Annotated in this window: 50 protein-coding genes, 1 tRNA gene, 1 riboswitch and 1 other annotated feature (2 of these 53 only partly in view); of the genes, 19 read left to right on the top strand and 32 right to left on the bottom strand. The window is 55.7% G+C overall.

The genetic code is table 11. The features are described from left to right. Together GY169_RS22680 and ppiC are read left to right on the top strand one after the other, a co-directional pair. Window positions 1-288, top strand: partial view of an alpha-N-arabinofuranosidase gene (locus GY169_RS22680; protein ID WP_167577175.1) — the 3' end only. It extends 1,206 nt beyond the left edge of the window; only the last 288 of its 1,494 coding nucleotides appear in the window; the start codon falls outside the window, past its left edge; it ends in the stop codon at window positions 286-288. A gap of 57 nt (window positions 289-345) precedes the next feature. After that, window positions 346-627 carry a peptidylprolyl isomerase PpiC gene (gene ppiC / locus GY169_RS22685; protein ID WP_004886861.1) on the top strand — a complete coding sequence of 94 codons (282 nt, stop codon included), beginning with the start codon at window positions 346-348 and terminating at the stop codon, window positions 625-627. A 76-nt stretch (window positions 628-703) separates the two neighbouring features. Here ppiC and ilvC read toward each other — a convergent pair whose 3' ends face one another. Then, complete coding sequence (gene ilvC / locus GY169_RS22690; RefSeq protein ID WP_167577176.1) at window positions 704-2,179, bottom strand: ketol-acid reductoisomerase; 1,476 nt, start codon at window positions 2,177-2,179, stop codon at window positions 704-706. Window positions 2,180-2,330: 151 nt separating this feature from the next. Here ilvC and ilvY point away from each other — a divergent pair, with 151 nt between their 5' ends. The 4 genes from ilvY (at window position 2,331) to fabV (ending at window position 6,400) form a co-directional block, all read left to right on the top strand. Then, window positions 2,331-3,233 carry an HTH-type transcriptional activator IlvY gene (gene ilvY / locus GY169_RS22695; RefSeq protein WP_009654922.1) on the top strand — a complete coding sequence of 301 codons (903 nt, stop codon included), beginning with the start codon at window positions 2,331-2,333 and terminating at the stop codon, window positions 3,231-3,233. A 120-nt stretch (window positions 3,234-3,353) separates the two neighbouring features. Continuing rightward, entirely contained in the window at window positions 3,354-4,358 is a 1,005-nt protein-coding gene (locus GY169_RS22700) for a dihydroxyacetone kinase subunit DhaK (RefSeq protein WP_009654925.1), read from the top strand. 1 nt (window position 4,359) lies between these two features. After that, window positions 4,360-4,989, top strand: coding sequence for a dihydroxyacetone kinase subunit DhaL (gene dhaL, locus GY169_RS22705; protein WP_009654921.1), 630 nt, complete (start codon window positions 4,360-4,362; stop codon window positions 4,987-4,989). A 217-nt stretch (window positions 4,990-5,206) separates the two neighbouring features. After that, window positions 5,207-6,400, top strand: a complete 1,194-nt coding sequence (gene fabV, locus GY169_RS22710; protein ID WP_073546745.1) for an enoyl-ACP reductase FabV — start codon at window positions 5,207-5,209, stop codon at window positions 6,398-6,400. Between the two features lie 133 nt (window positions 6,401-6,533). Here the strand turns inward: fabV and GY169_RS22715 are convergent, their stop codons facing one another. The 14 genes from GY169_RS22715 to ilvL all read right to left on the bottom strand — a co-directional run bounded on the left by GY169_RS22715 (window position 6,534) and on the right by ilvL (window position 20,471). Then, entirely contained in the window at window positions 6,534-6,800 is a 267-nt protein-coding gene (locus GY169_RS22715) for an HPr family phosphocarrier protein (RefSeq protein ID WP_009654924.1), read from the bottom strand. Between the two features lie 15 nt (window positions 6,801-6,815). Then, the gene (locus tag GY169_RS22720) at window positions 6,816-7,457 is read right to left on the bottom strand and encodes a DAK2 domain-containing protein (protein ID WP_009654926.1); all 642 of its coding nucleotides are present in this window, start codon (window positions 7,455-7,457) and stop codon (window positions 6,816-6,818) included. A 9-nt stretch (window positions 7,458-7,466) separates the two neighbouring features. Beyond that, window positions 7,467-8,480 (bottom strand): dihydroxyacetone kinase subunit DhaK, encoded by a 1,014-nt coding sequence (locus GY169_RS22725; protein ID WP_167577177.1) that lies wholly within the window; start codon window positions 8,478-8,480, stop codon window positions 7,467-7,469. Window positions 8,481-8,525: 45 nt separating this feature from the next. Further along, window positions 8,526-9,188, bottom strand: coding sequence for a class II aldolase/adducin family protein (locus GY169_RS22730; RefSeq protein ID WP_009654927.1), 663 nt, complete (start codon window positions 9,186-9,188; stop codon window positions 8,526-8,528). 102 nt (window positions 9,189-9,290) lie between these two features. Next, window positions 9,291-11,354 carry a BglG family transcription antiterminator gene (locus tag GY169_RS22735; protein ID WP_167577178.1) on the bottom strand — a complete coding sequence of 688 codons (2,064 nt, stop codon included), beginning with the start codon at window positions 11,352-11,354 and terminating at the stop codon, window positions 9,291-9,293. 68 nt (window positions 11,355-11,422) lie between these two features. Then, entirely contained in the window at window positions 11,423-12,826 is a 1,404-nt protein-coding gene (locus GY169_RS22740) for a PTS galactitol transporter subunit IIC (protein WP_020323222.1), read from the bottom strand. A gap of 45 nt (window positions 12,827-12,871) precedes the next feature. Continuing rightward, a complete protein-coding gene (locus tag GY169_RS22745) occupies window positions 12,872-13,150 on the bottom strand; it encodes a PTS sugar transporter subunit IIB (RefSeq protein ID WP_020323230.1) in 279 nt (92 codons plus the stop codon). A gap of 1 nt (window position 13,151) precedes the next feature. Continuing rightward, a complete protein-coding gene (locus tag GY169_RS22750) occupies window positions 13,152-13,661 on the bottom strand; it encodes a PTS sugar transporter subunit IIA (protein ID WP_223226985.1) in 510 nt (169 codons plus the stop codon). 251 nt (window positions 13,662-13,912) lie between these two features. Continuing rightward, a complete protein-coding gene (gene ilvA / locus GY169_RS22755) occupies window positions 13,913-15,457 on the bottom strand; it encodes a threonine ammonia-lyase, biosynthetic (protein ID WP_163448142.1) in 1,545 nt (514 codons plus the stop codon). 5 nt (window positions 15,458-15,462) lie between these two features. Continuing rightward, on the bottom strand, window positions 15,463-17,313 hold the full coding sequence (gene ilvD / locus GY169_RS22760; RefSeq protein WP_040118521.1) for a dihydroxy-acid dehydratase: 1,851 nt from the start codon (window positions 17,311-17,313) through the stop codon (window positions 15,463-15,465). Window positions 17,314-17,376: 63 nt separating this feature from the next. Beyond that, window positions 17,377-18,306, bottom strand: coding sequence for a branched-chain amino acid transaminase (locus GY169_RS22765; protein ID WP_163448141.1), 930 nt, complete (start codon window positions 18,304-18,306; stop codon window positions 17,377-17,379). 17 nt (window positions 18,307-18,323) lie between these two features. Beyond that, window positions 18,324-18,590: an acetolactate synthase 2 small subunit gene (ilvM, locus tag GY169_RS22770; RefSeq protein WP_040118523.1), complete on the bottom strand. Its 267-nt coding sequence runs from the start codon at window positions 18,588-18,590 to the stop codon at window positions 18,324-18,326. Continuing rightward, window positions 18,587-20,233, bottom strand: a complete 1,647-nt coding sequence (gene ilvG / locus GY169_RS22775; protein WP_167577179.1) for an acetolactate synthase 2 catalytic subunit — start codon at window positions 20,231-20,233, stop codon at window positions 18,587-18,589. The genes ilvM and ilvG overlap by 4 nt, the downstream gene beginning before the upstream one ends. A gap of 139 nt (window positions 20,234-20,372) precedes the next feature. Next, on the bottom strand, window positions 20,373-20,471 hold the full coding sequence (gene ilvL / locus GY169_RS22780; RefSeq protein WP_001311244.1) for an ilv operon leader peptide: 99 nt from the start codon (window positions 20,469-20,471) through the stop codon (window positions 20,373-20,375). 355 nt (window positions 20,472-20,826) lie between these two features. Here ilvL and GY169_RS22785 point away from each other — a divergent pair, with 355 nt between their 5' ends. Further along, window positions 20,827-22,347 carry a YifB family Mg chelatase-like AAA ATPase gene (locus tag GY169_RS22785; RefSeq protein ID WP_167577180.1) on the top strand — a complete coding sequence of 507 codons (1,521 nt, stop codon included), beginning with the start codon at window positions 20,827-20,829 and terminating at the stop codon, window positions 22,345-22,347. A 25-nt stretch (window positions 22,348-22,372) separates the two neighbouring features. On the opposite strand, the gene GY169_RS22790 is transcribed toward GY169_RS22785, so the two are convergent. Further along, window positions 22,373-22,711 carry a DUF413 domain-containing protein gene (locus tag GY169_RS22790; RefSeq protein WP_064549235.1) on the bottom strand — a complete coding sequence of 113 codons (339 nt, stop codon included), beginning with the start codon at window positions 22,709-22,711 and terminating at the stop codon, window positions 22,373-22,375. 88 nt (window positions 22,712-22,799) lie between these two features. On the opposite strand from GY169_RS22790, the gene hdfR reads away from it, so the two are divergent. After that, entirely contained in the window at window positions 22,800-23,648 is an 849-nt protein-coding gene (hdfR, locus tag GY169_RS22795) for an HTH-type transcriptional regulator HdfR (RefSeq protein WP_411908131.1), read from the top strand. 99 nt (window positions 23,649-23,747) lie between these two features. On the opposite strand, the gene GY169_RS22800 is transcribed toward hdfR, so the two are convergent. The 3 genes from GY169_RS22800 to btuB form a co-directional block, all read right to left on the bottom strand. Next, window positions 23,748-23,823, bottom strand: a tRNA-Trp gene (locus GY169_RS22800). A gap of 118 nt (window positions 23,824-23,941) precedes the next feature. After that, window positions 23,942-24,132 (bottom strand) — a sequence feature (23S ribosomal RNA rRNA prediction is too short). A gap of 267 nt (window positions 24,133-24,399) precedes the next feature. After that, on the bottom strand, window positions 24,400-25,257 hold the full coding sequence (gene murI / locus GY169_RS22805) for a glutamate racemase (protein ID WP_064540286.1): 858 nt from the start codon (window positions 25,255-25,257) through the stop codon (window positions 24,400-24,402). Beyond that, complete coding sequence (gene btuB / locus GY169_RS22810; RefSeq protein WP_167577181.1) at window positions 25,202-27,058, bottom strand: TonB-dependent vitamin B12 receptor BtuB; 1,857 nt, start codon at window positions 27,056-27,058, stop codon at window positions 25,202-25,204. The genes murI and btuB overlap by 56 nt, the downstream gene beginning before the upstream one ends. Window positions 27,059-27,123: 65 nt before the next feature. Then, a riboswitch (cobalamin riboswitch) is annotated at window positions 27,124-27,311 on the bottom strand. 114 nt (window positions 27,312-27,425) lie between these two features. Between btuB and trmA the strand changes: the two genes are divergently transcribed. Next, window positions 27,426-28,526 (top strand): tRNA (uridine(54)-C5)-methyltransferase TrmA, encoded by a 1,101-nt coding sequence (gene trmA / locus GY169_RS22815; protein WP_167577182.1) that lies wholly within the window; start codon window positions 27,426-27,428, stop codon window positions 28,524-28,526. A 49-nt stretch (window positions 28,527-28,575) separates the two neighbouring features. Here trmA and GY169_RS22820 read toward each other — a convergent pair whose 3' ends face one another. Both GY169_RS22820 and fabR read right to left on the bottom strand, forming a co-directional pair. After that, the gene (locus GY169_RS22820) at window positions 28,576-28,929 is read right to left on the bottom strand and encodes a YijD family membrane protein (RefSeq protein ID WP_167577183.1); all 354 of its coding nucleotides are present in this window, start codon (window positions 28,927-28,929) and stop codon (window positions 28,576-28,578) included. A 15-nt stretch (window positions 28,930-28,944) separates the two neighbouring features. Beyond that, window positions 28,945-29,580 carry an HTH-type transcriptional repressor FabR gene (gene fabR / locus GY169_RS22825; RefSeq protein WP_064540299.1) on the bottom strand — a complete coding sequence of 212 codons (636 nt, stop codon included), beginning with the start codon at window positions 29,578-29,580 and terminating at the stop codon, window positions 28,945-28,947. A 197-nt stretch (window positions 29,581-29,777) separates the two neighbouring features. Between fabR and sthA the strand changes: the two genes are divergently transcribed. After that, window positions 29,778-31,178 (top strand): Si-specific NAD(P)(+) transhydrogenase, encoded by a 1,401-nt coding sequence (sthA, locus tag GY169_RS22830; protein WP_064540302.1) that lies wholly within the window; start codon window positions 29,778-29,780, stop codon window positions 31,176-31,178. On the opposite strand, the gene oxyR is transcribed toward sthA, so the two are convergent. The 4 genes from oxyR to argC form a co-directional block, all read right to left on the bottom strand. After that, window positions 31,161-32,078 carry a DNA-binding transcriptional regulator OxyR gene (gene oxyR / locus GY169_RS22835; RefSeq protein ID WP_163448618.1) on the bottom strand — a complete coding sequence of 306 codons (918 nt, stop codon included), beginning with the start codon at window positions 32,076-32,078 and terminating at the stop codon, window positions 31,161-31,163. The two genes, sthA and oxyR, sit on opposite strands and share 18 nt — an antisense overlap. A gap of 276 nt (window positions 32,079-32,354) precedes the next feature. Then, on the bottom strand, window positions 32,355-33,728 hold the full coding sequence (gene argH / locus GY169_RS22840) for an argininosuccinate lyase (protein ID WP_163448619.1): 1,374 nt from the start codon (window positions 33,726-33,728) through the stop codon (window positions 32,355-32,357). Between the two features lie 196 nt (window positions 33,729-33,924). Next, complete coding sequence (gene argB / locus GY169_RS22845; protein ID WP_167577184.1) at window positions 33,925-34,698, bottom strand: acetylglutamate kinase; 774 nt, start codon at window positions 34,696-34,698, stop codon at window positions 33,925-33,927. Window positions 34,699-34,710: 12 nt separating this feature from the next. After that, window positions 34,711-35,715: an N-acetyl-gamma-glutamyl-phosphate reductase gene (gene argC / locus GY169_RS22850; protein ID WP_064540313.1), complete on the bottom strand. Its 1,005-nt coding sequence runs from the start codon at window positions 35,713-35,715 to the stop codon at window positions 34,711-34,713. A 153-nt stretch (window positions 35,716-35,868) separates the two neighbouring features. Between argC and argE the strand changes: the two genes are divergently transcribed. The 3 genes from argE to GY169_RS22865 all read left to right on the top strand — a co-directional run bounded on the left by argE (window position 35,869) and on the right by GY169_RS22865 (window position 40,930). Then, a complete protein-coding gene (gene argE / locus GY169_RS22855; protein WP_064540316.1) occupies window positions 35,869-37,020 on the top strand; it encodes an acetylornithine deacetylase in 1,152 nt (383 codons plus the stop codon). Between the two features lie 312 nt (window positions 37,021-37,332). Next, complete coding sequence (gene ppc, locus GY169_RS22860; RefSeq protein ID WP_167577185.1) at window positions 37,333-39,984, top strand: phosphoenolpyruvate carboxylase; 2,652 nt, start codon at window positions 37,333-37,335, stop codon at window positions 39,982-39,984. A 100-nt stretch (window positions 39,985-40,084) separates the two neighbouring features. Then, window positions 40,085-40,930 (top strand): helix-turn-helix transcriptional regulator, encoded by an 846-nt coding sequence (locus GY169_RS22865; protein ID WP_163448624.1) that lies wholly within the window; start codon window positions 40,085-40,087, stop codon window positions 40,928-40,930. Here GY169_RS22865 and GY169_RS22870 read toward each other — a convergent pair. The 3 genes from GY169_RS22870 to GY169_RS22880 all read right to left on the bottom strand — a co-directional run bounded on the left by GY169_RS22870 (window position 40,917) and on the right by GY169_RS22880 (window position 42,782). After that, window positions 40,917-41,273 carry a PTS fructose-like transporter subunit IIB gene (locus tag GY169_RS22870; RefSeq protein WP_167577186.1) on the bottom strand — a complete coding sequence of 119 codons (357 nt, stop codon included), beginning with the start codon at window positions 41,271-41,273 and terminating at the stop codon, window positions 40,917-40,919. The genes GY169_RS22865 and GY169_RS22870 overlap by 14 nt on opposite strands. Window positions 41,274-41,364: 91 nt before the next feature. After that, window positions 41,365-41,685: a PTS fructose-like transporter subunit IIB gene (locus GY169_RS22875; RefSeq protein WP_167577187.1), complete on the bottom strand. Its 321-nt coding sequence runs from the start codon at window positions 41,683-41,685 to the stop codon at window positions 41,365-41,367. Window positions 41,686-41,702: 17 nt separating this feature from the next. Beyond that, the gene (locus tag GY169_RS22880) at window positions 41,703-42,782 is read right to left on the bottom strand and encodes a PTS fructose transporter subunit EIIC (protein WP_163448626.1); all 1,080 of its coding nucleotides are present in this window, start codon (window positions 42,780-42,782) and stop codon (window positions 41,703-41,705) included. A gap of 312 nt (window positions 42,783-43,094) precedes the next feature. Here GY169_RS22880 and ptsP point away from each other — a divergent pair, with 312 nt between their 5' ends. The 3 genes from ptsP to GY169_RS22895 are packed head-to-tail and all read left to right on the top strand — an operon-like array spanning window position 43,095 to window position 47,385. Continuing rightward, a complete protein-coding gene (gene ptsP, locus GY169_RS22885) occupies window positions 43,095-45,596 on the top strand; it encodes a phosphoenolpyruvate--protein phosphotransferase (protein WP_167577188.1) in 2,502 nt (833 codons plus the stop codon). Between the two features lie 11 nt (window positions 45,597-45,607). Continuing rightward, window positions 45,608-46,270 carry a fructose-6-phosphate aldolase gene (fsa, locus tag GY169_RS22890; protein WP_167577189.1) on the top strand — a complete coding sequence of 221 codons (663 nt, stop codon included), beginning with the start codon at window positions 45,608-45,610 and terminating at the stop codon, window positions 46,268-46,270. A gap of 11 nt (window positions 46,271-46,281) precedes the next feature. Beyond that, entirely contained in the window at window positions 46,282-47,385 is a 1,104-nt protein-coding gene (locus tag GY169_RS22895; RefSeq protein WP_163448629.1) for a glycerol dehydrogenase, read from the top strand. A gap of 275 nt (window positions 47,386-47,660) precedes the next feature. On the opposite strand, the gene katG is transcribed toward GY169_RS22895, so the two are convergent. The 4 genes from katG to GY169_RS22915 all read right to left on the bottom strand — a co-directional run bounded on the left by katG (window position 47,661) and on the right by GY169_RS22915 (window position 53,718). Further along, a complete protein-coding gene (katG, locus tag GY169_RS22900; protein ID WP_167577190.1) occupies window positions 47,661-49,835 on the bottom strand; it encodes a catalase/peroxidase HPI in 2,175 nt (724 codons plus the stop codon). A gap of 226 nt (window positions 49,836-50,061) precedes the next feature. Continuing rightward, on the bottom strand, window positions 50,062-50,967 hold the full coding sequence (locus tag GY169_RS22905) for a DMT family transporter (RefSeq protein ID WP_167577191.1): 906 nt from the start codon (window positions 50,965-50,967) through the stop codon (window positions 50,062-50,064). Between the two features lie 112 nt (window positions 50,968-51,079). Then, window positions 51,080-51,967 (bottom strand): methylenetetrahydrofolate reductase, encoded by an 888-nt coding sequence (gene metF, locus GY169_RS22910; protein WP_163448632.1) that lies wholly within the window; start codon window positions 51,965-51,967, stop codon window positions 51,080-51,082. A gap of 194 nt (window positions 51,968-52,161) precedes the next feature. Beyond that, window positions 52,162-53,718: a bifunctional metallophosphatase/5'-nucleotidase gene (locus GY169_RS22915; protein WP_167577192.1), complete on the bottom strand. Its 1,557-nt coding sequence runs from the start codon at window positions 53,716-53,718 to the stop codon at window positions 52,162-52,164. 133 nt (window positions 53,719-53,851) lie between these two features. Between GY169_RS22915 and GY169_RS22920 the strand changes: the two genes are divergently transcribed. From GY169_RS22920 to malI, 3 genes are all read left to right on the top strand, one after another. After that, the gene (locus GY169_RS22920) at window positions 53,852-55,000 is read left to right on the top strand and encodes a cytoplasmic protein (RefSeq protein WP_167577193.1); all 1,149 of its coding nucleotides are present in this window, start codon (window positions 53,852-53,854) and stop codon (window positions 54,998-55,000) included. 182 nt (window positions 55,001-55,182) lie between these two features. Continuing rightward, entirely contained in the window at window positions 55,183-56,682 is a 1,500-nt protein-coding gene (locus GY169_RS22925; protein ID WP_163448633.1) for a PTS transporter subunit EIIC, read from the top strand. 88 nt (window positions 56,683-56,770) lie between these two features. Further along, window positions 56,771-57,671 carry the 5' portion of a Mal regulon transcriptional regulator MalI gene (gene malI, locus GY169_RS22930; protein ID WP_065357279.1) on the top strand. It continues 116 nt past the right edge of the window, so 901 of the gene's 1,017 nt are visible here — the first part of the coding sequence; it begins with the start codon at window positions 56,771-56,773; its stop codon lies beyond the right edge, outside the window.

A 57,671-nucleotide genomic window follows, 5' to 3' on the forward strand; every position in this document is an offset into this window, starting at 1 on the left:
TACGGTGACGCACGGCGCATCCAGTCTGCCGTGGTGCACAATGCCGCAGCGGGTAAACTCTATTTATTCGCGCTGAACAGCGATTTTCATGACAGCTTCACGCTGGATCCGGATCTGTCGGCGTTTGGCCAGACGCGTCTTGCAGAACATCAGCTCCTCCGCTGTGACGATCTCTACGCGAAAAATACCTTTGATCGTCCGGATCGCGTTGCGCCGGAGACGCTAACGGCCTCCGACCTCACCCTGCCGCCGCTGTCGTGGAACCGCATCACCTTCGACATCCTGTAACGGCTTTTACATGCTAATATTGCGCCCTGATTTATCACTTAACCCAGGGCGCAAACCATGGCAAAAACAGCAGCAGCACTGCATATCCTTGTAAAAGAAGAGAAACTGGCATTGGATCTTCTGGAGCAGATTAAAAACGGCGCCGACTTCGGCAAGCTGGCGAAGAAGCACTCCATCTGCCCGTCGGGCAAACGCGGCGGCGACTTAGGTGAATTCCGCCAGGGCCAGATGGTGCCGGCGTTCGACAAAGTGGTCTTCTCCTGCCCGGTGCTGGAGCCAACCGGCCCGCTGCACACTCAGTTCGGTTACCACATCATCAAAGTGCTGTACCGGAAATAAACAGCAAGGCCTTCTCAAAGAGAAGGCCTTTAATGTTTGCTCCCTCTCCCTGCGGGAGAGGGTTGGGGTGAGGGCATCAGCCCGCGACTGCAATACGTTTCATATCCGTCATATAGCCACGCAGTTTCTGGCCCACTTTCTCGATAGCATGGCCGCGAATGGCGTCGTTTACATCACGCAGCTGCGCGTTGTCTACCGCGCCTTCGGCAATCACTTTGCCCAGGTCGCCGGTCTGCAGGGTGGTCATGAACTCTTTCAGCAGCGGTACACAAGCGTAAGAGAACAGGTAGTTACCGTATTCTGCGGTATCGGAGATAACCACGTTCATTTCGTACAGACGCTTACGGGCGATGGTGTTCGCGATCAGCGGCAGTTCGTGCAGTGATTCGTAGTAAGCGGATTCTTCGATGATGCCGGAATCGACCATGGTTTCGAACGCCAGCTCAACGCCCGCTTTCACCATCGCAATCATCAGCACGCCTTTATCAAAGTACTCCTGCTCGCCGATTTTGCCTTCATACTGCGGAGCGGTTTCGAACGCGGTTTTGCCGGTCTCTTCACGCCAGGTCAGCAGTTTCTTATCGTCGTTAGCCCAGTCAGCCATCATGCCGGAGGAGAATTCGCCGGAGATGATGTCATCCATGTGTTTCTGGAACAGCGGCGCCATGATCTCTTTCAGCTGTTCAGACAGCGCGTAAGCACGCAGTTTCGCCGGGTTAGACAGACGGTCCATCATCAGGGTGATGCCGCCCTGCTTCAGCGCTTCGGTGATGGTTTCCCAGCCGAACTGAATCAGTTTTTCCGCATAAGCCGGGTCGGTGCCTTCTGCCACCAGCTTGTCGAAGCACAGCAGAGAACCGGCCTGCAGCATACCGCACAGGATAGTCTGCTCACCCATCAGGTCAGATTTCACTTCCGCAACGAAAGAAGATTCCAGTACGCCCGCACGGTGACCGCCGGTGGCCGCAGCCCAGGCTTTAGCAATCGCCATACCTTCGCCTTTCGGATCGTTTTCCGGGTGAACGGCGATCAGCGTCGGAACACCGAAACCACGTTTGTACTCTTCACGCACTTCGGTACCCGGGCATTTCGGCGCTACCATCACCACGGTGATGTCTTTACGGATCTGCTCGCCGACTTCGACGATGTTGAAACCGTGGGAGTAGCCCAGCGCCGCGCCATCTTTCATCAGCGGCTGTACGGAACGTACAACGTCAGAGTGCTGTTTGTCTGGCGTCAGGTTAACCACCAGGTCCGCCTGCGGGATCAGCTCTTCGTAGGTGCCTACTTTGAAGCCGTTTTCGGTCGCTTTACGCCAGGAAGCACGCTTTTCAGCGATTGCTTCTTTACGCAGGGCATAGGAGATATCCAGACCGGAGTCACGCATGTTCAGGCCCTGGTTCAGACCCTGAGCGCCACAGCCGACGATGACCACTTTTTTACCCTGCAGGTAGCTCGCGCCGTCGGCGAATTCGTCGCGGCCCATAAAACGGCATTTACCCAGCTGCGCCAGCTGCTGGCGCAGATTCAGTGTATTAAAGTAGTTAGCCATGATGGTGTACTCCGTGATGTTGTGTGTCTTATTGTTCGATTCGCTTTTGCGAGAATGAACCCACATTACAACAGGAAATTTATTGCGGAAATTGATATATTCACAACGTCATGTTGCAATTTCTGCAATGTAAAGCCGTGAGGTGAAATCGGTGGATTTACGCGATCTGAAAACCTTCCTGCATCTGGCGGAAAGCCGCCACTTTGGCCGCAGCGCGCGGGCGATGCACGTCAGCCCCTCCACGCTCTCCCGGCAGATTCAGCGGCTGGAAGAAGATCTCGGCCAGCCGCTGTTTGTACGCGATAACCGCACGGTCACGCTGACCGAAGCCGGTGAAGAGCTGCGAGTGTTTGCCCAACAGACGCTTTTGCAATATCAGCAGTTGCGCCATACCCTCGATCAGCAGGGGCCGTCCCTTTCCGGCGAACTCCATATATTCTGTTCAGTGACCGCGGCGTACAGTCATCTGCCGCCGATCCTCGACCGCTTCCGCGCCGAACATCCCTCGGTGGAAATTAAGCTCACCACCGGCGACGCCGCCGACGCCATGGACAAAGTGGTCACCGGCGAGGCCGATCTGGCGATTGCCGGTAAGCCGGAAACGCTGCCCGGCGCGGTCGCCTTTTCGATGCTGGAAAATCTGGCGGTGGTGCTGATCGCCCCGGCGCTGCCCTGCCCGGTGCGCAATCAGGTTTCGGTTGATAAGCCCGACTGGTCGACGGTGCCGTTTATCATGGCCGATCAGGGGCCGGTGCGCCGCCGCATTGAGCTGTGGTTCCGTCGTCACAAAATCAGTAATCCATCTATTTACGCGACGGTAGGCGGCCATGAGGCGATGGTCTCAATGGTGGCGCTGGGCTGCGGCGTGGCGCTCATTCCCGAAATCGTGCTGGAAAACAGCCCGGAACCGGTGCGCAACCGCGTGATGATTTTAGAACGCAGCGATGAGAAGACCCCGTTCGAACTGGGGGTCTGCGTGCAGAAAAAACGGCTGCATGAGCCGTTGGTGGATGCGTTCTGGAAGATTGTGCTCGAGCGTAAAATGACCGAATAGCATGGCCCCAGTCATGCCCCAGGTTTGGGAGATTAATTGGTATCAAAGGTGCCAGGTCTAAACGGGCTGCGCAGGTAAAATCGTCACTAAAGAAACAGGACCTTACGAGAGGGAGTGACGATGCAGAAACCCAAAAAGCTGTTCAACAACACCGATAATATCCGCAGCGAAATCATGGAAGGACTGGTGTACGCCGGGCGCGGAAGGATCCACGCCCTCCCGGAGTACTGCGCGGTTTATCGCACGATGACGCAAACCGGCCAGACCGTTATCGTCAGCGGCGGCGGCAGCGGCCATGAGCCGACGTTTGCCGGGTTCGTCGGTGAAGGTGGCATCGATGCCTGCGCGCTGGGTGAGGTTTTCACCTCGCCTTCTCCCGATCAGATTATCGAAGCCAGCCGGGCCGTTCATCAGGGCAACGGCATTCTGTTCCTCTATGGGAATTACTCCGGCGACGGCATGAACTTTGATATCGCCGCCGAAATACTGGCGGAAGAAGGCATTGAGTGCCGCACCGTGCGCGCCACGGATGATATTGCCTCTGCGCCGCCGGAGAAAATGTCCGATCGCCGCGGCGTCGGTGGGCTGGCGTTCTTGTATAAACTCGCCGGTGCGGCGGCACAGTTTGAGCGCTACACTCTGCCCGCGCTGGAGGCACTGGCGCAAAAGGCCAATCACAATACGCGTACCATCGGCGTGGCGCTCAGCGGCTGCGCACTACCGCAGTCCGACGCCTTTAACTTCACGCTGGCAGACAACGAAATTGAGCTGGGAATTGGTATTCATGGTGAGCCGGGGCTATGCCGCATGCCCATGCCGCATAGCGACGAGCTGGTCGAGATGATGATCGCCCGCCTGTGCGATGACCTGCCGTTTGGCCACGGCGATAACGTCTGCGTCAGCGTCAATAACCTGGGTGCGCTGAGCAACACTGAGCTCATGGTCATCACCCGTAAGGTCGGCATGGCGCTGGCAGAACGCGGCATTCACACTCACGACGTGCAGGTCGGCCACTTTTGCACCTCGCTGGAGATGTCCGGATTTTCGTTAAGCCTGCTGCGGCTGGACGATGAAATGCAACGTCTGTATGACCACCCCATCAATACCCTCGGCTGGAGAAAATAAGATGAACACCACGCAATTCACCGCCTGTCTACAGCACGTTGCCCAGGGCATGATCGCCAGCGAACCGCGCCTGACCGCACTCGACCAGGTCATTGGCGATGGCGATCACGGCATTGGCATTAAGCGCGGCTTTACCGCTTTGCAGACGCTACTTTCCGCGCCTGAATTTTCTCCCGCCGATATCGGTGACTGCCTGCTGCAAAGCGGCACGCGGCTGATGACCAGCATGGGCGGCGCTTCCGGCGCGATCTTCGGCACCCTGTTCCGCGCGGGCGGCAAAGGGCTGGCTGGACGCCGCGAGCTGGATGCCGCGACGCTGGCTGAATGGCTGGAGACAGGTATGCAGGCTATCCACCAGCGCGGCGGCGCAGAGCCGGGCGATAAAACAATGATGGATGCACTCGCCGCAGCGGCAGCGCGCGCACGCTCAGACGCGACCCTGCCATTATCCGAAGCGCTGGCAAACTGCGCGCAGGCGGCGATGGCCGGTGCGGAAGGGACATCCACGATGGTGGCCCGCTTCGGGCGCGCGAAAAACCTCGGCGAGCGGGCCATCGGCCACTGCGACCCCGGCGCGGTATCGATGGCGCTGATTCTGCAATTTATGGCCGAATTCCCCCATACCCGCTAACCCACCTGCCCGTTTAAAAAGGGTTCATGTCCGTACATGGGCCCTTTTGCGTTATAGCGAAAATCAGACGTAATTCATCATTGCAGCCGCTTTTCTGTATAATGCCCCGTGCCATAATAGATGTGGGGGGCTTGTTAACCCTGATGTTAAACAAGCCAGAACAGACGGTGTCATTGCGCACTTGACAGCGAAAATACAAACTTAATTAGCCATCATTATGATAATCAAACCAAAAATTCGTGGATTCATCTGTACAACGACCCATCCGACTGGCTGTAAAGTCAACGTGGAAAAACAGATCGAATATGTGAAGAAAAACGGGAAAATCGCTAACGGCCCTTCCCGCGTGCTGGTGATCGGTGCTTCCACCGGTTACGGCCTGGCTTCCAGAATTTCCGCCGCGTTTGGTAGCGGTGCCGCCACTATCGGCGTATTTTTCGAAAAACCGGGCACGGAAACCAAACCGGGTTCCGCGGGCTGGTATAACTCTGCCGCCTTCGATGAGGCCGCAAAACGCGAAGGTCTGTATTCCAAAAGCATCAACGGCGACGCGTTCTCCGATGAATGCCGCGACGCAGTCATCAAACTGATCAAAGAAGACCTGGGTCAGATTGATTTAGTGGTTTACTCACTGGCCTCTCCAGTGCGTAAAATGCCGAAAACCGGTGAAATCGTTCGTTCTGCGCTGAAGCCAATCGGCGAGGTTTATACCTCTAAAGCGATTGATACCAACAAAGATCAGATCATCACCGCCAGCATTGAGCCGGCCACCGAAGAAGAAGTTAAGAACACCGTTACCGTCATGGGCGGCGAAGACTGGGAACTGTGGATGGGCGCGCTGAGCGAAGCAGGCGTGCTGGCCGAAGGCGTGAAAACCGTGGCCTACTCCTACATCGGTACCGACCTGACCTGGCCAATCTACTGGCACGGCGCGCTGGGCAAAGCGAAAGAAGACCTCGACCGCGCGGCAGGTGAACTGCGTAACCAGCTGGCTCCGCTGCACGGCTCCGCGAACGTTGCCGTACTGAAATCCGTTATCACCCAGGCCTCTTCTGCTATTCCGGTGATGCCGCTGTACATCTCCATGGTCTTCAAGCTGATGAAAGAACAGGTGATTCACGAAGGTTGTATCGAGCAGATCAACCGTCTGATGACCACCAGCCTGTACGGCGATAAAGTGGCGCTTGATGACAATCAGCGTATCCGTATGGATGACTGGGAACTGCGTGACGATATTCAGCAGGCGTGCCGTGACCTGTGGCCGCTGATCACCACCGAAAACCTGACGCAAGAAACCGACTATGCAGGATACAAGCAGGAATTCCTGAACCTGTTCGGTTTTGCTCTCGACGGTGTGGATTACGATGCGGACGTGAACCCTGAAGTTGAATTCGACGTCATCACGCTGTAATGCGTTGAAGCCGGGTGTCGGTTACGCCTTACCCGGCCAACGAGATTTGTCGTCCCGATAAGCGTAGCGTCATCGGGCAAAGGGTTCGTGCGAAAGCATGAACCCTTTTTTATTCCGCCTGATAATGCGTGGGCTAATCGAAGCCAAAGCCTTCCGCGAACAGCACCTTCAACTTTTCCATTGCCTCCTGCTCATCGCTACCGCTACAGATGATCTCAAGCGATCCTCGGCCTTTGATCCCTGCCCCCAGAATGCTCATGATGCTTTTCCCTTTGATAACCTTGCCGTCATAGATCATCTCGATCCGCGATTGATACTGCGCGCAGGCTTTGGCCAAAACCCCCGCCGGACGGGCATGAATGCCGTGCTGATTGCTGATTTTCACCACTTCTTTCAACATAATTGCGTTCCTTACTTACCGCCCGTCGCTCGGGCAAATAGCCTGCACGAAGTTAAAATAGCCCTGGATCAACAGTTGCGCGACCATGGCGCCAGGATCGACAAACGTGCGCGAGCGCTCGCCATGAATAGCTGCACGCCCGTGCTTCGCCACCATGGTGGTTGTCTGCTGCACGCCCTGTTGTGCTTGCAGTAGCGCATTCCTCGCCGCGGTCAGCGGTTCCTCTCCGGCAAGCAGCGCCGCCAGCACGGGGGCCATGCCATCGAGGAAGGTTTTTTCGCCCGGCTGCGCTTTCCCGCGCTGCTGCACGCCGTCATACCAGGCCTGGAACAACACGCCGGCTTCCGTTAGCCCCAGCGTTTCCCGGCCTTTAAACGCCTTACCCGCCTGCATCAGCCCGGAAGCCATCAGCGTCCCCATGGTCGACGGCACCGCCGAGGCCATCGCCTTGCCCGCCATGTAGAAGAATCGCCCCAGGTCACGTTCTTCGCTCTGCTGCGCGTAGCGCGCCGCCGCCGCGAAACCGTCGCTCATCGTCAGCCCCAGATCCCCGTCGCCAACCACGCTATCCAGCTCGGTCAGGACCGATTTGTTGGCCTCCATGATGCGCGCCCACTCGGTAAAAAGCGGTCGCAGACTCTGCGTATCTAGCGTCATCCCCCCTCCTTAAGCCGGAAACTGGCGGAACATCGGGGTATCGGCCCCGGCGTTGAGCAGCGTTTTCAGCTCTTCATCCACCGGCATCAGGCTAATGGACATACCGATCATCTCCATTGCCGTCGCAAATTCGCCAATCCAGACGCGGAAAACGCGCATCTGGCTCTCGGCCAGAATCTGATGTACATGGCGATACATCAGGTACAACTCTTCCAGCGGCGTGGCGCCAAGCCCATTGATCAACACGGCAACTTCATCGCCCTGCTGGCAAGGTGAGTCCGCCAGCAGCCAGGACATCATCTCTTCGGCAATCTGTTCGGCGCTGAGCTGCGGACCCCGGCGAATACCGCTTTCGCCGTGAATCCCCATGCCAATCTCCATTTCGTTGTCGCCAATATGGAAACCCGGTTTACCGATTCGCGGCACGATACACGGCGACAGCGCGACGCCAAGCGTGCGCACGCGGTCTCCTGCTTTCTGCGCAATGCGCTGGACGGTTTCAAGGTCATCCATTCTGGCCGCGGATGCCCCGGCGCATTTGTAGACGAAGAAGATCCCCGCGACCCCACGACGGGTAGTGGCTTCTGTACCGTCCGGCACCGCACCTGCCGAATCATCAGCCGCCACTACCGTCGCGGTTCGGATATCACTCTCCATGTCGGCCATTTCCGCCGCCATATCAAAATTGAAAATATCGCCGTTATAGTTACCGTACAGGTACAGCACGCCCGCGCCGCTATCGACCGCCTGCGTGACGGCGAGAATCTGCTCCGGCGAGGGTGACTGAAACACATCGCCAATGGCGCAGCCGTCCAGCATGCCCTGACCGACGTAGCCGAGGAATAGCGGCAGATGCCCGGAACCGCCACCGGTGACGATCCCTACCTTGCCAGGCACCGGACGCGCCGTGGCAAGACAGTGAAGATCCTCATTAACACAGCGGAATTTATCGGGATGCGCCAGATAGATACCTTCCAGCATCTCCGGGATAAAGTTCTCCGCCTGATTCAGAAATTTTTTCATGCGCTCTCTCCATGAATATTCCGCCCTGAACGGGCGGGCGCTCAGTTAGCGGGAAAATTTAATCTGCGACGGATAGGCCCAGCGTTGCAGCTCTTCCGGGGCGAAGGATTCAGGCTCCTTACCGCCGTTAATCACCAGCGCGTGGTAGTAAATCTGCGCCATCTCCTCAAGATAGGCAGACTTCAGCACCGCTTCATACGGGTCCTTGTCTACGCCGATAGCTCCGTGCTTTTCCATCAGAATGGCATCAGCGCGTTTGATAGGTTCGATAACGCTGTTCGACAACGCAGGTGTGCCGGGGCGGCCATAGGGCGCAACCGGAATGACGCCATCTTTCAGATTGAGGATCGCGCATTCGTACACCACCGCCGGGATCGGTTTATTCAGTACGGCAAACGACGTCGCGTAGAGCGAGTGGGTGTGGGAAATCGCAAACACATCCGGGCGCGCCTTATAAATCTCGATATGCATCAGACATTCGCTGGTCGGACGCAAACCCGCTTCGCTTTCAATCACATTGGCTTCAACGTCCATTACCACGATATCGCGCGGCGTTAAATGCATTTTGTCGATGGTCGTGGGGGTTACCAGAATAAGTCCCGTCTCTTTATCTCGTACGCTGGAATTACCCGCTTTATGTTTACACAGTCCCCATTGCTGAGCGGTTCTGGCCATTTCGACAACGTGTTTTTTCTGAATTTCTAACATAATATTTATCCTGTATACGGTTATAGGGGCGAGCGATGTCGCGACAATGGTTGCCGGGAAATAACGTTGCAGTTTTTAGCTGCAACGGCGTTTAATGACTTATTACAGGTGATGGACGAATTCTTTTATCAATGCATATTCATCCTGGGCGCGGCGAATAACATTACCGCCATCATAAAACTCGAGAAATTCATTTAATTGCGCGAGCGCCTTGAGATGTTTCTGTGGATTATTAGTTGCCAGGACGATAATAATATCGGCCTGCATATAACCCGCGAAATCAATCTTAGAAGGCAGGCGTAATAACGCCATCCCCGTATCCAGTGCGCCATCATCGACGCCTGCGTGGGCGATAATCACGCCATCGGCCAGCATGATATAGGGCTGCTCGTCAGCGATTTTATTCAGCATAATTTGCAGATAGCGGGGTTCAATCACGCCGCTTTCCAACAGTGACGCAGCGGCCTGAGTAATGGCCTGCTGCCAGTCGCCGGGACACGAAGTGACAAACTGAACGTGTTCGCGCCGCAGCAAGTCGGTCAGCGACGGCGCTTGCGGTTCAATGTTGCCCACCGCGCTCGCGGCGCTTTTTTCATCGTAGATATAGCTGGCCAGCGCGCGCTGCAATCCTTTGTGATCGATAATGTTGCCGAAGCGTTCGAAGATAAGCAGCAGTTGCTCTATCTGAATAATGTTCGGGTCCACGCCCTGTAGCGCGCTGATAACATGATTGCGGAATGCGCTCTTATGGATGCTGCTGATGGACGGATTCACCACAAACACCATCTTGCTGGTATTCAGGTGTGTGGTCGAGAAGACCACATCGTAGTGCCCGGTATAGCGCTCAAACTCGCGGCGCGACATCACCTCGGTAAAGTGCAGTTCCGGGAATAGCACCTGCAGCGTCAGAAACAGATAAGTCGAAATCGTGGCGCTATTCTCACACACGACCACCGCCGTTTTCTGCAGCTTAATCTGATGGATAACCCCTTCGCGAGTCAGCCAGCCGCCAAAAAGCACCGTCAAAAATGCCATCTCTTCATCGGGAATTTCACAGTGCAATACCGTTTCGAACGGCACCGCCGCCCGGCGAACCATCTCGTGCAGGTGGCTGAACTCTTTCACCACCAGATCGTAAACGCTGCTGGTGTTGGTCAGATGGTAGCGAATACGGTAATAGGCCGGTTTCCAGTGTTGATAGATCTTTTCAATCAGCTCATTTTTTTCTTTGATGGTGACGCAGCTTATTTTTTCGAAGTTATCGACCACCGCGACCACGCTTTCGAGCAGAAGCGTATCAAGGTGGAAATATTTATCGGCAATGCTTTGAATATTTGAACTTTGGATCAGTGCCGTCAGGAAAACCAGTTCATTTTCGCTACTGATATTGATTTTACTGATAACGCTCTGCATCAATGTAAATTCTCTGCTGCCAATAATGTCAGCGTAGCTGCTCGGGATATTGACCAGACTTTTCCCTGAATCAATACGGTGCAGGACAAAGCAGATAAAATAAATAAGCTCCTGAAGCTGGCGGTCGGTAAACTGAATTTTAAAACGTTTTTCAATTTCGCTGAAAACATTGCCCACCTTTTCCAGATAGTCGCTCATCACATTGTTGTATTGAGCAATAATGTTTTTGGCGACCGGGATTTCCAGCACCCGGCGCAGGCAGTTTAGCAACAGGTAGCGTTTTTCCAGCTCCTCACCCAGAATATGATAGCCATTCCCCCTGTCATAGCTTATCTCCAGCCCGTGCTCGATAACCTCGGTGCGCACCTTTTTCAGGTCGTTGATAATCGTATTCTGGCTGACGCCCAGCGAAGAGGAGAGATGCAGCAATGAAAGCCGCTCGCTGCGGGTCAACAGCATAAAGATAATCATCTGTCCGCGTTCATCTTCCGAGTAGAGATAGCGATGCTCGGTTTCAGCGGTCTGATTCTGACGAAAATGCTCAATCACATGGCGCGGGATATGCAGTTTCCCGGTTTTCAGGCGGTTGATCCGGTCGAAGTGGTTCGATTCCAGATAATCATTCACCTTTTTCAGCGTATAGCTCAGCTGTTTGCGCGTCAGGCAAAACTGCTCCTCAAGCTTCGTCCCCGTGATGCCGGGATCGTTCACAATGGCATCCAGCACTGCAACCACACGTTTATCCATAGCCATGTCGACTCTCCTGCAATCAAAAGTCTGGCGGCGGCGCCTGCCGCCAGACATGAACATGAAACCCAGAATTAAGCCTGCTGAGCTTTCTCCTGCTGCTCGGCTTCCAGCTGCGCCAGATTGCTTTCACGACGCAGTTCGCGGGAGTAGAAGAAGTAGCCGCAGCCCCACCACAGCGCAAACACCAGCGGGATAAAGTTGCCTTCCAGGAATTTGAACAGGAAGGAGAAGGCATAGGTAAAGACCGGGGCATCAATGGAGCTATTGGAAATCAGCTGGCCGGCGGGAATGGTAATTGCCTTCGTCGCCTGGCCCAGTTCGGTAATCATTGGCGCAAACTGCGTACCCACGAACAGGAAGAACGGCACCCCGATAATGCTAAGGATCACCATGCGCAGGGTGTTGCCACGCGTCACCAGGTAGGCAGGAACAATCAGGGAAATATTAATAATACCGGCGAAGGGTAAAATCTTATTGCCCGGCAGAATCAGCGCCCAGATGAGCGTGAACGGAATCGCAACGATGATGGCAAACCAGATTTCGCTGGCGCCGCCCATAAATGGCCAATCGATGCCGACGAACAGCTTACGCCCGGAGAATTTCTTGTTCATGTAGTCGCTGATGGCTTCCGAAATAGGCGACAGCGCCTGCATAAAGAGTTTGGAAATCATCGGGAACAGCACCAGCGCCGTTGCGGCCTGAACGCCCAGCATCAGCGTTTTCGCCACACTGTAGCCCGCGATAATGCCGAACAGGATCCCGAGAATAAAACCGATGATATGGTTTTCCGCAAAAACGCCAACTTTGGCGCGCAGCGCGGTGGCATCCATCGGCTTATTGCACACCGGAATTTTGCGCAGCAGCAGATCGAACGGGTAATAAATTGCGCCAAAGAACACCATGCGGTGGGTACAGGTGACGCCGGGGATGCCGGTCAGTTTCTCAATGCGATGCTGGTGAATGTCGCCAGCGTTCAGCTCAACGATAATCTGCAAAGCCGCAATCAGGAACGCCAGCACCAGGCTCCAGACCGGGCCAAACAATGGGGTGGTGACGCTCACTACGATAAACGCGGTAAAGATTTTCCCCCATACGTTCCAGAGGTCGGCGTTGAAGGTATTGGTCTTGTTTAGCATCAACATCACAATGTTTACGCCAACCTGAAGCGGGAACATGGCGAATGCATAAGGCCAGGCCCAGGAGATATTCGCCATCGTCGTCCAACCGCCGTCGACGATACTCAGTTCAAGGCCGGTGCGGTTCATCATGGTCTGCGCGGCGACACCGATAGCATCAACCATAAAACCAATCAGCATGCTCATCCCAACGAAGGCGACGCCTAGCGTGATGGCCGCCGAAGCCGCATCGCGGAATTTCATCCGCACCACCAGCCCGGCTAATAACATAATAAAAGGCACAAAAACCGGCGCGCCTAAATTCAGAATATAATTTATGACTACACCAAGAAAGTCCATAGCACTTCTCCACTAAAATAATTATAAGGATTAAAGAGCTACGCCTTATTTACAGGCATCAATGACCTTTTGTAATTCCTGTTCCATACCCATACCGGTCAGAAATGCGATACCGTTAATCACGGGGATAGGATATTGCTTATCAACTTTAGTAATTGCGATATACGCAGCACTATCCTTAATATGGCTATCGAGAGATTTAAGGTCGATTACTTCAACTTTAATGTGCGACTGGTTACGTTCATTCAATAAGCGAGTCACTTTACTGGCAACTGTTTGTGAGGTCGCAACGCCGCTTCCACAGGCAACAATGACTTTTTTCATTTTATAAATCCTTATCCAATTGCAGTCTTGATGTGAGGGTACAGAGAAAGGTATCTACATCGTCTATCTCGCGTAGGGTCTGGACGACCTGTTCATCAGCAAGGCAGTCCATCAGGTTTTGCAGCGCTGTCAGGTGGCTGCTGTGGTCAATAAAACCAAGGAGAACAATAAATTGAACGTAGAGCGTATTGTCGTCATTCCCCATTTCCTGCCAGGCGAGAGGTTGTGACAGTCGCGTAACGGAGATAAAGGGGCGGATGACGTGTTGGGGATCAGTATGCGGCAGCGCGATAGCCACCGGCAGCGTGGGTAACCCGGTTGGATAGGCTTTTTCTCTGGCAAGAATGGCATCGAGGAAAGAATCCCGAACGTAGCCTTTCTCTTTCAGCAGTAAAAATATCGAAGAAAAAAAGTCCGTGGAATTATTATAATGCTTATCGAGGAACGTAAGCTGAGGCGTTAAATATTTACTTCCTTGCGCATTTTCATTCGGGGTATCAACTATATCCATTCTCATCCGAATATCCTCTCTAACCGCTAAGAATTAACTACCGACAATGTTAATTCAGGAGTTACGGTCGAGCGAGAAGTATTGCCCCCAAAAGATGACCAGAACCTGGCGCAACGCGGTGAGCGTTTTATTATGAATTGCATCACATTTTTATAGTAAGAACAGGCTAACGGGAAAAATAGAGGGAAACAGAGACGGGAAAATGAAATAACGAGGGATAACCGCGATGGTTATCCCCCGAGAAACGGTGCTTAGCCTGCCAGGAAGAAACGAAACGCCGGGTTATTGGTCTCGTCGTGGCACTCATAGCCCAGTTCGTTGAGCCGGGTTTCGAAGTCCGGTTCGTTATCGCCCAGCTCAAACGCCGCCAGTACACGGCCATAGTCGGTGCCGTGGCTACGGTAATGGAACAGGGAAATATTCCAGTGCGTGCCCAGGGTGTAGAGGAACTTCAGCAGCGCACCCGGCGATTCCGGGAACTCGAAGCTGAACAAACGTTCCTGCAACGGCTTCGACGGACGACCACCGACCATATAGCGCACGTGCAGCTTAGCCATTTCGTCGTCGGAGAGGTCAACAACGCTATAGCCGCCATCGTTGAGCAGATTAAGGATTTCCTTACGCTCTTCGAAGCCGCGGCTCAGACGCACGCCAACAAAAATGCAGGCGTTTTTCGCATCGGCGAAGCGGTAGTTAAACTCGGTGACCGAACGCCCGCCCAGCAGTTGGCAAAACTTCAGGAAGCTGCCCTTCTCTTCCGGGATCGTCACCGCCAGCAACGCTTCACGCTGTTCCCCTAGCTCGCAGCGTTCAGAAACGTAGCGCAGGCCGTGGAAATTGACGTTGGCGCCAGAGAGAATATGCGCCAGACGTTCACCGCGAATATTGTGCTGAGCGATGTATTTTTTCATCCCCGCCAGCGCCAGCGCCCCGGAAGGTTCCGCCACCGCGCGTACGTCTTCAAACAGGTCTTTCATTGCCGCGCAGATCGCATCGCTATCGACGGTAATAATGTCGTCGAGATATTCCTGGCACAGACGGAAGGTTTCGTCACCGATACGTTTTACCGCCACGCCTTCAGCAAAGAGACCCACGCGCGGCAGATCCACCGGATGACCGGCATCCAGCGCCGCCTTCAGGCAGGCGGAGTCTTCGGCTTCGACGGCAATCACTTTGATCTGCGGCATCAGCTGTTTGATCAGCACCGCCACGCCCGCCGCCAGACCGCCACCGCCCACCGGCACAAACACGCGGTCGAGGTGCGCGTCCTGCTGGAGCAACTCCAGGGCCAGCGTACCTTGTCCGGCGATCACCATCGGGTGATCGAAAGGCGGAACCCAGGTAAAGCCCTGCTGCTGCGCCAGTTCAATCGCTTTGGCTTTGGCTTCATCAAAGTTAGCGCCGTGCAACAGCACTTCGCCGCCAAAGCCGCGAACAGCATCAACTTTGATATCGGCAGTCGCCACCGGCATGACAATCAGCGACTTCAGACCCAGACGCGCAGAGGAGAACGCCACGCCCTGAGCATGGTTGCCCGCAGAAGCGGTGATGACCCCACGCGCTTTCTGTTCAGGCGTTAAACCTGCCATCATCGCGTACGCACCACGCAGCTTAAAGCTGTGCACTGGCTGACGGTCTTCGCGCTTGACCAGAATGACGTTGTCGAGGCGCGAAGAAAGCTTGTCCATTTTTTGCAGCGGCGTTACCTGTACCGCTTCGTAGACCGGTGCGCGCAGCACCGCTCTGAGATACTCGGCACCCTCAGGGGTGCCGGATAGGGGCTGTGATTCCGCCATGGTGATTAACCCCCCAGTTTCGATTTATCGCGCACCGCACCTTTGTCGGCGCTGGTTGCCAGGCTGGCATAGGCGCGAAGGGCAAAGGAGACCTGACGTTCACGATTTTTCGGCGTCCACGCCTGGTCGCCGCGAGCTTCCTGCGCTTCACGACGAGCGGCGATTTCCGCTTCGCTCAGTTGCAGCTGAATGCCACGGTTCGGAATGTCGATAGCAATCATGTCGCCATCTTCGATGATCGCGATATTACCGCCGCTGGCCGCTTCCGGAGAAACGTGGCCGATAGAGAGACCGGAGGTACCGCCGGAGAAACGACCATCGGTGATCAGCGCACAGGCTTTGCCAAGCCCCATCGATTTCAGGAAGGTGGTTGGGTAGAGCATTTCCTGCATGCCCGGCCCGCCTTTCGGCCCTTCGTAGCGAATGACCACCACGTCGCCTTCGACCACTTTACCGCCGAGGATAGCTTCAACCGCCTCGTCCTGGCTTTCGTAGACTTTTGCCGGGCCGGTGAATTTGAGGATACTGTCATCCACGCCCGCGGTTTTCACGATGCAGCCGTTTTCCGCGAAGTTGCCGTACAGCACGGCCAGACCGCCATCTTTGCTGTAGGCGTGCTCCAGCGAGCGGATGCAGCCTTCGGCGCGATCGTCATCCAGGGTATCCCAACGGCAGTCCTGCGAGAACGCCTGGGTGGTACGAATACCCGCCGGGCCGGCGCGGAACATTTTTTTGACCGCTTCGTCCTGGGTTACGGTGATGTCGTACTGCTCCAACGTCTGCGGCAGGGTCAGGCCGAGCACGTTTTTGACTTCGCGGTTCAGCAGGCCGGCACGGTCCAGCTCGCCGAGAATGCCCAGCACGCCGCCCGCACGGTGCACGTCTTCCATATGGTATTTCTGGGTACTTGGCGCCACTTTACACAGCTGCGGCACTTTACGGGACAGCTTGTCGATATCACTCATGGTGAAGTCGATTTCCGCTTCCTGCGCCGCCGCCAGCAGGTGCAGTACGGTGTTGGTGGAACCGCCCATGGCGATATCCAGCGTCATGGCGTTCTCAAACGCCGCTTTACTGGCAATGTTGCGCGGCAGCGCGGAAGCATCGTCCTGCTCGTAGTAGCGTTTGGTCAGCTCAACAATACGCTGGCCTGCGGTAAGGAACAGTTCTTTGCGGTCAGCGTGGGTTGCCAACAGCGAACCGTTACCCGGCTGCGACAGGCCCAGCGCTTCGGTCAGACAGTTCATCGAGTTAGCGGTGAACATACCGGAACACGATCCGCAGGTTGGGCAGGCGGAGCGTTCAACCTGCTCGCTCTGCGAGTCGGAAACTTTCGGGTCCGCGCCCTGAATCATCGCATCGACCAGGTCGAGCTTGATGATTTTGTCAGAGAGTTTCGTTTTCCCGGCTTCCATCGGGCCGCCAGAAACGAAGATCACCGGAATGTTCAGGCGCAAAGAGGCCATTAACATCCCTGGGGTGATTTTGTCACAGTTCGAGATGCAGACCATCGCGTCGGCACAGTGGGCGTTGACCATGTACTCAACGGAGTCAGCGATCAGCTCGCGGGACGGCAGTGAATAAAGCATGCCCCCGTGGCCCATGGCGATACCGTCATCCACCGCAATGGTGTTGAACTCTTTGGCCACGCCGCCAGCGGCTTCAATCTGCTCGGCAACCAGTTTACCGAGATCGCGCAGGTGCACGTGACCCGGCACGAACTGGGTAAACGAGTTCACGACAGCGATAATCGGCTTACCGAAGTCGGCGTCGGTCATCCCGGTGGCGCGCCACAGTGCGCGGGCGCCCGCCATATTGCGGCCGTGGGTAGTGGTGGCGGAACGATATTTAGGCATGCTTTAGTTACTCCCAGTCTCTGTCTCGTTAATGGGGCGGTGCGTGCCGCCCCATTATTTATCTTATTGATTAACCTGATCCAACCAGCCCCATTTATCTTCGGTTTCGCCGGTGAAGAGGCCAAAGAATGCTTGCTGAATACGTTTGGTGACCGGGCCGCAGCGGCCTTCACCCACCTGGATACCGTCGACGCTGCGTACCGGGGTAATTTCTGCCGCGGTACCGGACATGAACACTTCGTCCGCCAGGTACAGGGATTCGCGAGAGAGTACCTGCTCACGGACTTCCAGACCGAGGTCTTTCGCCAGCTTGATGATCGCGTCACGGGTAATGCCCGGCAGCGCGGAAGAGGTAAACGGCGGAGTGAACAGCACGCCATCTTTCACTTCAAACAGGTTTTCACCCGCGCCTTCGGAGATGTAGCCGTTGACGTCCAGCGCAATCCCTTCCTGATAGCCGTGACGGCGCGCTTCGCTGCCGACCAGCAGTGAGGAGAGGTAGTTACCGCCCGCTTTCGCGGCGGTTGGAATGGTGTTCGGCGCGGCGCGGTTCCAGGAAGAAACCATCGCATCGATCCCCTGATCCAGCGCTTCCGCGCCCAGATAAGCCCCCCACGGGAACGCCGCGATGATCACGTCGGTGCTGTAACCGTCCGGCGGGTTTACGCCCATACCAACATCACCAACAAAAACCAGCGGGCGAATGTAGGCGCTGGTCAGGTTATTTTTGCGCAGCACGGCGCGGCAGGCTTCCATCAGTTCATCAACGCTCTGAGAGACCGGGAAACGATAGATTTTGGCGGAGTCACGCAGGCGCTGCATGTGCTCGCGGTGACGGAAAACGACCGGGCCTTTGTGAGAGTCGTAGCAACGGATGCCTTCGAAGACGGAGGTGCCGTAGTGCAGGGCATGGGACATGACGTGCACCTTTGCCTCTTCCCAACGTACCATCTCACCGTTGAACCAGATGTAATCCGCTTTTTTCGTCGTCATTTCTCTTCCTATTGCGCTCAGGCGCGAATTTGTTGTTGTGATGTGCTTGTACACTGCTGAACGGCAACCGAGGCCACGTCCACCAGTTTATTTAATTGGCTAAACAGTAAGTCGACCGACCGTGGGCTGGCAACGGTCAATTCGATATTTATATTCTGCGCGTCGCTGGCGGTTTCCATATTCATCGAGCAAATCTGAAAGCCGCGATGACGCACCACGCGTAAGACGCGTTCTAAGGTTTCCGGGTTGAAGCGGGCCTGCACGTTGACCTGATGTTGCATCATGATAATTTCTCCAGCATTTGTGAGTTACTGGCACCAGGCGGCACCAGGGGCCAGACATTCTCAAGTTCGTCAATTGAGACATGAAGCAGGTACGGGCCTTCGCTTGCCAGCATGGTGTCGAGTGCCGCTTCAACCTGGTCTTTACGGGTGATGTGCTGACCAGGGATGCCAAAGGCGCTGGCCAGCATGAGGAAATCGGGGTTATCGGTGAGGGTGGTTTCGCTATAACGTTCCTGGAAGAACAGCTGCTGCCATTGTCGAACCATCCCTAACCGCTGGTTGTCGAGTAACACGATCTTCAGCGGTAACTGCTTACGCTTCACGGTGCCCAGCTCTTGCACATTCATCATGAAAGAGCCGTCACCGGAGATACAGATAACCGTATCGTTCGGGCGCGCGACCTGGGCGCCCACGGCGGCTGGCAGGCCGAAGCCCATGGTGCCTAAGCCGCTCGAGGTGATGAAGTTCTCCGGACGGGTGTAGGTCATGTGCTGAGCGGACCACATCTGGTGCTGGCCCACGTCGGTCGTGACAACGCATTCCGCCGGTTTACGATCGGAGAGCTGCTTGAGCAGCAGAGGCGCATAGATAGCGTCACCAGGATGATCATAGCGCCAGGCGTGCTCGGCGCGCATCCCGGCGTTGTGCTGACGCCAGGCGTCGATGGCCAGCGGCTGCTGCAACACGGGCAGCAGCGCATTCAGGTCACCCTGCAACGCAACGTGCGTCTGGCGCAGCTTATTCATTTCCGCCGGGTCGATATCCATATGGATAACTTTCGCATGCGGCGCGAAGGTATTCAGCTTACCGGTCACACGGTCGTCAAAGCGTGCGCCGACGGCGATCAGCAGGTCACATTCCTGTACCGCCAGGTTAGCGGCTTTGGTACCATGCATCCCCAGCATACCGAGGTAGAACGGATAGTCTGCCGGTACCGCGCCCAGACCTTTCAGGGTGCAAGTCGCGGGCATTTGCGTCACAGACATAAATTCACGCAGCGCCGGAACCGCTTGCGCCATCCCAACACCACCACCAACGTACAGCATCGGTTTGTGCGCCTGCGCCAGCATCTGCTGAGCCTGCGCCATTTCGGCGTGCGGGAAAACATCGTCACTTTCGACGGTGGAGAAGAACGGGTCCAGTTCGCCTTGCGCGATCTGCACATCCTTAGGAATATCCACCAGGACCGGGCCTGGACGGCCTGAGTTTGCCACCTGGAACGCTTCTGCCATCACGCGCGGCAACTCTTCCAGGGATTGCACCAGGAAACTGTGTTTGGTGCAGGCCAGTGACAAACCAAGGACGTCCACTTCCTGGAAAGCATCGGTACCGATTAACGGTGCGGCAACCTGACCAGTGATGGCAACCACGGGAACCGAGTCGAGCAGCGCGTCCGCCAGGCCGGTGATCAGGTTAGTTGCCCCTGGGCCCGAAGTGGCGATGCAGACACCGGTTTTACCCGTAGAACGGGCATAGCCAATGGCCGCCATCGCCGCGCCCTGCTCGTGTCGACACAGCAGATGTTCTACGCCGCCGTCATACAGCGCGTCATAAACCGGCATAATGGCTCCACCTGGATAACCGAATACCGTTTCAACACCCTGCGCTCGCAACGCATGTACCACCCACTGTGCGCCATTCATAGTTAGTTCCCCGCCGTAGATCGTGAGAAACAGAATTTTATGCTGCGTGTCATCATCTGCCTCCCGTTATTGTTTTTAGGTCATAAAAAAACCCCCGGACCTTTCGGTGCGGGGGTCTTAGTTCGTTAAGGCTTGATTTCTATGCCTTTCCTCGTCCAAGTGCAGCCCCGCACGGTGGGATAATAATCACCACCACGCTAATCACGACCAGGCTAATCACTCGTAGAAGGGCTGTCATTTTCGTCTGTTCTTGCATCTTGTTCGAAGGAATACCTACAGAGTTACCACAGACATCACAAAAAGCACAAGTTTTTTTTATGACACAGATGATTACCATGCTAACGATCTGATTAAAACGATTTGTTTTATATAGAGAATTTATGAAATGAAAAAATTTCACCTTTTGACTCTGACCACGACCCGGCGGAAGACTTCATGTACGGTGTAGGTTGCGTTATTCGAGCGCGCTTCCGGAAAAAATGAAATACGCTGAAAATCAGCGAAAATACAGGAATGTGCCACGTAAATACGGCAATCATCGGATTAATGCTACGGCAGGATGACACATAATGCAGCCATTCAGGGAGGGAACTATGTCGCTATCCGTCGTCTATACGCGCGCCGCGCTGGGGATCAGCGCCCCGCTCATTACTATCGAAGTGCATATCAGCCAGGGGTTGCCCGGCTTGGTCATGGTGGGGTTACCGGAAACCACCGTCAAAGAGGCCCGTGACCGGGTGCGTAGCGCCATCATCAACAGCGGATATACCTTTCCGGCAAAGAAGATAACCATCAACCTGGCGCCCGCCGACCTCCCCAAGGAAGGCGGGCGATATGATTTACCTATCGCTATTGCGCTCCTGGCGGCTTCTGAGCAGCTTAATAGCCAAAAACTGGGGCAGTATGAGTTTGTAGGCGAATTAGCGCTCACGGGCGCGCTACGCGGTATTCCTGGGGCGCTATCGGCCGCAATGGAAGCAACCCACGCCGGTCGCCAGATTATACTGTCCGATGATGACGCGCCGCTCGTGGGGCTACTGGGCGGTAGCGACTGTCTCATTGCCAGTCATCTTCTTGAAGTCTGCGCATTTCTGGAAGGAAAGCAGGATTTACGTCTGCCACCGCCGGAGAGCCTGCCGATAGCTGTCGCGTGTGAAGATTTAAGCGAAGTGATGGGTCAGCAACAGGGTAAACGTGCTTTAGAGATAACGGCATCCGGTGGCCATAATCTGTTGCTTATTGGGCCGCCAGGTACGGGAAAAACCATGCTCGCCACCCGAATGCGCGGATTGCTTCCACCGCTCAGCGATCGTGAAGCACTGGAAAGCGCGGCCATCATTAGTCTGGAGAATACCTATCGCGTGCAAAATGAATGGCGTCGCCGTCCTTTTCGCGCGCCTCATCATAGTGCTTCTCTGACAGCAATGGTCGGCGGAGGGTCAATTCCTGCGCCAGGCGAGATCTCTCTCGCCCATAACGGCATCCTGTTTCTCGATGAGCTACCGGAATTTGAACGTCGGGTTCTGGATGCACTGCGAGAGCCAATCGAGTCCGGTAAGATTCATATTTCACGTACACGAGCAAAAATTACCTACCCCGCGCGGTTTCAGCTCATTGCTGCCATGAATCCGAGTCCGACCGGGCACTACGAGGGGCAGCATAACCGCTGTACACCAGAGCAGACGTTGCGTTACCTCAATCGGCTTTCTGGGCCGTTTCTCGACCGCTTTGATCTGTCGCTGGAGATACCGCTGCCGCCGCCTGGTCTGCTGAGCCAGTCTGTGCATACGGGAGAAAACAGCCAGACGGTACAGCAACGGGTTATCGTGGCGCAGCAGCGCCAGTATGAACGCCAGGGAAAGCTTAATGCGCATTTAGGCAGTAGCGACATCCGGCAGTATTGTTCGCTGGGGGAGGCAGATGCGTTATGGCTTGAACAAACGTTAACGCGTTTGGGATTGTCTATTCGCGCCTGGCAGCGCTTGCTAAAGGTGTCGCGTACGCTGGCAGATATGGAGGGAGTTGAGGATATTGCAAAACATCATTTGCAGGAAGCGCTCAGCTATCGCGGTATCGACAGGATGCTTGCCCATCTGCAAACCTTACTACAATAAAAAAGGGGCCAAAGCCCCTTTTTTATTAATCGTCGCTATCGGTGTAGTCTTCAGCGCCTTCCACCTGCGGTTTACCACCAGACAGGGTGTGGAAACGCTTCGGACGCTTAATGCGCGTAACATACTTGGTCCATACGCGTTCAGCATCCGTCGCTGGCTCACGTTCACCGCGGCATACCGAAACAAACTGCTGTTCTTCTTCGGTCGCAGGCTCGCGTTTGCCAAGATCGAGTTCGTTAAAGGCAAAGCCATAACGCTCAAGCAGCTGCGCCTCTTTGATGGTGAAATCACCATGACGAGAGAACCCGCGCGGATAATTTTTATTATCGAAAAAACGATTAGTCGTCGTAAAGCTTTCCGCCATCCTACACGCTCCTAATTCTTTGGCCGAGCTATTTATGGCGCGGAGTATTAGATACGCTTGACAGAGTGTAAAACAAAAGATTTAAATCATTACGACAAAAAAATTTGCGGAGAAAGCTGTGGATACCGAATTGCTGAAAACTTTCCTCGAAGTGAGCAGAACTCGCCACTTCGGGCGAGCTGCAGAAGCGCTCTATCTGACACAATCTGCGGTGAGCTTTCGAATCCGTCAGTTAGAAAATCAGCTTGGGGTTAACCTGTTTACCCGGCATCGTAATAACATCCGTTTAACCGCGGCGGGAGAAAAACTTCTCCCCTACGCCGAAACGCTGATGAGTACGTGGCAGGCTGCGCGTAAAGAAGTGGCGAACACCTCGCGACACAATGAGTTTTCAATCGGTGCGAGCGCTTCGCTGTGGGAGTGCATGCTCAATAAGTGGCTGGCACGGCTTTATCAGGCAGATAATTCTCTGCAGTTTGAGGCGCGGATCGCCCAGCGTCAGTCGCTGGTTAAGCAGTTGCACGAGCGCCAACTCGATCTCTTACTCACTACCGAAGCGCCCAAGATGGATGAATTCAGCAGCCAACTACTGGGCCATTTTGAGCTTGAGCTGTATTGTGCTTCCCCGGAAACGACCAAAGCCGATCTGAACTATCTGCGTCTGGAGTGGGGGGCCGATTTCCATCAGCATGAAGTGGGGCTTATCGCTGCTGACGATATTCCTTTGCTGACTACCAGTTCGGCTAGCCTGGCACGCCTTCAACTGGTGCCGCTAAAAGGTTGCACCTGGTTGCCTGTTTCATGGGCACAAGAGCAGGATGGGTTATATCCGGTAACCGATGGCGCAGCGATTTTACGGCCTTTATACGCAATCTGGCTGCAAAATAGCGATAAACAAGCACAAATTCGCGACATATTGAAAAACAACGTTTTTTGATTAAAGCGATCATTTTATGGCCCGGAGAACAGCGATGGGCCTTTCAGGAAGGTAAATTTTGGACAAAAAAAATCCTTCGCCGAAGCAAAGGATTATAGATGGCAGGGGCGGAGAGACTCGAACTCGCGACACCCGGTTTTGGAGACCGGTGCTCTACCAACTGAGCTACGCCCCTAAATTTTCTTATCATTAAGCCTGCTAATTTAGCAGGCTTAATATTGAATAAGTGGCGGAACGGACGGGACTCGAACCCGCGACCCCCTGCGTGACAGGCAGGTATTCTAACCGACTGAACTACCGCTTTTTCCTCGGGGTACTTAGATGTTTCAGTTCCCCCGGTTCGCTTCGTTAACCTATGTATTCAGTTAACGATAGTGTGACGAATCACACTGGGTTTCCCCATTCGGAAATCGCCGGTTATAACGGTTCATATCACCTTACCGACGCTTTTTCGTCTTGCGACGTTAAGAATCCGTATCTTCGAGTGCCCACACAGATTGTCTGATAAATTGTTAAAGAGCAGTGCCGCTTCGCTTTTTCTCAGCGGCGCGGGATGTGCATATTACGCTTTCCCGCTTCAGAGTCAAGCGTTTATTTCGCTTTTCTCTGTTGAGATTCTCAGGAGAACCTCGCTGACCCGGCGGCTTATAATCCGTTGTTCCGTGTCAGTGGAGGCGCATTATAGGGAGTTCTGAGACGTTGACAAGCCCTGTTTTAAAAAAACTTTTCAACCGCCTCTTTTTTGAACAAATCAGGCTGAAACAGGTAGTTTTTCGAGCGTTTCAAAGCCATAACGCTGTAAAACGGGTAAAAGTTGTTCAGTTTCTGCCGTCAGGGCCATGCAATAAGCCAGATTCGCGTCGCTCGATTTTGCATCCGGCGCTTCATGTTCCAGCAACCAGGCCGTACGCCGTGCAATCGCCGCGCCGGAATCCACCAGGCGCGTTCCTTCCGGCAGCACCTGCAGCAACTCCTCTTGTAATAGAGGGAAGTGGGTACAACCGAGCACAACGGTGTCCGGCGGCTCCGGCATCCGCAGCCATGGGCGCAGAATACGACGTAGCTCTTCCAGCGAGACCGGTTCTCCGTGCAGTTTTGCTTCCGCCAGCTCCACCAGCTCGGCGGAACCTAGCATCTCAATGCGGCATTCATTCGCAAAGCGCGCGATCAGCTCGTGAGTATAAGGACGTTTCACCGTACCCCGCGTCGCCAGCAGCCCCACAATGCGATTAGCCGACAGCCGTGCCGCCGGTTTAATAGCGGGTACGACGCCGACAACCGGGAAGGCGAATTTTTCGCGCAGCGCAGGCAGCGATACCGTGCTCGCCGTGTTACAGGCAATCACCGCCAGCGCTAACGGATAGCGCTGCTGTACCGCAGTCACGATTTCCAGGACCCGCTCGACGATAAATTCCTCGCTCTTCTCCCCATAGGGAAACGCGACGTTATCGAAAGCGTAGATGTAATGGAGATCCGGCAGAAGATGCCGGATCTCATCATAGACCGACAGCCCACCGACGCCAGAGTCAAAGACCAGCACGGTGGGACGTGGTTCAGAAGGTGTAGCTGCCAGACACGGTGTATTCCCGTCCTGCAGTTTGGTAGCCATAAACTGTCTCGTAATCTTTATCGAACAGGTTGGCTATTTTACCACGAACTGTCAGGTGTGAGGTGACCGGATACGACAATCCGATATCCCAGAGGCTGACCCCACCCATTTTGACATCGCGACCATTGTCATAGTCGTTGTCGTAACGCTCCCCGAGGTACTGGTACATGACGTTCCAGCCAAGGTCGGCGACTTGCCCGGTCAATTCATACTTCACCTGCTGCTTGGCGCGGCGGTAGAGTACTTTATCCGTCTGGTCATCGCGCGGGTCGACATATTGCAGCGTCAGGTGATGATCCACCGGGCCGGTAGTGATGTTGCCCGTCCACTCCACGCCTTTAATGGTGGCCGACTTCACGTTGATATACTGATTGTTCTTGTAGTCAATCAGGTTCTGGATTTCGTAATGGTAGGCGGAGAGACGCCAGTCAAGCGGCCCGGTTAAACCCTCCAGACCCGTTTCCCACTGCTTAGACTCTTCCGGTTTCAGGTTTGGGTTAGCGGCGATGCCGGGACCATAAGAAGAAGCAAAGCGCGTTGCACCGAACTGCTGGCCCAGCGAAGGCGCCAGGAAACCCGTGCCATAGGAGAGCGTCGCGCGATAGCCATCGACAAACTCCCAGCCCGCGGCGGTCTGCCAGGTACCGTGCCAGCCGAACTGCTCATCGTGATCCTCACGTCCGGACGCTTCCAGCGTCACCGCGTCAATCTGCTGCTGCCCGGTCAGGTACAGCCCGGTGGTATCACGTTTGTAAGTATCCGAGAGAGTTGTACTGCTGGACGTCAGCTTCTCCTGCTTCCAGTCCACGCCGCCGCTAATCGCCCCGTGCCCGACTTCAACGTTATTACCCCACTGGATATAGCGCTGCTCCATATCATCCAGCGTAGCGTCACCCGCATAGCGACCGAGATCGTTACTGTAGTTGTAATTCTTCAGTCGCTGGTAGTTGGCGATCAGTTGAGAGGAGTAGATACCGGAGTTGTAGCGCAGGCCGGTGTCCCAGGATTGGTTGTAGCTCTGACTTTCGTCATTGCCACCCGCATAGCCGTATGAGCCCTGATCGTAGTCGCTGTTGGCGGTATAGCCGTAACCACGGAAAAAGCCGGAGAAATTATCGTCGAACTTATGCTGCACGCCGCCGAGGAACAGTTTATTACGATAACCGTCGCGATCGCTGTCGCCGCTGTAAGGGGAGTTTGGCTGAACGTTGAAGCCATTCGTCGTCTGGTAAGCGCCCGCCGCGGTCACTACCGTGTCGCCAAAGTGTTTGTTCACCGCGCCGTCGTAGGTTTGATAGCCATCGGTCCCCACGCCTGCGTTAATCTGCGCGCGTTCATTGTCGCTCATAGTAATGATATTGACGACACCACCGATGGCTCCGGAACCATAAACCGCTGAACGCGGCCCGCGAATATATTCCACGCGCTGCACCAGTGAAACGGGGATTTGGCTGATATCAATACCGTTGGAAATGCCCGCACGCGCCATCGGCACGCCGTCAATCAGCACCAGAACATGACGCCCCTCAGTACCACGTACATAAAGAGAGCTGCTGTTACCCATGCCGCCGGTCTGCGAAATATCCACGCCGGGAAGTCGGCGCATCACATCATTCAGGTCTTTTGATTGCCAGCGCTGAATATCATCACGCGTGACCACATCGGTCGGCGCCAGTACAGTATTCACAGGTTGTTGGAAGCGATTAGCGGTGACCACTAACGTGTCTGAATTGCTGTCCTGCGCCCAGCCGGAAAAAGCCGTGACGGATAACGCCGTCATCAGCGAAGCTTTTTTAATCATTTTTCAAAGCATCCGAAACAGAAAAAGGATGCCGCAGGCTTTATCAGTTGCTCGCGACGATAAAACCTCATGCGACGTCATCCGGCAGGTCTTCGGGCTTGGAGGCTATATAGAGAAACGATGACTTCCCACGGCAAGCCGCAGTGTCTGCACTTCGTGCGCTCGTCTCTCACCATCCTTACCGCTGCGCGTCAGCCCCAGATTTACACTGGATTCCCTTTTAACTCACAGGACCGGTACGCGAATGCTACATTTAGTTACATATAGATGTCCAGACTGCTATTTACGATTTTCACCTGCATCGATACTGGACATCCCCTGAGCAGGCCCTACAATCCCCGCGTACTTTTATTATTCAGGATGCATCATGACCCCCGAACACCTCCCAACCGAACAGTACGACGCACAGCTCGCCGAGAAAGTGACTCGCCTGCAAACGATGATGGCGCCGTTTAGCGCACCCGCGCCGGAGGTGTTCCGCTCGCCGGTCAGCCACTACCGCATGCGCGCCGAATTTCGCATCTGGCACGACGGCGATGACCTGTACCACATCATGTTCGACCAGCAGACCAAAAGCCGCATCCGCGTCGACGCCTTCCCGGCCGCCAGCGAACTGATCAACACGCTGATGACCGCGATGCTCGACGGCGTGCGCGAGAACCACGTCCTGCGTCATAAGCTTTTCCAGATTGACTACCTCACCACGCTGAGCAATCAGGCGGTCGTCTCACTGCTGTATCATAAAAAGCTCGATGAGGCATGGCGCGAGCAGGCCGAAGCGCTGCGCGATGCGCTACGTGCCCGGGGGCTGAATGTGCACCTGATTGGCCGCGCGACGAAAACCAAAATCGAGCTGGATCAAGATTATATCGATGAGCGCCTGCCGGTAGCGGGCAAAGAGATGATCTACCGTCAGGTCGAGAACAGCTTCACCCAGCCGAACGCCGCCATGAACATCCAGATGCTGGAGTGGGCGCTGGACGCCACAAACAATTCACAGGGCGACCTGCTGGAACTGTACTGCGGCAACGGCAATTTCTCGCTGGCGCTGGCGCGTAACTTCAACCGGGTGCTGGCCACTGAAATCGCCAAGCCGTCCGTCGCGGCGGCGCAGTACAACATTGCCGCCAACCAGATCGACAACGTGCAGATTATCCGCATGGCGGCGGAAGAGTTCACTCAGGCGATGAACGGCGTGCGGGAATTTAACCGCTTGCAGGGCATTGATCTGAAAAGCTATCAATGCGAAACGATTTTCGTCGACCCACCGCGCAGCGGGCTGGATAGCGAAACGGAGAAGATGGTGCAGGCGTATCCGAACATTCTGTACATCTCCTGTAACCCGGAGACACTGTGCCAGAACCTGGAAACGTTGAGCCAGACGCACAAGGTGTCACGCCTCGCGCTGTTCGACCAGTTCCCATATACCCATCATATGGAATGCGGCGTGCTGTTAACGAAGAAGTAAGACTGAAGGTAGGCCGGATAAGCGTAGCGCCATCCGGCCTGGGCGATAATTACGATTCCTGCCTGCGATTACGCAGCTTCACGCCAATCCAGAAGACCATCGCTACCGACAGTACCGCCGGGAAGAAGTTAGAACCGATATCCGGGTACTCCGCGCGTACCACTGTGCTGTAGAGCAGCACGCCAAGGATAAAGCAGCCAGCCGCCAGGCCAGGCAGCCCTACCGGCATCGTGCGGTTCTGGTAGCGCTGATGCAGGCAATAGACCGTCAGCACCAGCGAGATAATGGGAAAAATGGAGAAAGGTACAATGGAGCTAAACAGGGCTGCAAACGTGCCGTTAATCGATAAGCCAGCTAACAGCGCCAGCAGCAGCGTACTCTTTTCTTGACCTGACTGTTTCATTGCTCGTTTACCACCTTATTCGGACTGATGTGTCGTCTTCTCTTGTTCACGGCGATACCAGTAGTATGCGCCTTTGGAGATCATCCGTAACTGCAGCACCAGCCGCTCTTCCAGCTGTCGGCGCTGCTCAAGGCTAACATCCAGAGCCTCCGCTCCCGCGCTAAATACGATTGTCACCATCGCCTCTGCCTGCGCTTCCGTGAACGCACGAGGCATATGGTTTTCGATTTCCAGATAGTCAGCAAGTTCCGCAATGAAGTGCTGAATTTCACGCGCCACCGCGGCACGGAAGGCGGCAGACGTCCCGGAACGTTCACGCAGCAGCAGGCGGAAGGCGTTCGGGTTGTTACCAATAAATTCCATAAAGGTTGAGACGGAAGTGCGGATCACGCTGCCACCTTTGGCGATACGCTGGCGTGCCTGGCGCATCAGCTGGCGCAGCATCAGGCCGCTTTCGTCGACCATGGTCAGCCCCAGCTCGTCCACATCACGGAAATGGCGATAAAAGGAGGTTGGCGCAATTCCCGCCTCACGCGCGACTTCGCGCAGGCTCAAGCTGGCAAAACTACGTTCAGCACTCAGTTGACTGAATGCCGCTTCGACCAGCGACCGCCGGGTTTTTTCTTTTTGTTGCGCTCTAACACCCATCACGATAACTGAATCCTTCCACATGACATGCTGGCACTATACCAGAGATTAAAACGAATCGACTTACGTCGCTTTGTTAATGATTGTTTACATGCTATTTATGCTATTTCGTATGAAAAAAGCCCAACGATAATTGGGTTATATCTTCGATGATGTTATGATTCTGTTGCTTTTATGTATAAGAACAGGTAAGCCCTACCATGCCACATTCCTACGATTATGATGCAATAGTAATTGGTTCCGGCCCCGGCGGCGAAGGCGCTGCTATGGGTCTGGTGAAGCAAGGAGCCCGTGTCGCCGTTATTGAGCGTTATCATAATGTCGGCGGCGGCTGTACCCACTGGGGTACCATCCCGTCCAAAGCTCTTCGCCATGCCGTCAGCCGTATTATCGAATTCAACCAGAACCCTCTCTACAGCGACCACAGCCGACTTCTCCGCTCTTCCTTTGCTGACATCCTGAATCATGCCGATAGCGTTATCAATCAGCAAACTCGCATGCGTCAGGGTTTTTATGAGCGCAATCACTGTGAAATGCTGCAGGGAGACGCCCGTTTCGTCGATGAACACACCATCGCGCTGGAATGCCCGGACGGCTCCGTTGAAACGTTAACCGCCGACAAATTCGTGATCGCCTGCGGTTCACGCCCGTATCGTCCGGCCGACGTGGATTTCACTCATCCGCGCATTTACGACAGCGATTCCATCCTGAGTCTGCACCACGAACCGCGCCACGTCATTATCTACGGCGCCGGGGTTATTGGCTGCGAATACGCATCTATCTTCCGTGGCATGGACGTGAAAGTTGACCTGATCAACACCCGCGACCGTCTGCTGGCCTTCCTCGATCAGGAGATGTCAGACTCGCTTTCTTATCACTTCTGGAACAGCGGCGTGGTCATTCGCCACAACGAAGAGTACGAGAAGATTGAAGGCGTGGACGACGGCGTGATCATGCACCTGAAGTCCGGCAAAAAGCTCAAGGCCGACTGCCTGCTGTTTGCCAACGGCCGTACCGGCAACACCGACTCACTGTCGCTGGAAAATATTGGCCTACAGGCCGATGGCCGCGGCCAGCTGAAAGTGAACAGCATGTACCAGACCGCCCTGCCACATGTCTATGCCGTCGGCGACGTAATTGGTTATCCGAGCCTGGCCTCTGCTGCCTACGATCAGGGACGTATTGCTGCCCAGGCGCTGATGAAAGGTGAAGCCACCGCACACCTGATTGAAGATATTCCGACCGGTATCTATACCATTCCGGAAATCAGCTCTGTTGGCAAAACCGAACAGCAACTGACCGCCATGAAGGTGCCGTACGAAGTCGGACGCGCCCAGTTTAAACACCTGGCGCGAGCGCAAATCGTCGGGATGAGCGTGGGGAGCCTGAAAATCCTGTTCCACCGGGAGACGAAGGAGATCCTTGGCATTCACTGCTTTGGCGAACGCGCGGCCGAAATTATTCACATCGGCCAGGCGATCATGGAGCAGAAAGGTGGCGGTAACACCATTGAGTACTTCGTTAACACCACCTTTAACTACCCGACGATGGCGGAAGCCTATCGGGTTGCGGCGCTAAACGGCTTAAATCGCCTGTTTTAACGCCTTGTCGAAATGACCGTCCATCGCCTCACGGACGGTCTCTGCCAGCTGCTCATAGCGGCTGCGCAGCGGCGATCCAGGTCGATAGACCAGCCCAACGGTGCGGCGCGGCTCCGGCTTAATGCATGGCAGATAAACGACACCATCGCGTTTACGCTCATGCGGCACGGCCAGCGCTGGCAGTAAGGTAATACCGCTGCCCGCCGCCACCATATTGCGCAGTGTTTCCAGACTGGTCGCGCGGAAGTGAGTATCTTCATCCGCACCGGCTTCAAAACAGAACCCCATCGCCTGATCGCGCAGGCAGTGACCGTCTTCCAGCATCAGCAGTTTCTCACCGGCCAGATCCGACATCGGCACGCGATCGCGCTCAGCCCATGGGTGATCTTCATAGATCGCCAGCATCATCGGTTCATCAAACAGCGGCACCTCAATAAAGGCTTCGCTCTCTTTCACCAGGGCCAGAATGGCGCAGTCCAGCTTACCGCTATCAAGCTGCGCCAGCAGCTGATGGGTTTGCGCTTCGTGCAGGTACATTTCCAGCTTCGGGAACGTCTGGTGCAACATTGGGATAATGTGGGGCAGCAGGTACGGGCCAACGGTCGGGATCAGGCCGATATGCAACGGGCCGGACATCGTCTCCCCCTGCTGGCTAGCCATCTCCTTCAGCACTTTGACCTCACGTAGCACGGTACGCGCCTGGTCCACCAGCAGCAGCCCGGCCTGGGTAAACAGCACCTTACGGCTGGTGCGTTCCAGCAGCATAACGCCCAGTTCATCTTCCAGTTTACGAATCTGCCCGCTCAGGGTTGGCTGGCTGACGTGGCAGGAATCTGCCGCCCGGCGGAAATGCCGGTGTTCAGCTAATGCCACCAGGTATTCAAGATCGCGAATATTCATTATTCATCCTCCATCGCCACGATAGTTCATGGCGATAGATAGAATAGCAATGAATGATTATCCCTATCAAGGATTCTGTTTAATAATAGACCACAGAAACAGCGCGGTTCCTTGTTTAACCCTTTGAAGTCGCCGCGTGGATTTCTGAGTTTCTCTCAAAACTCGACTAACTAAAGCCAACATGAACGTTTGCGGGCCCCGTGGCCCGCTTTTTTTGCGCACAAAAAACCCGGCGTCGCTTGCGCTCGGCCGGGCTATCTTTGGCTATGCAGAGGGCTAGCTCAGGCGCGCCTTCGCGTCGCTAATCGCCTGTGCTACCTGCTTCGGCGAAACGCCGCCTTTTGCCGCACGCTTATCGAGGCACGATTGCAGCGACAGAATCGGGTAAACGTCGTCGCCAATCACCGCGCTGAATTTCTGCAGATCGGCCAACGGCAGATCTTCCAGCGGCTTGCCCTGGGCGATGGCTTCCACCACCGCTTCGCCCACGATGTGGTGCGCTTCACGGAACGGCACGCCTTTAGCGACCAGATAATCCGCCAGTTCGGTGGCGTTGGCGTAGCCCTGCTGCGCCGCTTCCTGGCAACGCGGACGCTTCACCTGAATGCCGTCCAGCACCAGCGCCGCCATATGCAGACAGTCCAGCCAGGTATCCAGCGCGTCAAATACGCCTTCTTTATCTTCCTGCATGTCTTTGTTGTAAGCCAACGGCAGACCTTTGAGGGTCATCATCATGCCGGTCAGCGCACCCTGTACACGGCCACATTTACCGCGGATCAGCTCCAGCGCATCCGGGTTTTTCTTCTGCGGCATCAGAGAAGAGCCTGACGTCACGCGGTCGGAAAGCTCAACAAAGCCCGCTTCACCGGTATTAAAGAAGATCAGGTCTTCCGCGAAGCGCGACAGGTGCACCATACCGATGGAAGCGTTAGACAGCAGCTCCAACACGTGGTCACGGTCAGACACGCTGTCCAGACTGTTGCGGGTCGCAGACGCGAAGCCCAGCCAGCCCGCCAGCTGTTCACGGTCAATTTCATAAGCGGTACCCGCCAGCGCGCCGCAGCCCAGCGGGCTGACGTCCAGACGCTTGAGGGTATCCTGCAGGCGGCTTTCATCGCGCGCCAGCATCTCAACGTAGGCCAGGCACCAGTGAGCAAACGTCACCGGCTGCGCGCGTTGCAGGTGAGTGTAACCCGGCATCACCGCGTCCTGATTCGCCTGCGCGGTTTCCACCAGCGCGGTTTGCAGCTGACGATTCGCGGCCAGCAGCTCCGCCACGGTGTCTTTGCACCACAGCTTGAGATCGGTCGCGACCTGATCGTTACGGCTACGCCCGGTATGCAGCTTCTTACCCAGTTGGCCGACCTTATCAATCAGCTTACCTTCCACCCAGCTATGGATATCTTCGGCATCACTTTCCAGGATCTGTTGCGGATTAGCGCGAACTTCTTCCAGCAGCACGCTCAGCGCCGCTTCCAGTTGAGATTGCTCTTCCGCCGTCAGTACGCCAACCGTCACCAGCGCTTTAGACCAGGCTACAGAGCCAACGATATCCTGCTCCGCCAGGCGATAATCAAAGCGTAAAGAGTCGTTGAACTGTTTGAACCGCTGATCTGCTGCCTGAGAAAAACGCCCGCCCCAAAGTGCCATAACATGCTTCCTTAAATTCGTTTATTTATGCCGGGTAGTCTCCGGCCTGAAAACAACCCTCACCCCGGCCCTCTCCCTGAGGGAGAGGGGGAAAACCGTCAGTTCCCTCGTCCCTGTGGAGAGTGGGAGAACTATACCGGCTCCGGCCAGTCCCCTCGCCCCTTTGGGGAGAGGGTTAGGGTGAGGGGAAAATCACTTACGCCAGAATACGCGTACCGATCGGCGTGCCGTTAAACAGCGCCGGCAGCTGCTCCGCGTGACGCCATGATGCGATATCGACCGGGCGGCCCAGCGTGCGTGCCGCATCCAGCGCCGCGTTCACCTTCACAATCATGCCGTCGGTAATAATCCCCTGCTCGATCAGCTGTTCCGCCTTGGCCGCAGTCATTTCCGCAATGCGCTGGCCTTTGCCATCGAGAATACCGCTGACGTCGGAGAGCAGGATCAGATCCGCACCCAGCGTGGCCGCCAGCGCGGTTGCCGCCTGGTCCGCGTTGACGTTCATCAATTGCCCTTCGACGGTCACGCCGATAGAGCTCACCACCGGCAGGAAACCACCTTCCAGCAGCAGATTAATCAGTTTAGGCGAGCCCGGCTGCGCCAGACCTACGTGGCCCAATTCTTCATCCAGTTTAGTGACCTGCACGCTGTCACCGTCGCCGAGGAACAGGCCCACGGAGGCGATATCATGTTTCTTCGCCCAAGCCAGCAGCGTTTTGTTGGCAGTGCCCGCCAGCGCGCCGGTAATAATGTCGATCTGATCGGCAGGCGTCACGCGCAGGCCATTTTTCTTTTTCACCGGCAGGTTGAGCTGCTTCATCAGCTCATCCACCACGCAGCCGCCGCCGTGGACAATCACCAGCGGGCGTTGATGCGACTCGCGGTAGTTCACCAGCGCGGTAAACAGACGCTCCAGCGCTTCTTCGCTATCCAGCAACACGCCGCCCAGTTTGATAATTAATGGATTCATCGTCATCACACCTTAGATAAGAGACTGCGTCTCAGCGAAGCCGAAACGGATATTGGCGCACTGCACGGCCTGTGCGGCAGCGCCTTTCAATAGGTTGTCTTCGGTCGCCACCACGATCAGATGCTCGCCCTGCACGGCAAAACCAATATCACAGAACGGCAAGCCGACGACGTTTTTCAGCGCCGGAACGCCCTTGTCGTATAAACGCACCATCGGCTTATCGCCGTAGGCCTGCTGTAAGGCTTCCGCCACCTGCGCATGGGTCACGCCCGGTTTCAGGCGGCAGGTGATGGTTTCCAGAATCCCGCGCGGGAAATTGCCCAGGTGCGGGGTGAAAATCACCTCGGCGCCAAGGTGGCTGGCGATTTCCGGCTGATGGCGGTGGGTAAACACGCCGTAAGGCTGCAGGCTCACTTCGCAGAAACTGTTGGAGATCGCCGCTTTACGCCCCGCGCCACTCACGCCGCTGGTCGCGTTGATCACCGGCCACTGGGAGAGATCCAGTAAATCGCCGTCGATCAACGGTTTTAAGGAAAGCTGTGCCGCCGTGGGATAACAGCCCGGCACGGCAATCAGCTGCGCCTCTTTCAGCGCTTCGGCGCTCCATTCGGCCAGGCCATATACCGCCTGCGCCAGCAGTTCCGGGTGCTGATGGGTAAATCCGTAATATTTTTCATAGAAGGCGCCGTCGTTCACGCGGAACGCGCCGGAGAGATCAAACACCACGCAGCCCGCCGCGAGGAACTGCGGCGCAAGGTCGTGGCTGACTTCATGAGCGGTGGCGAGGAACACCACATCAACACCGGCGCTGAATTCACTGATGTCGGACATCGGCTGCAAAGGGAGATCAACAATCCCTTTTAGCTGTGGATGCAAATCGGAGATTAACTTTCCCGCATCATTGCTTTGCGCTGAGACCGTCAAAGCGGTTATGTTCATATGAGGATGGCGATTCACATAGGTCACAAGCTCAGCGCCAGCGTAACCGCTCGCGCCCACAATCAGCGTATTCAACATCGGGGCCGTTTACCTTCTTATGTCTGTTTGCCTGATTAAGCGTCGTCACTTCACCCTACCGTTGGTGGGTTTTCTTACGCCTAATGATAATGTATTTTTATTCACAAATACTGCATGAATATTGATACTATCACGACCCGAGGTGTGTCAACAATGAAAAACAATTTACCACCATTTATCGAGATTTACCGTGCGTTGATCGCCACACCGTCCATCAGCGCAACCGAAGAAGCACTCGATCAGAGTAATGCGTCTTTAATCACTCTGCTGGCCGATTGGTTCGCCTCTCTCGGCTTCAATGTTGAGGTGCAGCCGGTTCCCGGCACGCGCAATAAATTCAACCTGCTGGCCAGCACCGGACACGGCGCGGGCGGGCTACTGCTTGCCGGTCATACCGATACCGTACCGTTCGACGACGGGCGCTGGACCCGCGATCCGTTTACCCTGACCGAGCACGATAACAAGCTCTACGGTCTGGGCACTGCCGACATGAAAGGCTTCTTCGCCTTTATTCTCGACGCGCTGCGGGATGTTGACGTGACGCAGTTGAAAAAGCCGCTCTACATTCTGGCGACGGCGGATGAAGAGACCAGCATGGCGGGTGCGCGCTATTTCTCCGAATCCACCGAGCTACGCCCGGACTGCGCTATCATCGGTGAGCCCACCTCATTGCAGCCGGTGCGCGCGCACAAAGGTCATATGTCGAACGCCATTCGCGTCATGGGCCAGTCCGGCCACTCCAGCGACCCGGCGCGCGGTGTGAACGCCATTGAAATCATGCACGATGCCATTGGCCGCGTGATGCAGCTGCGTGACTCGCTGAAAGAACGCTATCACTACGAAGCGTTTACCGTACCGTATCCAACGCTCAACCTCGGTAGCCTCCACGGTGGCGATGCGTCCAACCGTATCTGCGCCTGCTGTGAGCTACATATGGATATCCGCCCGCTGCCGGGCATGACGCTGAGCGACCTCAACGGTCTGCTGGATGAAGCATTGGAGCCGGTCAGCGCGCAATGGCCGGGCCGCCTGACGGTCAGCGAGCTGCACGCACCGATTCCGGGCTACGAATGCCCGCCAGATCATCAGTTGGTTGAAGTGCTGGAAAAACTGCTCGGCACCAAAACCGAAGTGGTGAACTACTGCACCGAAGCGCCGTTTATCCAGACCTTGTGCCCGACCATCGTCCTCGGGCCAGGCTCGATTAATCAGGCACACCAGCCGGACGAATACCTGGAAACGCGCTTTATTAAGCCGACGCGCGAATTAATTACCCAGGTCGTGCATCACTTCTGCTGGCATTAATGTGTTCTGCCCGGTGACGCTACGCTTACCGGGTCTACCCTCGCCTGTAGGCCGGATAAGCGCAGCGCCATCCGGCATCTCTCCGCCCCCCGATTCACGCGATCGCCTTCACATTTTCATAAGCATTTCTTATCTGGCACGATGTGAATTAACTTTCGTCAATTGCCGCAATTTATTCGTTTGCTGAAGCGATTTCGCAGCAATTGACGTACGGGTTTTTACGTGGCTTTATAAAAGAGGTGTCTTTATCCCGCCCTTTCGTTCCAAAGGCTGGGATATAACAAAATAAAATGAGATGGGGTGTCTGGGTTAATGAACGAACAATATTCCGCGTTGCGTAGTAATGTCAGTATGCTCGGTAAAGTGCTAGGCGATACCATCAAGGATGCGCTTGGTGAGAACATTCTTGACCGTGTAGAAACGATCCGTAAGTTGTCCAAATCTTCACGTGCCGGCAACGAAGCCAATCGTCAGGAGCTGCTCACCACGCTGCAGAACCTGTCCAACGATGAGCTGCTGCCGGTTGCCCGCGCGTTCAGCCAGTTCCTGAACCTGGCCAATACCGCCGAGCAGTACCACAGCATTTCGCCGAAAGGCGAAGCGGCAAGCAACCCGGAAGTGATTGCCCGTACCCTGCGTAAACTCAAAGACCAACCCAATCTCAACGAAACCACGATTAAACAGGCCGTTGAATCCCTGTCGCTGGAGCTGGTACTGACCGCGCACCCGACTGAAATCACGCGTCGTACGCTGATTCATAAAATGGGCGAAATCAACAACTGCCTGAAACAGCTCGATAATAACGACATTGCCGACTACGAACGCAACCAGGTGATGCGCCGTCTGCGCCAGCTGATTGCTCAGTCATGGCACACCGATGAAATTCGTAAGCATCGCCCAAGCCCGGTAGATGAAGCTAAATGGGGCTTCGCGGTGGTGGAAAACAGCCTGTGGGAAGGCGTACCGAACTATCTGCGTGAACTGAATGAACAGCTGGAAGAGAACCTCGGCTACCAGTTGCCGGTCGATTTCGTGCCGGTACGCTTTACCTCGTGGATGGGCGGCGACCGTGACGGCAACCCGAACGTCACCGCCGAAATCACCCGCCACGTGCTGCTGCTCAGCCGCTGGAAAGCGACCGACCTGTTCCTGAAAGATATTCAGGTGCTGATTTCCGAGCTGTCGATGGTGGAATGCACCGACGAACTGCGCGAGCGGGTTGGCGAAGAAGGCGCGACCGAGCCGTACCGCTACCTGATGAAAACCCTGCGCAGCCAGCTGATGGCCACCCAGGCCTGGCTGGAAGCACGCCTGAAAGGCCAGCGCCTGCCAAAACCAGCCGGTCTGATCAGCCAGAACGAGCAGCTGTGGGAACCGCTGTACGCCTGCTATAAATCACTGCAGGCCTGCGGTATGGGCATCATCGCTAACGGCGAGCTGCTCGACACGCTGCGTCGCGTGAAGTGTTTTGGCGTACCGCTGGTGCGTATTGACGTGCGTCAGGAGAGCACCCGCCACACGGAAGCGCTGGGCGAACTGACCCGCTACCTGGGCATCGGCGACTACGAAAGCTGGTCAGAGGCCGACAAACAGGCCTTCCTGATCCGCGAACTGAATTCTAAACGTCCGCTTCTCCCGCGTAGCTGGGAGCCAAGCAACGACACCCGTGAAGTTCTGAATACCTGTAAAGCCATTGTCGATGCGCCAATTGGCTCGGTTGCCGCTTACGTGATCTCGATGGCCAAAACGCCGTCCGACGTGCTGGCGGTTCACCTGCTGCTGAAAGAAGCCGGCATCACCTTCGCGCTGCCGGTCGCCCCACTGTTCGAAACCCTGGACGACCTGAACAACGCCGACGACGTGATGACCCAGTTGCTCAACATTGACTGGTATCGCGGCTTTATTCAGGGCAAGCAGATGGTCATGATCGGCTATTCCGACTCCGCGAAAGATGCGGGCGTTATGGCGGCTTCCTGGGCGCAGTACCAGGCGCAGGATGCGTTGATCAAAACCTGTGAAAAAGCCGGTATTGAACTGACGCTGTTCCATGGTCGCGGTGGTTCTATTGGTCGCGGCGGCGCACCGGCGCACGCGGCGCTGCTCTCTCAGCCTCCGGGAAGCCTGAAAGGCGGTCTGCGCGTAACGGAACAGGGCGAGATGATCCGTTTCAAATACGGTCTGCCGGAAGTCACCGTCAGCAGCCTGTCGCTGTACACCAGCGCGATTCTGGAAGCGAACCTGCTACCGCCGCCGGAGCCAAAAGAAGAGTGGCGCGGCATCATGGACGAGCTGTCCGATATCTCCTGCGAGATGTACCGCGGCTACGTGCGTGAAAACAAAGATTTCGTGCCTTATTTCCGTTCCGCCACGCCGGAACAGGAGCTGGGTAAACTGCCGCTGGGTTCACGTCCGGCAAAACGTCGCCCAACCGGCGGCGTCGAGTCCCTGCGCGCCATCCCGTGGATCTTCGCCTGGACACAGAACCGCCTGATGCTGCCAGCCTGGCTGGGTGCCGGCGCGGCGCTGCAAAAAGTGGTGGAAGACGGCAAGCAGAGCAAGCTGGAAACCATGTGCCGCGACTGGCCGTTCTTCTCTACCCGTCTGGGGATGCTGGAGATGGTCTACTCGAAAGCCGACCTATGGCTGGCAGAATATTACGATCAGCGTCTGGTGAAACAGGAGCTGTGGGCGCTGGGTGCCGAACTGCGCGATCTGCTCGAAGCCGACATCAAAGTGGTGCTGGACATCGCCAACGACGCGCACCTGATGGCCGACCTGCCGTGGATTGCCGAGTCTATCCAGCTGCGTAACATCTACACCGACCCGCTGAACGTACTGCAGGCCGAACTGCTGCACCGTTCTCGTAAAGCGGAAGAAGAAGGCCAGGAGCCGGATCCTAACGTCGAGCAGGCGCTGATGGTCACCATCGCGGGCGTCGCAGCGGGTATGCGTAACACCGGTTAATTTATCAAGACGCGGACACCCCAAAAGGCCACATTCTTTGTGGCCTTTTTTCATACCCTCAGTTAAGGTTTCTTTGTTGTTCATCACGACAGGGAGCCCCATGTTTTTCGACATCAACCCACTGCTTTCCCGCATTGCGTCCGGGGCCACCCCGCTGCAAAAAATCGGTTTTGCCGGCAATCACACGCCCGTTCCCGATATGGCTTTTCAGGTCGACTTTCCGCGCCTCGAAATTGTGCTGGAAGGGCAACTCGCCGACGCCGGACTGGGCGACGACACGCCCATGCAAACGCTGGATGCGCTGTATGTTCCCGCTGGCGGCTGGAATTTTCCTCACTGGCTGGAACCTGCCACCACGCTAAGCATTCTGTTTGGCAAACAGCAGTTGGGGTTTAGCATCCAGCAGTGGGATGGCTACCGCCTGAGTAATCTGGCAAAACAGCATGTTGCCCGTCGCGGGCCGCGCGTCGGTTCCTTTCTGCTGCAAACCATGAGCGAAATTCAAATGCAGCCGCAGGAGCAGCAAACCGCGCGGCTGATTGCCACCAGCCTCATCAGCCACTGCGCCGATCTGCTCAGCAGCCAGATTCAGACCGCCTCGCGCAGCCAGGCACTGTTCGACGCCATTCGCGAATATATCGATAGCCACTTCGCCGAACCGCTGACCCGCGAATCAGTGGCACAGGCGTTCTATATTTCGCCGAACTACCTGTCCCACCTGTTCCAGAAAAGCGGGATTATGGGCTTTAATGAATACCTCAACCACACCCGCCTGGAGCACGCCAGACGGCTGTTGAAGGGGTATGATCTGAAGGTAAAAGAGATCGCCCACGCCTGTGGGTTCGTCGACAGCAACTACTTCTGCCGCCTGTTTCGCAAAAACACCGCACGCTCACCGTCAGAGTACCGTCGCCAGTACCACAGTCAGCTGACTACGACAGAATAATATGCGTGTGCTGAGGCGCGGAAAGCAGCTTACGCACCGCGATCATCACCTTTTGCGGATCGCGTAAAAAAGCGCTGATACCCGACTGCACGTAGCGGCTCTGGGTAAAACGTTCGGCCCCATTCAACTCAATATCGGTAATCAGCAGCACCGCGTCGGCACGGCGAATGTCCTCTTCCGTGAGCGCATTCTCAATGCCCAGCGCCCCCTGGGTTTCGATTTTGATGGTCCATTTTTCCTGCTGACAGAGCTTCTCCAGACGTTCAGCCGCCATATAGGTATGGGCCACGCCGCTCACGCAGGCGGTTACCGCCACTAACATTCGTCCGCCCGTTGCCGTCATCGTCCCCTCCTTGCAGAAAACAAACGCTGGCAGGCGCAAATACTCTTTCGCGCCTGCCAGTCTGTAAGTACCTATAATATCGAGATAATGCTTATACGCTCTGCGCTAAGTGTGCCTCGATTTTATTCATAATAGCGTCGGCGCGTTTTACTGCATCGCTAATATTGACGCGTACGATCGTTTTCCCGGTGAAGCGCTCTTCAAATTTGATGCCGATATCCTTGGTCAAAATGACCATATCCGCAGCCGCGACGTCGCTGGCGGTCAGCTCATTTTCCTGACCAATCGACCCCTGCGTTTCTACCTTCACGTTCCAGCCTTTGGATTTGGCCGCGCTTTCCAGCGCTTCCGCGGCCATGTAGGTGTGTGCTACGCCGGAAGGACAGGCCGTTACCGCAATAATATTGGTCATAATCTCTACCTTCTCAATTAGTTAATTTCGAAATCTAAATCCAGGTCATCTTCTTTTTCGACAACCGCTTTCTTGTTCTTACGCGCCAGGCTTTTCAGCAGGTTAACGCTGACGGCGGTCACCACAGCCCCCACCACAATCGCCAGCAAATAGCCCAGTTTGCCTTCTACCACCGGCAGGACAATCAGACCGCCCCATCCGGCGTAACACTGTGCCCCCATCAGCGCAGCGGTCACCGCGCCGCAAACGGAACCCAACATGATGGATGGAATCACGCGTAGCGGGTCGGCGGCAGCGAATGGAATCGCCCCTTCGGTGACGCCCACACAACCCATGACGAGCGCCGCTTTCCCGGCTTCGCGCTCTTCGTTATTGAAATTCTTACGATTAATCAGCGTGGCCAGGCCCAGACCCAGCGGCGGAACGCAGATGCCGACGGCAGCAATCGCTACCACGGTATAAACACCCTGCGAGACACAAATCAGCATGAAGGCGTAGGCCACTTTGTTCACCGGGCCGCCCATGTCGAACGCCAGCATCAGGCCCATAATCACCGCCAGCACCACGATGCTGCCCTGCTGCATGCCTTGCAGCCAGTGGGTCAGGCTGGTCGTCAGCAGACCCACCGGTTCACCCAGCCCCCACATCATCACGCCTGCGGTTATGAAGGTGCCGACGATAGGAATGACGAAAATTGGCATCACCGAGCGCAACACTTTGTGCACCGGAATTTTTTTCAGATAGTAGACGACGATTCCGCCGATAATCCCGGCGATCAGCGCGCCGAAGAAGCCCGCGCCAAAACTGTTGCCCACCCACGCGCCGATGGCGCAAGGCGCCAGTGCGGAGCGCTCGGCGATGGAGTAGCCAATGTACGCCGCCAGGAATGGCACCATCAGCGTCAGACCCGCGACGCCAATATCAAACAGCTTTTTCAGGTTGGGATCGGTGGCCGCATCCGGTACGGCCCCTTTGCCGTACAGCATGACCGAGACCGCCAGTAAAATACCCCCCGCAACCACAAACGGGATCATGTGCGACACGCCAGTCATTAAGTGCTGACGGGTGTTTTTGAGTATGTGCACCAATTCTTTCATCAGTCGCTCCTGGGCTTCTTCGGCCCATGTCCATTAAGGTGTTGTGGCAAACAATAGGCAATTGGCGGCGGGACAGACAGTGGATAAAAAGTGCATTTACTGGATTTTTGTAATGTCAGAAGAAAAATGCGAGCGACCTCAAAAGTTAACGCTATTCCCCTCTTTATAAGCTCCACTAGCAACCTGTGAGGTGGCTCGCATTTTCAAGCGGACAATACATTTGTCCAGTTTTTGACATAAATGTCAGATAGCAGCGCCAATAACATGCCCCCTATTCTGTTACCCATATCGACTGATTTGGGAGAGAAGGTTATGGCCTTGGTTGTTGAATTTATCTGTGAATTGCCGAACGGCGTGCACGCCCGTCCGGCCAGCCATGTCGAAACGCTGTGCAATACCTTTTGCTGCGACATTGAATGGCATAACCTGCGCACCGACCGTAAAGGCAACGCCAAAAGCGCGCTGGCGATTATCGGTACCGACACGCTGGCGGGCGATAGCTGCCAGTTGCTCATTAGCGGTGCTGATGAAAACGCCGCTCACGACCGCTTGTCCGTCTGGCTGAAAGACGAATTCCCGCTGTGCGATGCGCCGCTGGCGCAAGTTACCGCCGTTGAGCAGGAACCGCTGCCGGCGTCGCTGACTCGCCTGGGCCCAACGCTGTTCCGCGCGCAGCCGGTATGCAACGGCAGCGCCGGCGGCGTCCTGACCCGCCTGGCTGCGCTGGATCTCAATAACCTCGGAGAACTGCCTGCGGCACAAAGCCCTGAGCAGGAACAATCCGCGCTGGACGGCGGCCTGACGCGGCTGGTCAAAACGCTGGAACTGCGCCTGCTGGACAGCGACAGCACCGCCAGCACTATCCTTGAAGCACATCGTTCGCTGGCCACCGACACCTCGCTACGCCAGCATCTGCTGGAAGGCGTCAATCAGGGCCTCAGCTGCGCACAGGCAATTATCGCCAGCACCAACCATTTCTGCGCCGAGTTCGCCCGTTCCAGCAGCAGCTATCTGCAGGAGCGCGCGCTGGACGTGCGTGACGTCGGCTTTCAGCTTTTACAGCACATTTATGGCGAACAGCGTTTCCCGGCGCCGGGCCAGCTGACTCAGCCGTCTATCTGTATGGCGGAAGAGCTAACCCCAAGCCAATTCCTTGAGCTGGACAAAACGCAGCTCAAAGGCCTGCTGTTGCAAAGCGGCGGCACGACCTCACACACGGTAATACTTGCGCGCTCATTCAATATTCCCACCCTTGTTGGCGTGGAGATTGACGCGCTGACGCCGTGGCAAAACCAGACGGTCTACCTTGATGGCAACGCCGGAGCGGTCATTGTCGCGCCTGACGAAGCCATTACCCGCTACTACCAGCAGGAAGCGCGCGTCCAGGCAGCTATCCGCGAACAGCAGAGCGTGTGGCTGAATAAAGAGGCGCGCAGCGCCGACGGGATTCGTCTGGAAGTGGCGGCCAACATCGCTCACTCCGTCGAAGCGCAGGCGGCCTTTGGTAACGGCGCGGAAGCGGTAGGTCTGTTCCGCACTGAAATGCTGTATATGGACCGCGCCAGCGAGCCGAGCGAGAGCGAGCTCTATAATATTTTCTGTCAGGCGCTGGAGTCCGCCAACGGACGTAGCATTATTATCCGCACCATGGATATCGGCGGTGATAAGCCGGTGGATTACCTCAATATTCCGGCGGAGAACAACCCGTTCCTTGGCTACCGCGCGGTGCGTATTTATGAAGAATATTCCACGCTGTTCACCACCCAACTGCGCGCCATTCTGCGGGCCTCGGCGCACGGCAGCCTGAAAATTATGATTCCGATGATCTCCTCCATGGAAGAGATCCTGTGGGTAAAAGAAAAGGTAGCCGAAGCGAAACAGCAACTGCGCAGCGAGCACGTGCCGTTTGATGAGCGCATTCCGCTGGGCATCATGCTTGAAGTCCCTTCGGTGATGTTCATCATCGATCAGTGCTGTGAAGAGATTGATTTCTTTAGCATCGGCAGTAACGACCTGACGCAATACCTGCTGGCGGTCGACCGTGATAACGCGAGGGTCACCCGTCACTACAACAGTCTGAATCCGGCCTTCCTGCGCGCACTCGACTACGCCGTCCAGGCGGTGCATCGTCAGGGAAAATGGATTGGTCTGTGCGGCGAACTGGGAGCGAAAGGCTCCGTCCTGCCGCTGCTGGTTGGGCTGGGGCTGGACGAAATCAGCATGAGCGCGCCCTCGATTCCGGCCACCAAAGCGCGCCTGGCCCAGCTCGACAGCCGCGCCTGTCGTCAGCTTCTGAATCAGGCGATGGCCTGCCGTACCTCGCTGGAAGTGGAACATTTACTGGCACAGTTCCGCATGAGCCAGCAGGATGCGCCGCTGATTACCCCGCGCTGCATTTCGCTGGATAACGACTGGCGCAGCAAAGAGGAAGTGCTCAAAGGCATGACCGATAACCTGCTGCTCGCCGGGCGCTGCCGCTATCCGCGCAAGCTTGAGGCCGACCTGTGGGCACGCGAAGCGGTCTTCTCGACCGGCCTTGGCTTTAGCTTTGCCATTCCGCACAGCAAATCTGAGCATATTGAACAGTCGACCATCAGCGTCGCACGCCTGCCCGCGCCGGTGGCCTGGGGCGATGAACAGGCGCAATTCATCATTATGCTGACACTTAACAAACATGCCGCGGGCGACCAGCATATGCGCATTTTCTCGCGCCTGGCTCGCCGGATTATGCATGAAGAATTCCGTCACTCGCTGGTTAACGCCGCTTCAGCCGACGCGATTGCCAGCCTGCTGCAACACGAACTGGAACTTTAAGAGGACATAGCATGGAACTGTATCTGGATACCGCCAATGTGCAGGAAGTTGAGCGTCTGGCGCGTATTTTCCCGATTGTTGGCGTGACCACCAACCCGAGTATTGTCGCCGCCAGCCGTGAATCTATCTGGGATGTGCTGCCGCGCCTGAAAAAAGCGATGGGCGAAAACGGCACGCTGTTTGCCCAAACCATGAGCCGCACGGCGGATGGTATGGTTGCCGACGCTCGTCGCCTGAACGAGGCCGTTCCCGGCATCGTGGTGAAAGTACCGGTCACCGCCGAAGGGCTGGCTGCAATTAAGCTATTGAAAAAAGAAGGTATACCGACGCTGGGTACCGCGGTTTACAGCGCAGCGCAGGGGCTGCTCGCCGCGCTGGCCGGAGCTGAATATGTCGCGCCATATGTTAACCGCGTGGATGCTCAAGGTGGCGACGGCATCCGTATGGTGCAGGAATTACAAACGCTGCTGGAACTGCACGCGCCACAGAGCAAAGTGCTGGCCGCCAGCTTTAAAACCCCACGTCAGGCGCTGGACTGTTTATTAGCGGGATGTGAGGCCATCACCCTTCCTTTAGATGTAGCGCAACAAATGCTCGGCACGCCCGCTGTAGAGTCAGCTATAGAGAAGTTCGAGCAAGACTGGAAAAACGCATTTGGTAATCTGAACCTGTAAGGGAGAAATGTATGGATCGCATTATTCAATCACCAGGTAAGTATATTCAGGGCGCTGACGTCATCACTCGCCTGGGTGATTACTTAAAACCGATGGCGAATAGCTGGCTGGTCGTCGGCGATAAGTTTGTACTGGGATTTGCCGAAGAGACGCTGCGCAAGAGCCTGACCGGCGCAGGTCTGTCCGTTGAAATCGCGCCGTTTGGCGGCGAGTGCTCACAGAATGAAGTCAATCGACTGCAGGACGTCGCCACCAGCGCAAAATGCAGCGCTATTTTAGGTATTGGCGGCGGGAAAACGTTGGATACCGCGAAAGCGCTGGCCCACTTTATGAATTTGCCGGTGGCTATCGTGCCCACCATCGCCTCCACCGACGCGCCGTGCAGCGCGCTCTCCGTGTTGTACACCGATGACGGTGAATTCGACCGCTACCTGATGCTGCCGCATAACCCAAACATGGTTATCGTCGACACCAAAATCGTCGCCGGCGCCCCGGCACGTCTGCTGGCCGCCGGGATTGGCGATGCGCTGGCCACCTGGTTTGAAGCCCGCGCCTGCTCACGCAGCGGCGCCACCACCATGGCAGGCGGCAAGTGTACTCAGGCGGCGCTGGCGCTGGCCGAACTGTGCTACAACACGCTGATTGAAGAAGGTGAAAAAGCGATGCTGGCCGCCGAGCAGCACGTGGTCACCCCGGCGCTGGAGCGCGTGATTGAAGCCAATACCTATCTCAGCGGCGTTGGTTTTGAAAGCGGCGGCCTGGCCGCGGCACATGCTATCCACAACGGTATGACGGCCATTCCTGACGCTCACCATTTCTACCACGGCGAAAAAGTCGCCTTCGGTACGCTGACTCAACTGGTGCTTGAAAACGCGTCGGTGGAAGAAATTGAGACCGTTGCCGCGCTGTGCCACAGCGTTGGTCTGCCGATCACCCTGGCGCAGCTGGATATTAAAGAAGATATCCCGGCGAAAATGCGCCTGGTGGCGGAAGCGGCCTGTGCCGAAGGGGAAACCATTCACAACATGCCTGGCGGCGCGGATCCTGACCGCGTGTACGCGGCGCTGCTGGTTGCCGACCAGTATGGGCAGCGTTTTCTGCACGAGTGGGAGTAACCCCCTCACCCTAACCCTCTCCCCACGGGGGAGAGGGGACCGTTTAGTGCGGTTTGTGAATACAGCGATCAAAATCTGCTCAGACCGCTTTTCTCCCTCGTCCCTTTGGGGAGAGGATCGTAATGAGCCGTTTTAGGTACAGCACTCAAAAACGACTCGGGCCGATTTTCTCCCTCGCCCCTTTGGGGAGAGGGCCGGGGTGAGGGGCAAACCCGCCACCCCACCAACAAAAATCCCCGCTTTCGCGGGGATTTTTTTATACCGTCAAACCGACCTTACAGCAGGTCGAAACGGTCCAGGTTCATCACTTTCACCCAAGCCGCGACGAAGTCCTTCACAAACTTCTCTTTTGCATCGCTGGAAGCGTAAACTTCCGCCAGCGCACGCAGTACGGCGTTGGAACCGAACACCAGATCGGCGCGCGTCGCAGTGTATTTCACCTCACCGCTCACACGATCACGGCCTTCAAACAGCTCAGCCGTTTCGTCCGTAGCTTTCCATTCGGTGCGCATATCCAGCAGATTGACGAAGAAGTCGGTGGTCAGCGCACCCACGTTGTCGGTCAACACGCCGTGGTTGCTGCCGTCGAAGTTCGCACCCAGTACGCGCATCCCGCCGACCAGTACGGTCAGTTCCGGTGCGGTCAGCGTCAGCAACTGTGCTTTGTCGATCAGCAGAGACTCAGTGGTCGCTTCACCCGGTGCCGCACGATAGTTACGGAAACCATCGGCAACCGGCTTGAGCAGTTCGAACATCTCGATATCGGTCTGATCCTGACGCGCATCAACGCGGCCCGGAGTGAACGGCACGGAGATGCTAACGCCAGCCGCTTTCGCCGCCTGCTCAACGCCCACCACGCCAGCCAGCACGATAATATCGGCCAGCGACGCTTTATGCGCCGATTTATAGATGCCTTCCAGCACTGGCAACACGCGTGCCGCCGTAGCGTTAACGTCCCAGCTACGCTGCGGAGCCAGCGCCAGACGCGCGCCGTTCGCGCCGCCACGCTTATCACCGCCGCGGAACGTTGAGGCTGATGCCCACGCGACCGACACCAGTTCGCTCACCGTCAGACCGGAAGCGGCAATATCCGCTTTCAGACTGGCGATATCTTCTGCTGATGGGTTGAAGAACGCGTGCGGCAGCGGATCCTGCCAAATCAGATCTTCACGCGGTACTTCCGGGCCGATGTAACGCGCTTTTGGCCCCATATCACGGTGGGTCAGTTTGAACCACGCGCGTGCAAAGGCTTCGTTGAAGGCCTGCGGATCGTTAAGGAAGCGACGGGAAATTTTCTCGAAGTCCGGGTCGAAGCGCAGCGTCAGGTCGGTCACCAGCATCGTTGGCTTACGTTTTTTCGACGGGTCGAACGGATCCGGAATGATTTCCGGCGCGTCTACTGCTTCAAACTGGATAGCGCCAGCCGGGCTGCGAGTCTGTACCCATTCGTATTTGAACAGGTTCTCGAAGAAGTAGTTGCTCCACTGGGTCGGGGTCTGAGTCCATACCACTTCCAGACCAGAGGTGATCGCATCTTTACCGACGCCCGTGCCGAAATCGCTCTTCCAGCCGAGGCCCTGGTTTTCAATCGGCGCCGCTTCAGGATCCGGACCAACATGCGTGGCCGGGCCTGCGCCGTGGGTTTTACCCAGCGTGTGACCACCGGCGATCAGGGCGACGGTTTCTTCGTCATCCATCCCCATGTTGCCGAAGGTTGCGCGAATGGCCGATGCCGCCGACAGCGGTTCGCCGCTGGCGTTTGGTCCTTCCGGGTTGACGTAAATCAGGCCCATTTCAGTGGCTGCCAGCGGGCGTTTTGCCAGCTCTTCCGGGTCACGGTGCGCCAGCCAGGTTTTTTCATCACCCCAGTTCACGTCCAGATCCGGTTCCCAGACGTCTTCACGCCCGGCACCAAAACCAAAGGTACGGAAGCCGGAGTTTTCCAGCGCCACGTTACCCGCCAGAATATACAGGTCGGCCCAGGAAATTTTTTGGCCGTATTTCTGTTTGATTGGCCACAGCAGACGACGCGCCTTATCCAGGCTCACGTTATCCGGCCACGAGTTCAGCGGGGCAAAACGCTGTTGACCGCGACCTGCGCCACCACGACCATCGGCTGAACGGTAGGTACCCGCCCCGTGCCACGCCATGCGGATAAACAGCCCCACATAGCTACCCCAGTCGGCAGGCCACCAGGATTGCGACTCGGTTAACAGCGCGCGGATGTCCCCCTTCAGTGCGGAGTAATCTAATTTGCTGAATTCTTTACGATAATCGAAATCCTCACCCAGCGGGTTGGATCGATTGGAATGCTGATTAAGTAGATCAACGCGCAGCTGTTTCGGCCACCAGTCTTTGCTACTGGTGCCGGCACCGGCGCTCTGGTCGTGGCCACCAGCGTGGTGGAAAGGACATTTACCTGCGTTCTGGATATCGTCTGGCGTGCTCATCACTATGCTCCCTTACAGTATTTATCGTTAAGATATACACCCCTGCTGATAAGTTATAGCTGAAATGACCCACGGATTTGATAGTTAATTCCTCTTATTTTTTCCTTGTCAGCGCGGAATTTTTGCGTAGGCCATACTTATCCTTGCATAGAATGGGACACGATGGCTGTGACCTGGGGAGGATTGGCAAGAAATTCCTTATAAAATATAAGGAATTCATTATCTCTCATCGGCTACGTTGAACCTGAGGAACGCGCTTTTTGAGACTGATAACCGCCAGGGCAAACACGATCAGTACAATGCCGACAGTTTCTAATCCGTCCGGCTTTTCCCCCAGCAGCCACCAGGAAAACAGCACGCCAAACACCGGCACCGCCAGCGTACTCAGGCTGGCAATACCGGCAGGCAGGTTTCGCAACACATACAGCCACAGGCTCCAGGCCAGCGCCGTCGCCAGGATAGCGCTGTAGGCCAGCGCCCCAAAAACAGCGGGATGCCAGTCGACCGGTTGCTGCGGCACTAGTAACGCCACGGCGCTCATGATGACGGCAGCATACAGCATTTGCCAGCTGGTCAGTGCCAACAGATCGAGCCCTGGATGACGCCGGTACATACGTTTCGCGACGATGGCGCTCGCCCCCCAACTGATGCCGGAGAGAATCGCTAACAGCGCGCTTTTTAACGAAGAGAGGTCGAGCTGCCATGGCTGCATCACCAGACACAGTCCCACCGCTGCCACGCCAATCGCCGCATATTGCAGCCGTCGCATGCGTTCGCCCAGGAATAGCGCCGCCATAATCACCACCCAGAATGGCATGGTGTAGGTCAGAATCGCCACTTTCCCGGCCCCGCCGCTCATCAGCGCCCACTGCGCGAGGCCAATCATGCCGCAGGTTTGCAGCAGCGCAATCGCCAGCGTGTAGCCAAACGGCGTTGGCCGCATGCCGCGCCCACGCAGGAGTAAAACGATAAACAGCAGTAGTGCGCCGGAGATGCAGCGTAGCGCGGTGAAGTCGAAGGCGCCGATGTAGAGCGTCACCTGTTTCATCGCAATCCAGCTGTAGCTCCATATGAGCGTCAGCGTCAGCAGGCCAACAAGCGCCAGCGGATTGCTTTTCCCTTCGGTGGTCATGGTAAGTCCGTAACGGTGATGTGATGGCCGTTACTATACTGCGCAAAAGCCCTGCATAGACAGGGCTTTTGTCGGGAATTGCCCGGTAGCGCTGCGCTTACCGGGCCGGCAATTACGCCGGGCGCACGCCCAGCGTGTGGCAGATGGCGTAGCTCATTTCCGCACGGTTCAGCGTGTAGAAGTGGAAATCCTTCACCCCTTCACGGCTGAGAATTTTCACCATGTCCATCGCGATGCTGGCGCCAACCAGTTTGCGGGTTTCCGCATCATCGTCCAGCCCTTCAAACATGGTCGACATCCACGCCGGAATGCGGACGTTGGTCATATCGGCAAATTTTTTCGCCTGCTTGAAGTTCGACACCGGCAGGATCCCCGGAATGATTTCAACATCAATCCCCGCAGAGACACAGCGGTCGCGGAAGCGCAGATAGCTTTCAACATCAAAGAAGAACTGGGTGATCGCGCGGTTTGCACCGGCATCCACTTTACGCTTCAGGTTGAGCAGGTCGGCCTGGGCACTTTTTGCTTCCGGGTGTACTTCCGGATAGGCGGCGACGGAAATATCGAAATCCGCCACGTCTTTCAGCAAGGTGACCAGGTCGGCTGCATACATTTCCGGCTTGCCGCTGCCCGGCGGCAGGTCGCCGCGCAGGGCCACAATGTGGCGAATACCGTTGTTCCAGTAGTCCTGAGCAATCGCGCGCAGCTCGTCGCGGGTGGCGTCAATGCAGGTCAGATGCGGTACCGCTTCCAGACCCGTGCGATCTTTAATGCCTTTAATGATGCTGTGCGTACGGTCACGCTCGCCGGAGTTGGCGCCGTACGTGACCGAAACAAATTTTGGCTTCAGGCTGCTCAGACGGTCGATAGAGTTCCACAGGGTCTGCTCCATTTCACTGGTGCGCGGCGGGAAAAACTCGAAAGAAACGTTAATCTGCCCCTGCACTTCGGCCAGACTCTGATTCAGCGCTTCCCGCTGGTTGGCGTGAAAAAAGCTCATACCTTACCTCTATCAATCGCGTGTCATTATTGTTGTGTTGTAAACATCTATCCGTTTAGACGTCTGGATGTAAAAATGCCGCAAAAGGCGACGGGCGTCAATAGAAAGATCGGCGTAAAAAGTGAGTAATCTTCAGCGAAGATGAAAAATATTCATCTGGTACTGCGGCGGGCAACCCGCCGCAGTGGGTCCGCTTAGTGCTTCACATCCTTCACTCGCATCCCGTTTAACAGCTCATCGGAAAGCTGACCGCCGGATTTAAAGTAATCCACCACCGCATTGGAGACATAGTATCCCCCTGACGTATTACGCGCCTTGCCTTCAGTAAAGGCGGCAAAACCATCACCGCCATCGGCCAGGAAGCTATTGGTCGCGATGTGATAAACCGTCGCATCATCAATCGGCTGGCCGTTCAGGGTGAACGCCGTCACGCGCTGGCCGACGGGCTTACTGCTGTCATACTGCATCTCCAGCCCTTTGGAAACCTGCAATACACCATTACTCAAGCCTGCGCCATGCTCCATCAAACTACGAAGCTGTTTACCGGTCAAATCCATCGTCACCAGTTCGTTAGGGAACGGGAAGGTACTGATAATGCCGCCCATCGTGACCTCTCCCGCCGGAATTTCATTACGAATGCCGCCAGAGTTGGTCAGGGCTAACTGGGTCTCTTTTCCCGCCGCCGCCAGCAGTGCATCCGCCGCCAGATTGCCCAAAGAGGAAGACTCGCCATAAGCGCGGGTCAGTTCTACCGGCGCGCGGGTTACCGTTTGCTGCACCACTTTATCGAGCTTTTTATTCCAGCCATCAATCACCTGCTTCGTTTGTGGATCAGGCTTCCACTCATCGGCAAAAATGGTTTTCAGCTCAAAATTCTTCACCGTAAAGTCATGTGGCTTCTCTTTGTAATCCAGCACCAGTTTCCCCACGTCAATACCGCCGCTATCGGTGGACAAAATCAGCGTCTTACCCACTTTAATCGGCTCCGGCGTGCCGACGTGGGCGTGGCCAGTGATTAGGATATCCAGCCCTTTCACCTGGCTGGCGGTCTGAATGTCTTTATCCAACGCGCGACGAACGTCGGTGCTTCCCTGGCTGGACTGGCGCGCCGGAGTTCCTTCATGAATCAGCGCCACCGTCAGATCTACCTTACCTTTTAGCTCATCAATATAGCGTTGTAGCCACTTCACCTCATCACGCGCTTCAATCCCTACGCGCGTCGAGGCAGAAACGGTGTCATCAAAAGCAAACACGCCGTGCAGGCCAATCACGCCAATCTTCACCCCATCTTTTTCAATAATGGTGTACGGCTTATCCCAGAACATTTTGCTGCTGTTCTGATAGAAAATATTGCCCTGCACAATCGGGAATTTTGCCTGACTCAGCTGCAGCAGCGTGTTGTCCCAACCGTGGTCAAATTCATGGTTACCCATCGTGACGGCATCAAACGACATCGTGTTCATGATGTCGATAATCGCCTTACCCTTAGTCAAACTGCTGATGTAAGGCCCGGTAAAATAGTCGCCAGCATCAAAAAACCACGTGGCCTTATTTTTGGCTTTTTCCTGCTTCACCAGCGTGGTGATATTCGCCCAGCCGCCAATATCGCGCTTTCCATCGGCAATCCATGGCACCTTATAAGGTTCCACATGGGCATGCAGATCGTTGGTATAGATAATGGTGACGTCTTTGGCGCACGCCCAGAATGGCAGAGTGAGCAGTATGCCGGCGGCAATCGTTTTTAACTTCATAATCAATCCCTTTCAGTCATATGAGGAATCGCTACGTTACGTTCTGAAAGGTTTTTTTATGTGAGAACAATCACAGCGGTGGGTGACAGTCGTAGAACAAAATCAACGACCTGTCGAAATCGTTGGTAGCACGATGGATTCTCTCTTCACGATTAATACCTGCAAAACGTATGGTTGCCCTAATTTAGGGTTAGCCACATCGCCAGATTATCAGTGGCCGGATTATCGATTGGGCTATCCCGCCCTGCACTGCCGGGCATGCGGAAGCTACCCGCCACTTTTTAATGATGAGGAATTTCAACGCTGGGCAGCCGCCTGTTTCACCGGCTATGCGCGTGAATACGGCCATTTTTGCCCTGCTTGCTACCAGGCGGAGGTGATCCGTTACGGGCATAATCCGGGAGGAAGCCAACGATTGCAGTGTCAACGCTGCAAAAAAGTGTGGACACCAAAGCGACAGCCGCTGACAAATGCCTTATCACCAGACGCGATTTGCAGCGTGCCGTTTATTATGGACTTTCAGGGCGAACTTGCCGCGCAGAAGCTCTACCTGCTTTTCAGTTTCGATGCTGTTCGCGGCAATATCCTCCATGTATCGAGCAATTACACGCCATATCCGGCAGGAAATACGTTGCGCTACCGCTGGAAAGGCATTCGCCCCACACCGACCCATCATCACGATATTATTCAAAGCGTTGCGCTGAAAGAACGGCAATTCCTTCAGCGCAGTCAATTTGACGAAATCCAGTACGGGGCAGCGGCGCTGAAGCGCAATGCGAACGGGATGATTCTACGCCCTGTCATAGCTGCCCATGGCCATTTTCGCGTACTCAAGAACCGCTTCCCTGAGGTGGGTACCCATATTGTGGCCCACGAATGCTTTCTTCGCGGGGCGATCATCACCGCATGGGCGGAGTTATTTCGTCAGCGCCGGGCTTCACTCTGGTTTATTGAAGAGAAGACCGTCGATGAAGACAATACGGATGCCTGGCGACTGTTGGGCAAAACGAATCAAGGATGGTGGAAAAATCAGTGGCAGTTATGGGCGCAGGGCCGTAATCAAAAAATGGTCTGCCCATTAACCGACCACCGCCAAGACAATGGTAGCAAGATAACCCTCACAGCCAGCCGACGTTTCTTCCGCTGGCTCGCCGTGCAGGATGAGTTTCAGCAAAGCTCCCGCTACTCTGCCGCGCATATTATGCGTCTCGTGACCACCCTGGCATGCCAGTACAATGCCCAAAACGATGAAAATATCCCCACCGTAATCTCCCCCCTCTAAGACATTAAAGTGAGAACTACTTCTCAGTTCTCTCACTCTTCTGCGGCCCTGACAAAAATTCTATTGCAGACGTTAATGGCTTGTTTCACGATAAGTAGAACGTTCTACTATAACGTTATACCTAACATAAACAGGGTTATTAAAAGCACGCACGAAGAGGCGTCTATCCGGGGGAAATCAGTATGAGTCTGATATCGAGTGTCGTTAAATCGCTTTCTAAACTGTCGATGATAGGCCGCGCGCTGATGCTGCCCATCTCGCTGCTGCCTGCGGCCGGTCTGTTGCTGGCGTTCGGGGATAAATTCCACCTGCCGTTGATGATGAACGCAGGCGGCATTATTTTCGACAACCTGCCGATGCTGTTTGCTATCGGCTCCGCCGTCGGTCTGGCGTCCGAATCCGGCATCGCGGCGCTGTCCGCCGCGGTCTCCGTCTTCGTGACCAACATTACCATCAGTACCGTGCTCGGTATCACGCCGGAAATGGCGGGACAAGGTGGGAAATATGCGATGGTGGTCGGCATTCCGACTCTGCAAATGGGCGTCTTTGGCGGCCTGATTTGCGGTATCCTCGCCGCGTGGTGCTATAACCGCTTCCACAAAATGCAGCTACCGGAGTTCCTTGGATTCTTCTCCGGCAAACGCTTTGTCGCCATTGCAACCGCCCTGCTGTCGTTTATTCTCGGGCTGCTTCTGCCGTACATCTGGCAGCACATTCAGGCGGGCATCGACGCGCTGTCGGTGGTCATCAACGGCGATAACCAGGCGGTATCGACCTTTATCTTCGGGCTGGTTGAGCGCGCGCTGATTCCGCTGGGCCTGCACCACATCTGGTATCCGTCATTCTGGTACTCCTTCGGCGATTACACCACCCACGCAGGCCAGGTGATTCACGGTGACCAAACCATCTGGTTCAAAATGCTGGAAGAAGGGGTGAAATCCTTCAGCAGCGATACTTACCAGAACGCCGGTAAGTTTATGCAGGGCGAGTTCCCGCTGATGCTGTTCGCGCTGCCTGCGGCGTGCCTGGCGATGTACCACGAAGCGCACACGAAAAATAAAAAAATCGCCGCCGGGATTCTGTTCTCCGCCGCGCTAACCTGTTTCCTCACCGGGATCACCGAGCCGGTTGAGTTTACCTTTATCTTCGTGGCGCCCATTCTCTACGTCTTCAACGCCATTATGGCGGGCCTCTCCTACATGGTGATGTACCTGCTGCACGCGCACATTGCCAAATCGTTCTCCGCTGGGCTTATCGACTATATCTCGTTTGGCATTCTGCCGTCGTTTAACGGCTATCAGACGAACTTCCTGAACGCGATTATCGTCGGCGTGCCGATGGGGCTGATTTACTACTTCACCTTCCGTTTCGTGATTCGCCGTTTTGACGTCAAAACGCCGGGCCGTACCGAAACCACGGTGAGCGCTAACGATAAAACCGATGAAGATCTGGCAACGGAAATTATCAGCCTGCTGGGCGGTGAGCAGAATATCGCCTCCGTGGGCTCGTGCATTACCCGCCTACGCCTGGAAGTGTCGGATAAAGGATCGGTGGACAAGGATGGTCTGAACAATATCGGTGCGCGCGGCGTCGTTTTCGTCGGTGATAACGGTATTCAGGTGATTTTTGGCGCCAGAGCGCAATTTATCGCGCAAACCATGTCGACGATGATTGGCAAATAATCATAAGATTGTCGCCGGTTGGAGGTCCCATCCCTGATGGGCACCTCCTTGTTTTCTGCGGATATTCACGATGGTCCAGGGAGCACTTTTGAAGAAGGTCAGCATAATTGATGTCGCGAAGCGCGCGGGCGTCTCGGTTTCTACCGTGTCGCTGGTGCTACGCCAGAAAGGAAAAATCTCCGATGCGACCATCGAAAAAGTGCAGGCTGCTATCCACGAGCTGGGCTACGTCCACAACGTGGCCGCCGCCAACCTCCGGGCCAATACCTCCAATTTGATTGGCCTGATTCTGCGCGACTTTAGCGACAGCTTCTCCATCAAAGTGATGGCCAGCATTGTCCAGGAGCTGGAAGCGCAGGGTTACATGGTGTTCCTCGGCCAGCCGCTTAACGAGCACGAACATCTTGAGCGCTGTCTGCTGTCGTTTAAACAGCAGGGCGTCGCGGGCGTTATCTATCTGGCATCGGATGTGCGTCGCGATACGCTGCCCGCACAAATTCGCCAATGCCCATTGCCGCTGGTCGTCGTCTCACAGTCTCCCATCAAAGAAAAGTGCAACCTGGTGATGCGTGATAACCAACAGGCGGCCAGTCTGGCCACCCGCTATCTGCTGGAGCGCGGCCACCGCTACATCGCCTACCTCGGCGGCCAGGAACACGATCTGATTCGCCAGCAGCGGCTGGTCGGTTTTCGCAGCACCCTCACCCGCCTCGGTATTGCGACTCGCGACGAATTCAGTCCCGCCTGCGGCGATGATACATACGCCGCCAGCGTCGCGACGCGTCAGCTGCTGGAAAACAATAACGCCATTACCGCCCTGTTGTGTCATTCACCGGACGCGATGATCGGCTGTATCGATGGAATTCATAAGGTGGGGCGCACCGTGGGGAAAGATGTCTTTTTAACCCAGCAGGTGGCGCTGATCGGCTTTGAAGACATGTTGCACATCAACCTGACCTCGCCGTCATTTACCTACGTCTCCTCAGCCA

Origin of the sequence: Kluyvera genomosp. 3, from assembly GCF_011765685.1 — a bacterium.
Classification (GTDB): Bacteria; Pseudomonadota; Gammaproteobacteria; order Enterobacterales; family Enterobacteriaceae; genus Kluyvera; species Kluyvera georgiana_A.

Excerpts from the sequence above, each read along its gene's own strand:
- ppiC (WP_004886861.1), top strand. The coding sequence starts at position 346 with ATGGCAAAAACAGCAGCAGCACTGCATATCCTTGTAAAAGAAGAGAAA.
- ilvC (WP_167577176.1), bottom strand. The coding sequence starts at position 2,179 with ATGGCTAACTACTTTAATACACTGAATCTGCGCCAGCAGCTGGCGCAG.
- GY169_RS22700 (WP_009654925.1), top strand. The coding sequence starts at position 3,354 with ATGCAGAAACCCAAAAAGCTGTTCAACAACACCGATAATATCCGCAGC.
- dhaL (WP_009654921.1), top strand. The coding sequence starts at position 4,360 with ATGAACACCACGCAATTCACCGCCTGTCTACAGCACGTTGCCCAGGGC.
- fabV (WP_073546745.1), top strand. The coding sequence starts at position 5,207 with ATGATAATCAAACCAAAAATTCGTGGATTCATCTGTACAACGACCCAT.
- GY169_RS22715 (WP_009654924.1), bottom strand. The coding sequence starts at position 6,800 with ATGTTGAAAGAAGTGGTGAAAATCAGCAATCAGCACGGCATTCATGCC.
- GY169_RS22720 (WP_009654926.1), bottom strand. The coding sequence starts at position 7,457 with ATGACGCTAGATACGCAGAGTCTGCGACCGCTTTTTACCGAGTGGGCG.
- GY169_RS22725 (WP_167577177.1), bottom strand. The coding sequence starts at position 8,480 with ATGAAAAAATTTCTGAATCAGGCGGAGAACTTTATCCCGGAGATGCTG.
- GY169_RS22730 (WP_009654927.1), bottom strand. The coding sequence starts at position 9,188 with ATGTTAGAAATTCAGAAAAAACACGTTGTCGAAATGGCCAGAACCGCT.
- GY169_RS22735 (WP_167577178.1), bottom strand. The coding sequence starts at position 11,354 with ATGGCTATGGATAAACGTGTGGTTGCAGTGCTGGATGCCATTGTGAAC.
- GY169_RS22740 (WP_020323222.1), bottom strand. The coding sequence starts at position 12,826 with ATGGACTTTCTTGGTGTAGTCATAAATTATATTCTGAATTTAGGCGCG.
- GY169_RS22745 (WP_020323230.1), bottom strand. The coding sequence starts at position 13,150 with ATGAAAAAAGTCATTGTTGCCTGTGGAAGCGGCGTTGCGACCTCACAA.
- GY169_RS22750 (WP_223226985.1), bottom strand. The coding sequence starts at position 13,661 with ATGGATATAGTTGATACCCCGAATGAAAATGCGCAAGGAAGTAAATAT.
- ilvA (WP_163448142.1), bottom strand. The coding sequence starts at position 15,457 with ATGGCGGAATCACAGCCCCTATCCGGCACCCCTGAGGGTGCCGAGTAT.
- ilvD (WP_040118521.1), bottom strand. The coding sequence starts at position 17,313 with ATGCCTAAATATCGTTCCGCCACCACTACCCACGGCCGCAATATGGCG.
- GY169_RS22765 (WP_163448141.1), bottom strand. The coding sequence starts at position 18,306 with ATGACGACGAAAAAAGCGGATTACATCTGGTTCAACGGTGAGATGGTA.
- ilvM (WP_040118523.1), bottom strand. The coding sequence starts at position 18,590 with ATGATGCAACATCAGGTCAACGTGCAGGCCCGCTTCAACCCGGAAACC.
- ilvG (WP_167577179.1), bottom strand. The coding sequence starts at position 20,233 with ATGAATGGCGCACAGTGGGTGGTACATGCGTTGCGAGCGCAGGGTGTT.
- ilvL (WP_001311244.1), bottom strand. The coding sequence starts at position 20,471 with ATGACAGCCCTTCTACGAGTGATTAGCCTGGTCGTGATTAGCGTGGTG.
- GY169_RS22785 (WP_167577180.1), top strand. The coding sequence starts at position 20,827 with ATGTCGCTATCCGTCGTCTATACGCGCGCCGCGCTGGGGATCAGCGCC.
- GY169_RS22790 (WP_064549235.1), bottom strand. The coding sequence starts at position 22,711 with ATGGCGGAAAGCTTTACGACGACTAATCGTTTTTTCGATAATAAAAAT.
- murI (WP_064540286.1), bottom strand. The coding sequence starts at position 25,257 with ATGGCTACCAAACTGCAGGACGGGAATACACCGTGTCTGGCAGCTACA.
- btuB (WP_167577181.1), bottom strand. The coding sequence starts at position 27,058 with ATGATTAAAAAAGCTTCGCTGATGACGGCGTTATCCGTCACGGCTTTT.
- trmA (WP_167577182.1), top strand. The coding sequence starts at position 27,426 with ATGACCCCCGAACACCTCCCAACCGAACAGTACGACGCACAGCTCGCC.
- GY169_RS22820 (WP_167577183.1), bottom strand. The coding sequence starts at position 28,929 with ATGAAACAGTCAGGTCAAGAAAAGAGTACGCTGCTGCTGGCGCTGTTA.
- sthA (WP_064540302.1), top strand. The coding sequence starts at position 29,778 with ATGCCACATTCCTACGATTATGATGCAATAGTAATTGGTTCCGGCCCC.
- oxyR (WP_163448618.1), bottom strand. The coding sequence starts at position 32,078 with ATGAATATTCGCGATCTTGAATACCTGGTGGCATTAGCTGAACACCGG.
- argH (WP_163448619.1), bottom strand. The coding sequence starts at position 33,728 with ATGGCACTTTGGGGCGGGCGTTTTTCTCAGGCAGCAGATCAGCGGTTC.
- argB (WP_167577184.1), bottom strand. The coding sequence starts at position 34,698 with ATGAATCCATTAATTATCAAACTGGGCGGCGTGTTGCTGGATAGCGAA.
- argC (WP_064540313.1), bottom strand. The coding sequence starts at position 35,715 with ATGTTGAATACGCTGATTGTGGGCGCGAGCGGTTACGCTGGCGCTGAG.
- argE (WP_064540316.1), top strand. The coding sequence starts at position 35,869 with ATGAAAAACAATTTACCACCATTTATCGAGATTTACCGTGCGTTGATC.
- ppc (WP_167577185.1), top strand. The coding sequence starts at position 37,333 with ATGAACGAACAATATTCCGCGTTGCGTAGTAATGTCAGTATGCTCGGT.
- GY169_RS22865 (WP_163448624.1), top strand. The coding sequence starts at position 40,085 with ATGTTTTTCGACATCAACCCACTGCTTTCCCGCATTGCGTCCGGGGCC.
- GY169_RS22870 (WP_167577186.1), bottom strand. The coding sequence starts at position 41,273 with ATGACGGCAACGGGCGGACGAATGTTAGTGGCGGTAACCGCCTGCGTG.
- GY169_RS22875 (WP_167577187.1), bottom strand. The coding sequence starts at position 41,685 with ATGACCAATATTATTGCGGTAACGGCCTGTCCTTCCGGCGTAGCACAC.
- GY169_RS22880 (WP_163448626.1), bottom strand. The coding sequence starts at position 42,782 with ATGAAAGAATTGGTGCACATACTCAAAAACACCCGTCAGCACTTAATG.
- ptsP (WP_167577188.1), top strand. The coding sequence starts at position 43,095 with ATGGCCTTGGTTGTTGAATTTATCTGTGAATTGCCGAACGGCGTGCAC.
- fsa (WP_167577189.1), top strand. The coding sequence starts at position 45,608 with ATGGAACTGTATCTGGATACCGCCAATGTGCAGGAAGTTGAGCGTCTG.
- GY169_RS22895 (WP_163448629.1), top strand. The coding sequence starts at position 46,282 with ATGGATCGCATTATTCAATCACCAGGTAAGTATATTCAGGGCGCTGAC.
- katG (WP_167577190.1), bottom strand. The coding sequence starts at position 49,835 with ATGAGCACGCCAGACGATATCCAGAACGCAGGTAAATGTCCTTTCCAC.
- GY169_RS22905 (WP_167577191.1), bottom strand. The coding sequence starts at position 50,967 with ATGACCACCGAAGGGAAAAGCAATCCGCTGGCGCTTGTTGGCCTGCTG.
- metF (WP_163448632.1), bottom strand. The coding sequence starts at position 51,967 with ATGAGCTTTTTTCACGCCAACCAGCGGGAAGCGCTGAATCAGAGTCTG.
- GY169_RS22915 (WP_167577192.1), bottom strand. The coding sequence starts at position 53,718 with ATGAAGTTAAAAACGATTGCCGCCGGCATACTGCTCACTCTGCCATTC.
- GY169_RS22920 (WP_167577193.1), top strand. The coding sequence starts at position 53,852 with ATGGATTCTCTCTTCACGATTAATACCTGCAAAACGTATGGTTGCCCT.
- GY169_RS22925 (WP_163448633.1), top strand. The coding sequence starts at position 55,183 with ATGAGTCTGATATCGAGTGTCGTTAAATCGCTTTCTAAACTGTCGATG.